Genomic DNA, 55,406 nt, shown 5'->3' with positions numbered 1-55,406 from the left:
TGGCAGGTCGCCCCCAGTGAAAACCATCCTGAACGTCATTTGGCTCGTCCTGAGCGGCTTCTGGCTGTGCCTCGGATACCTGGCAGCGGGTGCGCTGCTCTGCATCACGATCATCGGCATCCCGTTCGGCATAGCGGCCTTCCGTATCGGCATCTACGCCCTGTGGCCCTTCGGATACACCACCGTCGAGCGCCGGGACGCGGGCGCGCCCTCCTGCGTCGGCAACGTCCTGTGGCTGGTCCTCGCGGGATGGTGGCTGGCCCTCGGCCACATCGTCACCGGCCTCATCCTCTGCGTCACGATCATCGGTATTCCGTTCGGCATCGCCAACTTCAAGCTGATCCCCGTGTCCCTGTTCCCCCTGGGCCGCGAGATCGTCCCCACGGACCAGCCGTTCGCGACCCGCTGACGGACGGGCCGGGGGAGTGGGGGCACCGAAGTACGTCCTGCTGTCGTACGACCGGCAGGCCGAGTTCGAGGGCGAGGAGGGCTACGAGGAGACGTGGGCCCTGTGCGAGGACGCCGAGAACCTCTTCGCCGACCCGCCTCCTCCCGCCCGTGAGGTGTACGAACTCCTCGGCTGCGCTCCCGAGGGCGAGTTGGACGAGGCCCTCACCCGCGCGCGTGCCGGGGGAGCGGCCTCTCTCGGGTCTCTCACCCTGGAGATCCTCGACAGGACCGGCACCGCGGTCGGTGAGTGGCAGCTGGACGAGGTGCGCGTCCTCGGCGACCGCCCCTGCGCCCGCGACCTGAAACTGCGGGACATCACCATCGAGGGCACGGAACCCGACCACACCCCGTACGACTACCCGCGGCGCCCGCCGCTGTCCCCGGGCTACCGCCTGCTGGGCCCCCACGGCGAACCGCACGGCACCTGCCGCGACCTGGTCTGCGTCCGCGAGGCCCCGGACGAGCCCCTGGAACCCCCGCTGCGGCTGCTTGGCTGCGCTCCACAAGGCGCCCTGCGGACCGCGCTGGACGGCGGGGAGGAAGACCTCGGCCATGCCAAGGTGCTACGCGTCGACACGTCCGGTCGGCCCGTACAGGCCGCGGCCGAGGGCGAGTTGCGGGCCTGGATCCCCTCGGCGCGCGGACCCGGCCTGGTCGACCTCACCCTCGACCTGTGGTCGGAACGACCGCCGTTCGCCGCCGAAGAGGTGTGGGAGTTGTGGGCCGAGGGACATCCGGCCGAGCCCAACCGCTGGGCCCGACTTGACGCCGAGAGCAGGCAGTTCTGGCTCCGTACGGCGCTCGACAACCATGTGCACGGCGGCCAGGACCGGCCGCCCGGCACGACGTACCACCTCGACGGCCGCCACATCACCGACCTGCCCGGCTTCTTCTGCGCTCTGGGCGAGGCGGTGAACGGCCCCGGCGGTTACTTCGGCTGGGGCCTGGACGCCCTGAACGACTGCCTGCGCGGCCGCTGGGGCGCGGCCCCGCCCTTCCACCTGGTCTGGCACGACTCCGAAGTCGCCCGCCAATGCCTGGGCGTGGCCCCGCACACCGCCCACGGCCCGCTCACCTTCGAGGACCTCCTCGCCTTCCTCAGCGAGGGCGAACGCATCGACGTCCGGCTCGCCTGAACCGAGCCCGGACCGAGCCCAAGCCCGAGCCGCGTCTGAACCGAGCCGGGCCCGAGCCTGAATCCAGCCGGGCCCGAGCCTGCTCTGAGACCTCGCTCCCCAGCTGTGCCCCTGCTGCTCATGCCCTGACCTCGGCCCGAGGTTTTCCACAACCCGATGGTTGTCCACAGGTCTGCCCGACTGTCAGTGTCGCCCTGCATCATGAATGCATGACCGAGAGCGAGCAGTTGCTGACACGGGTGGCGGACAAGGCCCGCAACACCCGCCCGTGGGGCTGGGCTTCCCTCCCCGACCCGGTGGACGCGGCCACCCTGGCCCGCGCCGAGGCCGAGCTGGGATTCCGTCTGCCCTCGCTGCTCGCCGAGCTCTACCTGCGGATAGGAGACGGCGGATTCGGCCCGGAGTACGGCCTGTTGCCCCTGCTCGACAGCTCACCGGCCGGTGAGCCCGCCGCCGTCGTGCAGTACCTCGCCAACCGCAAGAGCGCCCGCAAGGACCCCGACTGGCCCTGGCCCGAGGGCGTCCTGCCGATCTCCCACTGGGGCTGCGCGATGTACGCGTGCGTGGACTGCCTCGACGAGGGAGCCCCGGTCCTGCTCTTCGAACCGAACGCCGGCGAATGCGAACACGCCTGGTTCACGGACGCCCCGACCCTCACGGACTGGCTGCGGGCGTGGGTCGACGGCACGGGCTGGTACGAGGAGATGAACGAGGAGCTGGAGATGGCCCCCTGGCCGGAGTTCCACATACGCACGGCACCACCGGTGCAGGCGTCCTGACGGCCACCGAAGCCTTTCGGCCGACGGGACGCACACCACCTGTCGGCCCCACGGGACGCACACCACCCGTTGGTCCCACGGGACACACATCACCCGTCGGCCCCACGGGACACACACTCGCAGCCACCCGGCTCCGCCGATCCACCTACCGCCCCGCCCACCACTTCCGCACCCCGTACGCCCCCACCCCCACCACCAACACCCCAGCCCCCGCGACCACGGAGACCGCCGGCAGCGCGCAAGCCAGCACCACACACCCGATCAGCCCCACCACCGGCACGACCCGAGCGGTCAGAGCTGAACTCAACGTCCAGGCCGACGCGTTGGCCACCGCGTAGTACGCCAGCACACCGAAGGAGGAGAACCCGATCGCGCCCCGCACGTCCACCGTGGCGGCGAGGACCGCGACCACCGCGCCCACGGCCAACTCGGCCCGGTGCGGCACCTGGAAGCGGGGGTGCACCGCGGCCAGGGCCCCGGGCAGATGCCGGTCCCGGGCCATGGCCAGCGTGGTCCGGGAGACGCCCAGGATCAGGGCGAGCAGTGAGCCGAGCGCGGCCACGGCGGCACCCGCCCGCACTTCCGGTACGAGCCCCGGCGCCCCGGCCACCCGCACCGCCTCGGCCAGCGGTGCGTCCGCACGCCCCAGAGCATCCGCACCCAGCACGGAAAGGACAGCCACCGCCACACCCGCGTACACGACCAGCGTGATGCCCAGGGCCAGGGGGATCGCGCGCGGGATGGTGCGCGCGGGATCCCGTACCTCCTCGCCCAGGGTCGCGATGCGCGCGTAGCCCGCGAAGGCGAAGAACAGCAGACCGGCCGCCTGGAGCACTCCGCCCGCCCCGCCGGAGGCCCCCGCGTCCAGTCGGCCGGCCTCGGACGCCCCTGAGCCGAGACACACGACCACCACGGAAGCGAGGACAGCCAGGACCACCGCCACGATCACCCGGGTCAGCCAGGCCGATTTCTGGATCCCGCCGTAGTTCACCGCGGTCAGCGCCACCACGGCCGCGACGGCCACGGCGTGGGCCTGCCCAGGCCATGCGTACGCCCCCACCGTCAGCGCCATCGCCGCACAGGAGGCCGTCTTCCCGACCACGAACGACCAGCCCGCGAGATAACCCCAGAACGGACCGAGCCGCTCACGCCCGTACACGTAGGTGCCGCCGGAGGCCGGGTACAGGGCGGCCAGCCGGGCCGAGGACGTGGCGTTGCAGTAGGCGACCACGGCCGCGACCGCGAGCCCGAACAGCAGCCCGGACCCGGCCGCGCGCGCCGCAGGCCCGAGGGCGGCGAAGATCCCCGCGCCGATCATCGAGCCGAGCCCGATGACGACGGCGTCGCCCACTCCCAGCGTGCGCCGCAGTCCGGCACCGGTACCCGTCATGCGCCGCACCCTACTGATCCCGCGCAACCAGGGAGTGCTGCCATGACGTCCTCCCCAGGGACAAGGCACCAACACCCGCTGGACGCACGCCGAGAGCAAGCCGGAAGCACGACGCACGAGCACACCGAACAAGCACGACGTGCCAGCACCAAACAAGCACGACGTACGAGTACGACGTGCCATGCGCACGGGCACCCGCCCGGTCCGCCGGGACGTAGATCACAGTCCCCGGACAGTGCGGGCACAGCGCGGAAGGGCAGGTTCAGGGCATGAGCATCATCGGCTGGATCATTCTGGGGCTGTTGGCCGGAGCCATCGCCAAGTTCCTGCTGCCGGGCCGTGACCCGGGCGGCTTCGTCGGGACGACCCTCATCGGTGTCGCGGGCGCGTTCATCGGCGGCTGGATATCGGCCCGTTGGCTGGACCACCCGGTCACCAAGAGCTTCTACGACGGGGCCACTTGGGCGGCGGCCATCGGCGGCTCACTCGTCCTCCTGATCGCCTACCGTCTCCTGTTCGGCAACTCGCGCGACTGACATCCCCGAACCGCAGCCAGCAGGCGAGAAGGGTGGGCACCGGCCAGGTGCCCACCCTTCCTCGTCCAGCGGTGCGTGTCCTACCGGTAGTTCACGAACTGGAGCGCGAAGTCGAAGTCCTTGCCCTTCAGCAGGGCGATGATGGACTGGAGGTCGTCGCGGCTCTTCGAGCTGACCCGCAGTTCGTCGCCCTGGACCTGGGCCTTCACGCCCTTCGGGCCCTCGTCGCGGATGATCTTCGCGACCTTCTTCGCGTTCTCCTGGGAGATGCCCTCCTCGATCGTCGCGAAGATCTTGTACTCCTTGCCGGAGAGCTGCGGCTCGCCCGCGTCGAGTGCCTTCAGCGAGATCCCGCGCTTGATCAGCTTGGACTGGAAGACGTCGAGGACGGCGTTGACCCGGTCCTCGGAGTTCGCCTCCATGAGGATCTTGTCGCCGGACCATGCGATCGAAGCACCCACGCCCTTGAAGTCGTAGCGCTGCGAGATCTCCTTGGCGGCCTGGTTGAGGGCGTTGTCGACCTCCTGCCGCTCGACCTTCGAGACGATGTCGAAACTGGAGTCGGCCATGTCCTGTGGCTCCTTGTATCGGGGTGCGTGTCGGCGTGCGTACGGATGCGTATCGGCGTACGTGGGGGCGGGCGCCGAGCCCGGCGTGGACCGGGGCCGCATCCGCCCAAGCCTAGCCACCCCACGCCCTCCGGGCGCAGATCAATCGGGTGGCGAAGCACCCCCGGGAATCGGGTATTGTTTACGTCGTTGCCACGGAGCACCGCCGAAAGACGGTTCGAAGGGCAGCAAACCCCGGCGGTGTGCCCGAGCGGCCAAAGGGAGCAGACTGTAAATCTGCCGGCTCAGCCTTCCCAGGTTCGAATCCTGGCGCCGCCACGCTGAGAAAGAGACCCCCTCCGAACTGCGGAAACGCAGTTCGGAGGGGGTCTCTTCGTGTGCCGGGGCGCGGGCGGTCCGGTGGGCGGGATGCATGGGCTGAAGGCGCCATGGTGAGAGGTCGATCACCATGGCGCCCCTGTCGCGGATGGCCTCAACTACTCCCCGGTGTGGGCCAGTTCGATGTCGTGGTCGTCCACGCCCGGGCCGGAGACGGTGACCGCGGCTGCCCGGGGCGGGTAGCCGGTCGCGATGACGGTGTAGGCGCCGCCGTCGAGGTCGGAGAAGGCGTACGCGCCGTCGTGGGCGGTCGTGGTCGTGGCGAGGACGTTGCCCGCGGCGTCGACGAGGGTGACCAGGGCGTCGCCCAGCGGGGTCCCGGCGCCGCGGACCGTACCCCGCACCTGCGCGCCGGGCCGCAGTTCGATCTGGATCCGGGTCGTGCCGGCGCCGCCGATCTCGACGGCCAGGGCCAGCGGCCGGTGCTTGGGGGAGCTGACCGCGAGCGTCACCGTTCCGGGCACCAGGTCCCCGACGCCGAACTCGCCCAGCACATCCGTGCGTCCGTTGGCCAGCACCTCCCCGCGCACGTCCGTCACGATGACCACCGCGTCCGCGACCGGCGCCCCGCTGTCCGCGGACACCACCACGCCGGCGAGCCCGCTGGTGCCGCTCAGGAGGACGTCGTAGGTCACCGGTGTCCCGTCGGCGACCACGATCGTGGAGGCCTGTGGCTGGAAACCGTCGGCGGAGGCGATCAGGACGTACGACCCCGCGGCGGGCGCGGCCACGCCGTACGACCCGTCGCCGCCCGAGACCGCCCGCCCCAACTGCCTCCCGCCGAGCGAGATCAGCGTCACCGCGGCCCCGGCCACCGGCACCCGCTCGGCCCCGAACACCCGCCCGCTCACCGGGGTCCCGACAAGCTCGTCAGCCGACCCCGACAGCAACACCGCCCCGGCCCCCGACGGCGATTCCGACTCCGACCCCGATCCCAACCCAGGCCTCGACACTGACGTCGCCGAGACCCCCGTAGCACCGGAAGAAGCCCCCACAGCAACCCCCGTACGACCGGACGAACCCCCGTAAACACCCCCGTCGACACCGCCACCAGCACCGCCGCCAACCCCGACCGCACCCGGCACCCGCTCAGAACCATCCCCCACCCCCCGCCGAGGAATGAACCCCGCGATGGCGAACGCCAGCAGCGCCGCCCCGCCCCCGATCGCCAGGACGGTCTTGAAGCCGTTCTCGGACGGGACGGCCACCGGTCCGAGGTTCGTCGTCATCTGCGCCAGGATCACGCCGGCGACGGCGCTCGCGACGGAGGTGCCGATGGACCGCATCAGGGTGTTGAGGCTGTTCGCCGCGCCGGTCTGGGACGGCGGGACCGCGCTCATGATGAGCGCGGGCATCGAGCCGTAGGTGAAGCCGATGCCGGAGCCGATCACGCAGGAGACCAGCACGAACTGCCAGACCTCGGTCATCAGCAGGATCTGGAGGCCGTAGCCCGCCGCGACGATCAGCGCGCCGAGCATCAGGCTGACCTTCGGGCCCTTGGCCTTCGACAGCGCGGCCGACACCGGGGCGATCGCCATCATCACCAGGCCGGACGGGGCCATGACCAGGCCGGCGGTGAGCAGGGACTTGCCGAGACCGTAGCCCGTCGCCTCAGGCAACTGCAGGAGCTGCGGAAGGACCAGGGACATCGCGAACATGCCGAAGCCGAGCGCGATCGAGGCGAGGTTGGTGAAGAGCACCTGGCGGCGCGCGGTGGTGCGCAGGTCGACCAGCGGCTGGTCGACGCGCAGCTCCCACCAGCCCCAGACCAGCAGCACCACGACGGCCGCCGCGAACAGCCCGAGGACCGTGCCGCTGTCCCAGCCCCAGTCGCCGCCCTTGGAGATCGCGAGCAGCAGGCAGACCAGCCCGGCCGCCATGCCGACCCCGCCGACCAGGTCGAAGCGGCCGCCGGTGCGCACCTTGGACTCGGGCACCAGGAGCAGCACCAGCAGCAGCGCTACGACGCCCAGGGCGCCCGAACTCCAGAACAGGACGTGCCAGTCGAAGTTGTCGGCGATCAGCGCGGCGGCGGGCAGGCCGAGCGCGGCGCCGACGCCGAGGGAGGCGCTCATCATGGCGGTGGCGCTGCCGAGCCGTTCGGCGGGGAGTTCGTCGCGCATGATGCTGATGCCGAGCGGGATCACACCGCCCGCCATGCCCTGGAGCACCCGGCCGACGATCATCGGCGTCAGGGAGTCGCTGAGCGCGGCGGTGACCGAGCCCGCGACCAGCAGGACGAGGCTCGCGAGCAGCATGCGGCGCTTGCCGTACATGTCACCGAGGCGTCCCATCATCGGGACCGCGACGGCGGCGGCGAGCAGGGTGGCGGTGACGGCCCAGGCGGTGTCCGAGGCCGGGGCGTTCAGGAGTTTCGGCAGCTCCGGGACGATCGGGATGACGAGGGTCTGCATCAGCGAGACGACGATCCCGCCGAAGGCCAGCACCGCCACGATGACACCGGCACGCGACGAGGCGACCTCCGCGTCCTCGGGACGCTCTTCGGAAGGCTCCCCGGAGGGCCGGGGAAGGGCATGGGACATGGGTCGGGCCTCCGTGTGCGTCGGGTACAGCACGACACATCCAAGTTAAGTCAGTTGATTGACTTAAGCAAGCATGGTCGGATTCTGTGGGGCCCGGGTGAAGGGGGAGTGTGCGCGGTGGTGCGGCCCGCGCCCGGGGCACACTGACTCCATGTCCAGTCGCCGCAGGCTCTGCCCCGAATGCCGTCGCGAGATCGCCGTGGTCGCCGGCCGCTTCGCCCGGCACGACCCGCCCGGAGCGCGCGAGAGAGGGCAGATGGTCTCCTGCGCGGGTTCCCGCAGACAGGCGGAACTCGGGGCGGCACAGCCGTCGTTGGACGGGTACGCAGTCCCCGTCGTACCCGGCCAGCTGCCCCTGTTCTGAACCAAGCCGCTGCTGAGCCAGGCCGCTTCCGAGCCGGGCGGCTTCCGAGCCAGGCCGCCCGACTCAGTTGCCCGCGACCGACTTCACCGCCACCGACACCGGCGTCGACCCACCGATCAGCTCCAGCGTCAGACCGGCGGTGGCGGGCGTCTCCAGCAACTCCGCCAGTACGGCCGCCACGTCGTCGCGCGGGATCGGCCCCCGGCCGGTGTGCGCCTCCAGTCGTACGAGGCCCGTGCCGGCGTCGTTCGTCAGCGCGCCGGGACGCAGGATCGTCCAGTCCAGGGCGTCCAGGGTGCTCACATGGGCGTCCGCCTCGCCCTTGGCCCGCAGGTAGACGTCGAAGATCTCGTCGCCCTCGTGCCGCGGGTCGGCGCCCATGGAGGACACGACCACGAAGCGCCGTACGCCCGCCCGGACCGCCGCGTCCGCGAACAGCACGGCGGCGGCCTTGTCCACGGTGTCCTTGCGGTCCGCCCCGCTGCCCGGACCCGCGCCCGCCGCGAACACCGCCGCGTCCGCGCCCTGGAGATGGGCCGCGACCTCCTCGACCGAGGCCGACTCCAGGTCCAGCAGGACTGGTTCGGCACCGGCGTCCCGCAGGTCGTCGCCCTGTTCCTCGCGGCGGATGAGCCCCGCGACCTCGTGTCCGCGCGCGGCGAGCAACCGCTCCAGCCGCAACGCGATCTGACCATGTCCACCAGCGATGACTGTGCGCATGCCTTCGACCGTACGCCGAGGCGGCTCCGTCCGCCGGACGGGTGCGGTCGACGGCCCTACGACAGCTCGCCCCGCCCCTGCCTCGGCAGCCCCGAGTCCGCCGCGGCCGCCGAGTTGCAGTACTCGCGGACCGCGCTGGTCCGGGCCACCACGCGCCCCCGGTGCACCACGATCCGGCTGTAGGCGAGGGAGAGCGCGCCGGAGAGGCGGTCGCCGCGTACGGCGAGGAGTTCGGCCGGGAAACCCGCCTCCACGCGGACCTCGGGGAGGCCGAGGACGGCCCGGGCGGAGGCGCTCACCGTGTCGTAGGCGTCCTCGGGGCGCAGTCCGTAGCGGGAGGCGAGGAGGTACGCGGCCTCCAACGGGTCGCCCCGGCCAACGGGGTTGGAGACGTCCCGCAGTGCACCGCTGCCGGCGGCCACCCGGACCCCGGCCGCGCGCAGCAGCCGTACCGGAGCCGTGCCCCGGCGGTCGACGCCCGCGCAGCCGCCCTGCGGCAGGCACACCACGGCGACGCCGGCCGCCGCGAGCTGGTCGGCCGTACGGGACACCACCTCGGCGGGCAGCCGGTCGAGGCCGGCGCACGGGCCGAGGGTCACCCCGGGCCGCAGCCCGCCGGCCATGGCGGCGAGGCGGGCGAGCCGGGCCGGGTCGGCGGCGTCGGTGTGCAGGTCGACGGGGCAGCCGTGCTCGGAGGCGACCTCCAGGACCGCCTCCGCGTACCCCGTCGGATCGGGGTCCAGGTCGGGACAGCCGCCCACCACCGAGGCACCCATCTTCAGCGCGTCCCGCAGCATCGCGAGCCCCTCGGCCCCGGCCACCCCGGTCAGCACCCGAGGCATCGCCACCGCCGTCAACTCGGTGAGCCCGCGCAGCGAACGCCGTGCCTGGAGTACGGCGGCCAGCGCGCCCAGTCCCTGTACGTCGCCCACGCGCACGTGTGCCCGCAGCGCGGTCGCCCCGTGCCCGAGCTGGAGCAGGGCGGCCTCCGTGGCCCGGCGCTGGACGTCCCGGGGGTCGTTCGAGACCGGTCCCGAGGTGTCGGCGGAGAGTGCGCTGTCGCCGTGGGCGTGCGGCTCGGCCGGGGCCGGCAGGAGCAGATAGCCGCTGAGATCCACCCGGGCACCGCACGCGCGTGTGTCGCCCGTCGCCAGGCTCCCGGCCGTACCGACCGCCTCGATGCGCCCGCCGCCCAGCCGTACGTCCACGGTCCGGCCGTCGGTGAGCCGCGCCCCGCACAACAGGAGACCGGCCCCCTCGCCCCGCCCTGAGGACGACGAGGAGGAGGAAGACGATGACGACGAGGAGTGGTGCGGCTGCGGCTGGCTGTCGGGCATCGCGCTCCAGGGGCTCGGGGCTGCGCGAACTCGTTACCGCGCAACGGGACGCAAGATCACGCAGAGTGAGTCGAGCCTAGGGTGGCGACGCGCCCGTCACGGGGAGGAGCGCAATAGTCGTACCGGTGTGGTCCGGCGTGCTGGAGGGGCTGTCGGGGCCGCCGGGAAGCCCGTGGATCAAGGCGAACAGGGCGCCGCGAAACGGATTTGGGCGAACGGCGGCAGAGCGTGTAATGTCTTCATCGCTCGCCCCAATAGCTCAGTCGGTAGAGCGTCTCCATGGTAAGGAGAAGGTCTACGGTTCGATTCCGTATTGGGGCTCTGGTGTGAAAGGTTCCCGTCGCGAGGCGGGAACTGATCGCATCACAGCGGTGTAGCTCAGTCGGTAGAGCAAGCGGCTCATAATCGCTGTGTCACCGGTTCAAGTCCGGTCACCGCTACTGACAGTAGCCGATTGTGGGGTCGGTCCTTCGATCGGCTACTCTTTTATGCGTTAAACCGTCCCATCCGTTCGTCAAGGAGCACTCACGTGGCTGCCACCGACGTCCGCCCGAAGATCACGCTGGCCTGCGTGGAGTGCAAGGAGCGGAACTACATCACCAAGAAGAACCGGCGTAACAACCCGGACCGACTGGAGATGAAGAAGCACTGCCCGCGTTGCAACGCGCACACCGCGCACCGCGAAACGCGATAAATCAGGCTCGTACACGAGGCCGTCCCCGAGAGATCGGGGGCGGCCTCGCGTCGTTGAGTGACCCGATACCGGTCAGTAGAGCAACCAGGAGGTGCCGAGCCCATGGCGCTCGACCAGTCCTTCGTGGGGCGGACCTACCCGCCCACCGACCCCTATGAGGTGGGCCGGGAGAAGATCCGCGAGTTCGCCGAGGCGGTGGGGGACACCAACCCCGCGTACACGGACCCGGAAGCCGCCAAGGCGCTCGGTCACCCCGATGTGATCGCCCCGCCGACCTTCGTGTTCTCCATCACCTTCAAGGCGGCGGGACAGGTCGTCCAGGACCCGCAGCTCGGCCTGGACTACAGCCGCGTCGTGCACGGCGACCAGAAGTTCTCCTACGTCCGCCCGGTACACGCCGGCGACCGGCTCACGGTCACCTCCACCATCGAGGCCATCAAGTCCATGGCCGGCAACGACATCCTGGACATCCGCGGCGAGGTCCACGACGAGTCCGGCGAACACGTCGTGACGGCCTGGACCAAGCTGGTCGCGCGCGCGGCCGCCGAGGAGGCGTGACAGAGATGACCGCGAAGATCGCGTACGCCGACGTCGAGGTCGGCACCGAGCTGCCGGCCCAGACCTTCACCGTGACCCGTGCCACGCTCGTCCAGTACGCGGGGGCCTCCGGGGACTTCAACCCCATCCACTGGAACGAGAAGTTCGCCAAGGAAGTCGGCCTCCCTGACGTCATCGCCCACGGCATGTTCACCATGGCCGAGGCGGTCCGCGTGATCACCGACTGGGTCGGCGACCCGGGTGCGGTCACGGAGTACGGCGTCCGCTTCACCAAGCCGGTCGTCGTCCCCAACGACGACTCCGGCGCCGTGATCGAGGTCACCGGCAAGGTGGGGGCGAAGCTGGACGACAACGCGGTGCGGGTGGATCTGACGGCGATGAGTTCCGGGCAGAAGGTGCTGGGGATGTCTCGGGCGGTTGTTCGACTGGCTTGAGTTCGGGTGCGCCTGTGGGGGTGCCGGGTTCGGTTGTTTGGCGGGTGCGGGTGAGTGGGGGCTTGTCGCGCAGTTCCCCGCGCCCCTGAGGAGTTGCAGCCGGCCTGCGCCGATACGGCACCTCCCACTCCGGCCCCGACCCACAACACACCGGAACGCGCTACACACGCCCCCACCGGACCGCAGGGGGCCGCCGCAGGCATCTCAGGGGCGCGGGGAACTGCGCAAAACGCCCGCCCCCACCGCACCCGCAGTCGAGAGCGGCCCCACCGCCGGAGGTAACCGTAGGCTGTACCGCGTGCACGAACGACACGACGCCCCCCTCGCCCCCCTGACCACCTTCCGACTCGGCGGCCCCGCCGCGCGGCTGGTCGTCGCGGTGACCGACGCCGAAGTGATCGAGATCGTGCGCGAGGCCGACGAGACCGGGACGCCGCTGCTCGTGATCGGCGGTGGGTCCAACCTCGTCATCGGGGACAAGGGCTTCGAGGGCACCGCACTCGTCATCGCCACCAAGGGCCACGAACTCACCGGCACCCACCTGGAGCTGGCCGCAGGCGAGGTGTGGACCGACGCGGTCGCCCGCACCGTGGAGGCCGGACTCGCCGGGATCGAGTGCCTCGCCGGCATCCCCGGCTCCGCGGGCGCCACCCCCATCCAGAACGTCGGCGCCTACGGCCAGGAGGTGTCGTCCACCATCACCGACGTCACCGCCTACGACCGCCGCACCGGCGAGACCGTCACTCTCACCAACGCCGACTGCGAGTTCTCCTACCGGCACAGCCGCTTCAAGGCGGACCCCGACCGCTACATCGTGCTGCGCGTCAGCTTCGAGCTGGAGGACGCCGACGGCCTGTCCGCCCCGCTGAAGTACGCGGAGACGGCCCGAGCCCTCGGCGTGGCCCCCGGTGACCGCGTCCCGCTCGCCCAGGCCCGTGAGACCGTACTGAAACTGCGTGCGGGCAAGGGCATGGTCCTGGACCCCGAGGACCACGACACCTGGTCGGCGGGCTCCTTCTTCACCAACCCGATCCTCACGGACGAGCAGTTCGCGGAGTTCCACGCGCGCGTGGAGCGGCACCTCGGCGCGGACGCCGTACCCCCGGCCTACCCGGCGGGCGAAGGACACACCAAGACCTCGGCGGCCTGGCTGATCGACAAGGCGGGCTTCACCAAGGGCTACGGCACCGGCCCCGCCCGTATCTCCACCAAGCACACCCTGGCACTCACCAACCGTGGCGAGGCCACCACCGAGGACCTCCTCACCCTGGCCCGCGAGGTCGTGGCGGGCGTGCGGGACACCTTCGGGATCACCCTGGTCAACGAGCCGGTCACGGTGGGCGTCAGCCTGTAGAGGGGCGACCGCGGAAACCCGGTTGCCGGTGCCCGCCCCCGGCGACCACCCTGGGCCCATGACGACCTGGACATCCGCATGCGGCTGAGGCTCACCGAGTTCAGACCCCGCCTCGGCCCCCACGAACACCGTGTCGTCCAGCCCCGCCAGCCCCTGCGCCACACCTCACTGCACGCCCCGGAACCGGTCGGCATGATCCTCGGCGACCACGACGGCCTGAACCGGCTCGCGGGCCTGTTCTCCTTCGCCGCCTACTCACGCCGGACCATCGTCCACGTCCCGCTGCGGGACGGGGTCCCGCCGGACGAGGGCTGGGGACAGCTGGTCGACCTCGTCCTGGTGCACCACTCGTACGGGCTGCGCCCCAGCAAGTGGCCCGAGCTGCGGCACACGCTCAAGGCCGGCCGCCCCCTGTCCGTACGGACGGACGAGGCCCGCACGGAGCGGGACGCCGAGGGCTGGCGCGGGCGCTGCGGGCGCACGGACTTCCGGGACGACCTGCGGCACACCACGCACGCGCGGACGTTCTTCCTCTTCGGCAGCCGGGACGTCTTCGCCGAGGCGGCCACGGCCCTCGCCTACGCGGCGGGCTGGGGACCGCGCCAGAAACGCGTCACCGAGGGCTACTCGGCCCTGGTCTCCGGGATCGGGGGCCTGTTCCAGCCGCCCGGCGGCGGACATCACTACGAGGTGATGGTCTGCTTCAAGCCCTATCCGCCCTACGCCCACTTCAAGCGGCCCGGTGGCTGAGCCACTTCGCCACTAAGAGGCCGGGTGGCTCAGCCAGTCGTCCACCCCCGACAGCAGCTTCGCCTTCATGTCCTCCGGCGCCGCCGAGGCCCGTACCGACTGCCGGGCCAGCTCCGCGAGCTCCGCGTCCGAGAAGCCGTGGTACTGCCGGGCGATCTCGTACTGCGCGGCCAGCCGGGAGCCGAACAGCAGCGGGTCGTCGGCGCCCAGAGCCATCGGCACCCCGGCCTCGAACAGCTTCCGCAGCGGCACGTCCTCGTGCTTCTCGTACACCCCGAGCGCCACGTTCGACGCCGGGCACACCTCGCACGTCACCTGCCGGTCCGCCAGCCGCTTCAGCAGCCGGGGGTCCTCCGCCGCCCGCACCCCGTGCCCGATCCGGTTCGCGTCCAGGTCGTCCAGGCAGTCCCGCACCGACGAGGGACCGGTCAACTCGCCGCCGTGCGGCGCCGAAAGGAGCCCGCCCTCGCGCGCGATGTGGAACGCCCGGTCGAAGTCCCGTGCCATGCCCCGGCGTTCGTCGTTCGACAGACCGAAGCCGACCACACCCCGGTCCGCGTACCGCACCGCCAGCCGGGCCAGTGTGCGCGCGTCCAGCGGGTGCTTCATCCGGTTCGCGGCCACCAGCACCCGCATCCCGAGCCCGGTCTCGCGCGAGGTCGTCTCCACCGCGTCCAGGATGATCTCCAGCGCCGGGATCAGCCCGCCCAGCCGCGGGGCGTACGACGTCGGGTCGACCTGGATCTCCAGCCACCCCGAACCGTCGCGGACATCCTCCTCCGCGGCCTCCCGCACCAGCCGCCGGATGTCGTCGGGCTCCCTGAGACACGAACGGGCGGCGTCGTACAGCCGCTGGAACCGGAACCAGCCCCGCTCGTCCGTCGCCCGCAGCCTGGGCGGCTCCCCGCTGGTCAGTGCCTCGACCAGCGCCTCGGGCAGTCGTACGCCGTACTTGTCGGCCAGTTCCAGGACGGTCGCCGGGCGCATCGAGCCGGTGAAGTGCAGGTGCAGATGGGCTTTCGGCAGCTCAGAGACATCACGTACACGCTCCATCCCAGGATCCTGCCGTACGTCACGGGCGTCCCGGTACCGCTTTCCCCTTTAGTGGTCTTGCTCGCACAAAAAAAGGGGCATCCACTCACGTGAGTAGATGCCCCTCTGTACGGCGACCTCAGTCCCGCGCCTCCGCGAGCAGCTTCTGGATCCGGCTGACGCCCTCGACGAGATCCTCGTCACCCAGCGCGTACGACAGCCGCAGATAGCCCGGCGTGCCGAATGCCTCGCCCGGGACGACCGCGACCTCGGCCTCCTCCAGGATCAGCGCGGCCAGCTCGACCGAGTCCTGCGGGCGCTTGCCGCGGATCTCCTTGCCGAGCAGCGCCTTGACCGACGGGTAGGCGTAGAAGGCGCCCTCGGGCTCGGGGCAGAGCACGCCGTCGATCTCGCCCAGCATGCGGACGATCGTCTTGCGGCGCCGGTCGAAGGCCGTGCGCATCTCGGCCACCGCGTCGAGGTTGCCGGAGACCGCGGCGAGGGCGGCGACCTGGGCGACGTTGGACACGTTGGACGTGGCGTGCGACTGGAGGTTGGTCGCGGCCTTGACGACGTCCTTGGGGCCGATGATCCAGCCGACCCGCCAGCCCGTCATGGCGTACGTCTTGGCCACACCGTTGACGACGATGCACTTGTCGCGCAGCTCGGGCAGGAGCGCGGGCAGCGAGGTGAACTTCGCGTCGCCGTAGACGAGGTGCTCGTAGATCTCGTCGGTCAGCACCCACAGGCCGTGCTCGACGGCCCAGCGGCCGATCGCCTCGGCGTCGGCCTCGCTGTAGACGGCGCCGGTCGGGTTGGAGGGGGAGACGAAGAGGACGACCTTGGTCCGCTCGGTGCGGGCCGCCTCCAGCTGCTCGACGGAGACCCGGTAGCCGGTCGTCTCGTCGGCGACCACCTCCACCGGGACACCGCCGGCCAGCCGGATCGACTCCGGGTACGTCGTCCAGTACGGCGCCGGGACGATGACCTCGTCGCCCGGGTCGAGGATCGCGGCGAAGGCCTCGTAGATCGCCTGCTTGCCGCCGTTGGTGACGAGGATCTGGGACGCGTCGACCTCGTAGCCCGAGTCGCGCAGCGTCTTCGCGGCGATGGCGGCCTTCAGCTCGGGGAGGCCGCCGGCCGGCGTGTAGCGGTGGTACTTCGGGTTCGAGCAGGCCTCGATCGCGGCCTGGACGATGTAGTCCGGGGTCGGGAAGTCGGGTTCACCCGCGCCGAAGCCGATCACCGGACGCCCGGCGGCCTTGAGGGCCTTGGCCTTGGCGTCCACGGCGAGGGTGGCGGACTCGGAGATCGCGCCGACTCGGGCGGAGACCCGGCGCTCGGTGGGAGGGGTTGCAGCGCTCATGGGCCCATCGTTCCAGACCGGAAACTTCCCCGGCACGCGGGTTTCACGGACTGAACAACGGCTGAACAACCGTCCGGATTCGCTCCCTGTGCTGGGCGATCTTCCGGGTCCAAGGCCCTTGCAGGTGCTTTCTGTTCGACGGGGGGCCACGGAGCACGTACACTCTCACCTCGTTGGCCTTCAACCGGGCATCCCAGCGGATGCGGTACGTTGGGGGACATCAAAGGGTCGTAGCTCAATTGGTAGAGCACCGGTCTCCAAAACCGGCGGTTGGGGGTTCAAGTCCCTCCGGCCCTGCTACACACGTTCGTACAGCAGCAATGCACCGCCGTGCGGCTCCAACCGGGCGCGGCACGGCCACGACCCGGGAACAGGTGAGGACGAATGGCGGACGCCGTGGGCTCCATCGACACGCCTGATGCCCAGGATGAAGTGCCGGAGTCCAAGAAGAAGGCCCGCAAGGGCGGCAAGCGTGCCAAGAAGGGCCCGCTGAAGCGCCTCGCGCTCTTCTACCGGCAGATCGTCGCCGAGCTCCGCAAGGTCGTCTGGCCTTCGCGCAGCCAGCTGACCACATACACGACCGTGGTGATCGTGTTCGTCATCGTGATGATCGGTCTGGTCACCGTGATTGACTATGGACTCAACCACGTCGCGAAGTACGTCTTCGGCTGAGCCGAGAGCGAAGGGCGCCGTCACCGGCGCCCCTTTCGCGTGTTCCACCCCCATGCATCCAGGAAGAAGCAGCCACAGTGTCTGACCCGAACCTGAACGAGGCCGTCGAGCCGGACGAGCTCGTGGAAGACGAGCTCGACATCGTCGAGGGCGCGGACGAGGATCTGGACGAGGTCGAGGCTGCCGACGCCGAGGCGGGCGAGCCCGCCGAGGAATCCGCCCTGCACGTCGAGGACGAGTCCGGCGGTGACGTCGAGGCCGTCGAGGACGAGGGCGAAGAAGAGGTCGAGGAAGAGCCGGCCGAGCCGGTCGACCCCGTCGCCGCCCTGCGCGAGGAGCTGCGGACCCTCCCTGGCGAGTGGTACGTCATCCACACCTACGCCGGTTACGAGAACCGCGTGAAGACCAACCTCGAGCAGCGTGCCGTCTCGCTGAACGTCGAGGACTACATCTTCCAGGCCGAGGTGCCGCAGGAAGAGGTCGTCCAGATCAAGAACGGCGACCGCAAGACGATCCGTCAGAACAAGCTCCCCGGCTACGTCCTGGTGCGCATGGACCTGACGAACGAGTCCTGGGGCGTCGTCCGCAACACCCCCGGCGTCACCGGCTTCGTGGGCAACGCCTACGACCCGTACCCGCTGACCCTGGACGAGATCGTCAAGATGCTCGCCCCGGAGGCCGAGGAGAAGGCCGCCCGCGAGGCCGCCGAGGCCGAGGGCAAGCCGGCGCCGCAGCGCAAGGTCGAGGTCCAGGTGCTGGACTTCGAGGTCGGCGACTCGGTCACCGTCACCGACGGCCCCTTCGCCACCCTCCAGGCCACGATCAACGAGATCAACGCCGACTCCAAGAAGGTCAAGGGTCTCGTCGAGATCTTCGGCCGGGAGACCCCGGTCGAGCTGTCCTTCGACCAGATCCAGAAGAACTAGTTCTTCCCAGAAGGCTTCCGACCAGGTCAGGCGGGCTGTCAAAGCTTGCCTGACCTGCTCGGTTTTTGGCCGCGCATCTATACCCGTTATCGTTGTGCGGTATGCCTGCGTTCGGGTGGCCCCCGGTCACAGGCAGGACCCGAATCGAAAGGACCCGGAGAGCTATGCCTCCCAAGAAGAAGAAGGTCACGGGGCTCATCAAGCTCCAGATCCAGGCCGGCGCGGCCAACCCGGCTCCGCCGGTCGGCCCCGCGCTGGGCCAGCACGGCGTCAACATCATGGAGTTCTGCAAGGCCTACAACGCCGCGACCGAGTCGCAGCGCGGTTGGGTCATCCCGGTGGAGATCACGGTCTACGAGGACCGTTCCTTCACCTTCGTCACCAAGACGCCGCCGGCCGCCAAGATGATCCTCAAGGCCGCTGGTGTGGAGAAGGGCTCCGGCGAGCCGCACAAGACCAAGGTCGCCAAGATCACCCAGGCGCAGGTCCGCGAGATCGCCGAGACCAAGATGCCCGACCTCAACGCCAACGACATCGACGCCGCCGCGAAGATCATCGCCGGTACCGCGCGTTCGATGGGCGTCACGGTCGAGGGCTGACCCTCACCTTCGTAGAACCACCGTGGTAGGGCCTGCTCGGCCCGTACACCACGACTCCTTTCCGAACCACACAGGAGCAGTTGTGAGCAAGCGCAGCAAGGCCCTCCGGGCTGCGGACGAGAAGATCGACCGGGAGAAGCTGTACGCCCCGCTCGAGGCCGTCCGTCTCGCCAAGGAGACCTCCACCTCCAAGTTCGACGGCACCGTCGAGGTCGCCTTCCGTCTGGGTGTCGACCCGCGCAAGGCCGACCAGATGGTCCGTGGCACCGTGAACCTCCCGCACGGCACCGGCAAGACCGCCCGGGTCCTGGTCTTCGCGACCGGTGACCGTGCCGAGGCCGCTCGTGCCGCGGGCGCCGACATCGTCGGCGCCGACGAGCTCATCGACGAGGTGTCGAAGGGCCGTCTGGACTTCGACGCCGTCGTCGCCACCCCGGACCTCATGGGCAAGGTCGGCCGCCTCGGCCGCGTGCTCGGTCCCCGTGGTCTCATGCCGAACCCGAAGACCGGCACCGTCACCCCCGATGTCACCAAGGCTGTCAACGACATCAAGGGCGGCAAGATCGAGTTCCGCGTCGACAAGCACTCGAACCTGCACTTCATCATCGGCAAGACGTCGTTCGACGACACCAAGCTGGTGGAGAACTACGGCGCGGCCCTGGAGGAGATCCTCCGTCTGAAGCCGTCCGCCGCCAAGGGTCGTTACATCAAGAAGGCCGCCATCAGCACCACGATGGGCCCCGGCATTCCGCTCGACTCGAACCGCACGCGCAACCTCCTCGTCGAGGAGGACCCGGCCGCGGTCTGATCCACCGGCCGGTTCACGGGCCCCGCACCTTTCGAGGTGCGGGGCCCGTTCCCGTGTGGGGGCGCCGTGCTCTGGGTTAGCGTGCGAGCAGGGCACTTGCACCAGGGGGACGGATGAAGCGGACGACGGTCTCGGTCACGGCGGCAGTCATACTCTCGGCGCTGACCGGCTGCACCTCCTCCCACTCCGAACGCCCCGAGGACGGACGGACCGCCTCGGCGCCCGCCTCCCTCGCGGCCCTGCGCACCGCCGAGCGCTCCACCGAGCGGGCCGACACCGCCCGGGTGCGCTCCAGCACGGAGATGGGCACCCAGCTCTCCCTCACCGCCGACGGCGTCATCGCCTGGCGCGACGGCCTCTCCGGCGCCCTGACCATCGAGTACACCGGCGGCACCGCCGCGGAGACCATGCACGGTCTCGGCGTGACCTCGATGCAGGCCCGCTATCTGTCGGACGCCTACTACGCGCACATGGGCGACCGTTTCGCCGCCAAGCTGGGCGGCAAGCACTGGCTCAAGTACGCCTACGACGACCTCAAGTCCCTCGGCGGCGGCGCCGACCTCGCCGCCCAGATGCGCTCCACCACCCCGAACCAGTCGGTGAAACTGCTGCTGGACTCCGAGGACGTGCGCGAGATCGGCGAGGAGACCGTGGACGGCCAGAGCACCACGCACTACTCCGGCACGGTCCGCGTGGAGGACGTCACCGACACCGGACTGCGCGGCCGGCTCCGGGACGCGGGCGTCACCGGCGAGACCGTCGACATCTGGGTCAACGAGAAGAACCTGCTGGTCAAGAAGGTCGAGAAGACCAGCACCGCGAACGGCCGGGTGACCCAGACCGCGCACTACAGCGACTACGGCGTCGAGGTCGACGTACAGGAGCCGCCGGCCGCCGACACCGCCGACTTCAAGGCGCTCCTGTCCCAGCCGAGCGCCGCTCCCTCCTGAGCCCCGCTCAATTCGTGAGCCCGCTCCCGTCACTCTCGGCTAGGCTCACGGTCTTGCTGTGAATCGGCCATGTGTTCCCGGGGGGAATCAATGGGTATTTCTGTACGACGTTCCGCGCGCACTCGCACGATCGGTGCCGCTCTCGCCGCCGTGGCCCTCGCCGCGGGTGCGGTGAGCTGTTCCAAGGGGGGCGACGAGTCGCCGAAGATGACGCCGGCGGCCGCGGTCGCCAAGGCGGCGAAGAACACGGAGGAGATCACCTCCTTCCGCTACCGCATGAAGGGCGAGATGCCCGAGGCGGGGAACATCGAGGCCGAGGCCTCCATGCGCACCAAGCCCGACATCGCGATGAGCATGAAGATGACCGCGGCCACGGAGGGCTCCGCGGAGATCCGGCTCGTCGACAAGGCCATGTACATCGGGGGCAACCCCGAGCTGGCCAAGGAGATGGACGGCAAGAAGTGGATGAAGTTCGACCTGTCCTCGCTCGGCAAGGACGCGGGCCTCGGCGCCACCGCGCCCGGCGCCGGCCAAGCCGACCAGAACCCGGCCTCCATGTCCTCCTTCCTCAACGGCGCCAAGGACGTGAAGAAGGTCGGCACCGAGACCGTCGAGGGGGTCAAGACGACCCACTACTCGGGCGACGTCACGCTGGCCGAGCTCAAGGCCTCCTTCAAGGACGCCGACAAGGCGGTCCGCGAGCAGCGTGAGAAGAGCACCGAGCAGTTCGAGAAGCTGGGCCTGGACAAGTTCACGATGGACATGTGGGTCGACGGCGAGGACCACGCCAAGCAGTTCCGCATGCGGGGCGACGCCACCAAGGGCAAGTTCGACATGACCTTCACCTTCCTCGACTACAACAAGCCCGTGACCGTCGAGGCGCCGCCCGCCGCCGAGACCGCCGACCTGGCCGAGATGATGAAGGAACTCCAGAGCAGCTGAGCGTCGTAGGACCGGATTTGCTTGACAGGGATCCGGTCACGTACGCTCCTACAGAAGCCAAAGACCGCTGGTCGTTGCCGTGTGCTCGTGAGAGGGCGCGGCGGCCGAAGGATCCGCTGAGTAACGCGGACGACCCGCGCAGGTGACTGTGGAAGTTGCTCCTGGAGCTCGCTGCCTCACGGCGGCGAATACCGGTCGAGCTACGCCCCGTGCGCCTGCGCCGGGGCGTTTCGTCTGTCGCAGCCCCTTCTGAGCGGTCCTCATCACCCGGAAGGAGGCCGACGCTCTATGGCAAGGCCCGACAAGGCTGCCGCGGTAGCCGAGCTGACGGAGCAGTTCCGCAGCTCGAACGCCGCCGTGCTGACCGAGTACCGGGGTCTCACCGTGGCGCAGCTCAAGACGCTGCGTCGTTCGCTCGGTGAAGACGCCCAGTACGCCGTGGTGAAGAACACGCTGACCAAGATCGCGGCCAACGAGGCCGGGATCTCGACGCTCGACGACCTGTTCAATGGTCCGACGGCGGTTGCCTTCATCACCGGTGACCCGGTGACGTCGGCGAAGGGTCTTCGTGACTTCGCCAAGGACAACCCGAACCTCGTCATCAAGGGCGGTGTCCTTGACGGCAAGGCGCTGTCCGCCGACGAGATCAAGAAGCTTGCGGACCTCGAGTCCCGCGAGGTTCTGCTCGCCAAGCTGGCGGGTGCCTTCAAGGGCAAGCAGACTCAGGCTGCTCAGGTCTTCCAGGCGCTCCCGTCGAAGCTCGTCCGCACCGTGGACGCGCTTCGTGCCAAGCAGGACGAGCAGGGCGGTGCCGAGTAACTCGGCTCGCGCATTGATCCACGCCGTCTGAGGCGAGGGTCGTAGCGGGCCGTAAGTACGCCCGCCGTTTCGATACAACCGGCACCAGCCGAATTAGTGGAAGGATCGCCCCTCATGGCGAAGCTCAGCCAGGAAGACCTGCTCGCGCAGTTCGAGGAGATGACCCTCATCGAGCTCTCCGAGTTCGTGAAGGCCTTCGAGGAGAAGTTCGACGTCACCGCCGCCGCGGCCGTCGCCGTCGCGGGCCCGGCCGGTCCGGCCGCCGCCGCCCCGGCCGAGGAGGAGAAGGACGAGTTCGACGTCATCCTCACCGGTGCCGGCGAGAAGAAGATCCAGGTCATCAAGGTCGTGCGTGAGCTGACCTCCCTGGGTCTCAAGGAGGCCAAGGACCTCGTGGACGGCGCCCCGAAGCCCGTTCTCGAGAAGGTCGCCAAGGACGCCGCCGAGAAGGCCGCCGAGTCCCTCAAGGGCGCCGGCGCCTCCGTCGAGGTCAAGTAACACCTCTCACAGGTCCCTTCGGACCTGTAACGCGTAAGCACCGAAGAGCGATCATCCATCCGGGTGGTCGCTCTTCGGCGTTCCTGGAGGCGCGGTCACGGTTGCCTTGCGGCCTCGTTGACGAGGGGTATGGTGATCTTCGTCGTGTCTCCCGGAACCCCAGGTTCGGGCAGGGGGGGCCTTGACGAACCGCACGCAGCGCGCAATTCTCAGGACGCGTCGCCAGAACGGTCCGAATCCGAGGCATGGATCGGCGACGAAGAGGGCAGTATCAACGTGCGTTGAGGGCAGGCATGCCGAGGGCGTAGAGGGCAACGAGGGTTTTTGAAGACCGGACAGAAAAGCGGGGCTGGACATCAGTGCGCCAAGTGGCTACACTGACCCTTTGCGCTGCCTGTTAGCTGTCCCCTGCCCGTCACCAGGGGTCTGCCCTCGCCTCAGCATCGATGACCGGACCATCTCCGACCTGGCCTTTTGGTCGAATCGGAGATACCTGTCTCTGTGCCGCGGATGAGGGGCCGGGGAGCGCGTAGTGAGTCCGAGCCCTCGGAAGGACCCCCTCTTGGCCGCCTCGCGCACTGCCTCGACCGCGAATACGAACAACGGCGCCAGCACCGCCCCGCTGCGCATCTCCTTTGCAAAGATCAAGGAGCCCCTCGAGGTTCCCAACCTGCTCGCGCTGCAGACCGAGAGCTTTGACTGGCTGCTCGGCAACACCGCCTGGCAGAGTCGGGTCGAGGCGGCTCTGGAGTCGGGTCAGGACGTCCCCACCAAGTCCGGTCTGGAGGAGATCTTCGAGGAGATCTCCCCGATCGAGGACTTCTCCGGGTCGATGTCGCTGACGTTCCGCGACCACCGTTTCGAGCCGCCGAAGAACAGCATCGACGAGTGCAAGGACCGCGACTTCACGTACGCGGCCCCGCTCTTCGTGACGGCCGAGTTCACCAACAACGAGACCGGCGAGATCAAGTCCCAGACGGTCTTCATGGGCGACTTCCCGCTCATGACCCACAAGGGCACCTTCGTCATCAACGGCACCGAGCGTGTCGTGGTGTCGCAGCTGGTCCGCTCGCCGGGTGTCTACTTCGACTCCTCCATCGACAAGACGTCCGACAAGGACATCTTCTCGGCCAAGATCATCCCGTCCCGGGGTGCCTGGCTGGAGATGGAGATCGACAAGCGCGACATGGTCGGTGTCCGCATCGACCGCAAGCGCAAGCAGTCCGTGACCGTTCTGCTCAAGGCTCTCGGCTGGACCACCGAGCAGATCCTCGAGGAGTTCGGCGAGTACGAGTCGATGCGCGCCACCCTGGAGAAGGACCACACCCAGGGCCAGGACGACGCGCTGCTCGACATCTACCGCAAGCTGCGTCCGGGCGAGCCCCCCACGCGTGAGGCCGCGCAGACGCTTCTCGAGAACCTGTACTTCAACCCGAAGCGCTACGACCTCGCCAAGGTCGGCCGCTACAAGGTCAACAAGAAGCTGGGTGCGGAGGCTCCGCTCGACGCGGGCATCCTGACCGTCGAGGACATCATCTCGACGATCAAGTACCTGGTGAAGCTGCACGCGGGCGAGACCGAGACGGTCGGCGACAGCGGCACGAACATCGTCGTCGAGACCGACGACATCGACCACTTCGGCAACCGTCGTCTGCGCAGTGTCGGCGAGCTCATCCAGAACCAGGTCCGTACGGGTCTGGCGCGTATGGAGCGAGTCGTCCGCGAGCGCATGACGACCCAGGACGTCGAGGCGATCACGCCGCAGACCCTGATCAACATCCGGCCGGTCGTCGCCTCCATCAAGGAGTTCTTCGGCACCAGCCAGCTGTCGCAGTTCATGGACCAGAACAACCCGCTGTCGGGTCTCACCCACAAGCGCCGTCTGTCGGCTCTTGGCCCGGGTGGTCTCTCCCGTGAGCGGGCCGGCTTCGAGGTCCGTGACGTGCACCCGTCCCACTACGGCCGCATGTGCCCGATCGAGACGCCCGAAGGCCCGAACATCGGTCTGATCGGTTCGCTCGCCTCCTACGGCCGCGTCAACGCGTTCGGCTTCGTGGAGACGCCGTACCGCAAGGTCGTCGAGGGTGTCGTCTCCGACGAGGTCGACTACCTGACGGCCGACGAGGAGGACCGCTTCGTCATCGCGCAGGCCAACGCCACGCTCGACGACGGCATGCGCTTCACCGAGAACCGCGTCCTGGTCCGCCGTCGTGGCGGCGAGGTCGACTACGTCCCCGGTGACGACGTCGACTACATGGACGTCTCGCCGCGCCAGATGGTGTCGGTCGCGACCGCCATGATCCCCTTCCTGGAGCACGACGACGCCAACCGTGCCCTCATGGGCGCGAACATGATGCGTCAGGCCGTGCCGCTCATCAAGAGCGAGGCCCCGCTCGTCGGCACCGGCATGGAGTACCGCTCCGCCGTCGACGCCGGTGACGTGGTCAAGGCCGAGAAGCCGGGTGTGGTCCAGGAGGTCTCCGCGGACTACATCACCACCGCCAACGACGACGGCACGTACATCACGTACCGCCTGGCCAAGTTCGCCCGCTCCAACCAGGGCACCTCGGTCAACCAGAAGGTCATCATCGACGAGGGCGACCGCGTCATCGAGGGCCAGGTCCTCGCCGACGGCGCGGCCACCGAGAACGGCGAGATGGCGCTCGGCAAGAACCTGCTCGTGGCGTTCATGCCGTGGGAGGGTCACAACTACGAGGACGCGATCATCCTGTCGCAGCGCCTCGTGCAGGACGACGTCCTCTCCTCGATCCACATCGAGGAGCACGAGGTCGACGCCCGTGACACCAAGCTCGGCCCCGAGGAGATCACCCGGGACATCCCGAACGTCTCCGAGGAGGTCCTCGCCGACCTCGACGAGCGCGGCATCATCCGTATCGGTGCCGAGGTCATCGCCGGTGACATCCTCGTCGGCAAGGTCACGCCCAAGGGTGAGACCGAGCTGACGCCGGAGGAGCGCCTGCTGCGCGCGATCTTCGGTGAGAAGGCCCGTGAGGTCCGTGACACCTCGCTGAAGGTGCCGCACGGCGAGACCGGCAAGGTCATCGGCGTCCGCGTCTTCGACCGCGAGGAGGGCGACGAGCTTCCCCCCGGTGTCAACCAGCTGGTGCGCGTGTACGTCGCGCAGAAGCGAAAGATCACCGACGGTGACAAGCTCGCCGGCCGGCACGGCAACAAGGGCGTCATCTCGAAGATCCTGCCGATCGAGGACATGCCGTTCCTGGAGGACGGCACCCCGGTCGACATCATCCTCAACCCGCTGGGTGTGCCGTCCCGAATGAACCCGGGACAGGTCCTGGAGATCCACCTCGGCTGGCTCGCCAGCCGCGGCTGGGACGTCTCCGGTCTCGGCGAGGAGTGGGCGCAGCGTCTTCAGGTGATCGGCGCCGACCAGGTCGCGCCGGGCACCAACGTCGCCACCCCGGTCTTCGACGGTGCGCGTGAGGACGAGCTCGCGGGTCTGCTGAACCACACCATCCCGAACCGCGACGGCGAGCGCATGGTGCAGCCGACCGGCAAGGCGAGGCTGTTCGACGGCCGCTCCGGCGAGCCGTTCCCGGACCCGATCTCGATCGGGTACATGTACATCCTCAAGCTCCACCACCTGGTCGACGACAAGCTGCACGCCCGTTCGACCGGTCCGTACTCGATGATCACTCAGCAGCCGCTGGGTGGTAAGGCCCAGTTCGGTGGCCAGCGGTTCGGCGAGATGGAGGTGTGGGCGCTGGAGGCTTACGGCGCCGCGTACGCCCTCCAGGAGCTGCTGACCATCAAGTCCGACGACGTCACCGGCCGCGTGAAGGTCTACGAGGCCATCGTCAAGGGCGAGAACATCCCCGAGCCCGGCATCCCCGAGTCCTTCAAGGTGCTCATCAAGGAGATGCAGTCCCTGTGCCTCAACGTGGAGGTGCTGTCCTCGGACGGCATGTCCATCGAGATGCGCGACACCGACGAGGACGTCTTCCGCGCGGCGGAAGAGCTCGGCATCGACCTGTCCCGGCGCGAGCCGAGCAGCGTCGAAGAGGTCTGACGGGAGTCCGGCCGGAGGACCTGGTGAGGAACCTCCGGCCGGCCCCGGGACCCCCGTTTCAGACCCCAAGACTTACAACCCTGAGAGGGATTGACGCATAGTGCTCGACGTCAACTTCTTCGACGAGCTCCGGATCGGTCTGGCCACCGCTGACGACATCCGTCAGTGGAGCCACGGCGAGGTCAAGAAGCCCGAGACCATCAACTACCGCACCCTCAAGCCCGAAAAGGACGGACTCTTCTGCGAGAAGATCTTCGGTCCGACCCGGGACTGGGAGTGCTACTGCGGCAAGTACAAGCGCGTCCGCTTCAAGGGCATCATCTGTGAGCGCTGCGGCGTCGAGGTCACTCGCGCCAAGGTGCGTCGTGAGCGGATGGGCCACATCGAGCTGGCCGCTCCCGTCACCCACATCTGGTACTTCAAGGGCGTTCCGTCGCGCCTTGGCTACCTGCTCGACCTTGCCCCCAAGGACCTCGAGAAGGTCATCTACTTCGCGGCGTACATGATCACGTACGTCGACGAGGAGCGCCGTACCCGCGACCTGCCCTCCCTGGAGGCGCACGTCTCCGTGGAGCGCCAGCAGGTCGAGAACCGCCGTGACTCCGACCTGGAGGCCCGCGCCAAGAAGCTGGAAAGCGACCTGGCCGAGCTGGAGGCCGAGGGTGCCAAGGCCGACGTGCGCCGCAAGGTGCGCGAGGGTGCCGAGCGCGAGATGAAGCAGCTGCGCGACCGTGCGCAGCGCGAGATCGACCGCCTCGACGAGGTGTGGACCCGGTTCAAGAACCTCAAGGTCCAGGACCTCGAGGGTGACGAGCTGCTCTACCGCGAGCTGCGGGACCGCTTCGGCACCTACTTCGACGGCTCGATGGGTGCCGCGGCGCTGCAGAAGCGCCTGGAGTCCTTCGACCTCGACGAGGAGGCCGAGAAGCTCCGCGAGATCATCCGTACCGGCAAGGGCCAGAAGAAGACCCGTGCGCTCAAGCGCCTCAAGGTCGTCTCCGCGTTCCTGCAGACCAGCAACAGCCCCAAGGGCATGGTGCTCGACTGCGTGCCGGTCATCCCGCCGGACCTCCGCCCGATGGTGCAGCTGGACGGTGGCCGCTTCGCGACCTCCGACCTGAACGACCTGTACCGCCGAGTGATCAACCGCAACAACCGCCTGAAGCGCCTTCTCGACCTCGGTGCCCCCGAGATCATCGTGAACAACGAGAAGCGCATGCTCCAGGAGGCCGTCGACGCGCTCTTCGACAACGGCCGTCGTGGTCGCCCGGTCACGGGCCCCGGCAACCGTCCGCTGAAGTCGCTGTCCGACATGCTCAAGGGCAAGCAGGGCCGCTTCCGTCAGAACCTGCTCGGCAAGCGTGTGGACTACTCCGCGCGTTCCGTGATCGTCGTCGGTCCGCAGCTCAAGCTGCACCAGTGCGGTCTGCCGAAGGCCATGGCGCTGGAGCTCTTCAAGCCGTTCGTGATGAAGCGCCTGGTCGACCTGAACCACGCGCAGAACATCAAGAGCGCCAAGCGCATGGTGGAGCGCGGCCGCACGGTCGTGTACGACGTCCTCGAAGAGGTCATCGCCGAGCACCCGGTTCTCCTGAACCGTGCGCCCACGCTGCACCGACTCGGCATCCAGGCCTTCGAGCCGCAGCTGGTCGAGGGCAAGGCCATCCAGATCCACCCGCTCGTCTGCACCGCGTTCAACGCGGACTTCGACGGCGACCAGATGGCCGTACACCTGCCGCTCTCCGCGGAGGCGCAGGCCGAGGCCCGCATCCTGATGCTGTCCTCGAACAACATCCTCAAGCCCGCCGACGGTCGTCCGGTGACGATGCCGACCCAGGACATGGTCCTCGGTCTGTTCTTCCTCACCACCGACGGCGAACTGCGTGACACCAAGGGCGAGGGCCGGTCCTTCGGCTCCACGGCCGAGGCGATCATGGCGTTCGACGCCGGTGAGCTGGCGCTCCAGTCGCAGGTCGACATCCGCTTCCCGGTGGGCACCATCCCGCCGCGTGGCTGGACTCCGCCGGCCGTCGAGGAGGGCGACCCGGAGTACCAGGTCGGGGACACCTTCCGGCTGCGTACGACCCTGGGCCGCGCGCTCTTCAACGAGCTGCTGCCCGAGGACTACCCGTTCGTCGACTACTCGGTGGGCAAGAAGCAGCTCTCCGAGATCGTCAACGACCTGGCCGAGCGCTACCCCAAGGTCATCGTGGCGGCGACGCTCGACAACCTGAAGGCGGCCGGCTTCTTCTGGGCGACCCGTTCCGGTGTCACCGTGGCCATCTCCGACGTCGTCGTTCCCGAGGCGAAGAAGGAGATCGTCAAGGGCTACGAGGCGCTGGACGAGAAGGTCCAGAAGCAGTACGAGCGCGGTCTGATCACCAAGGAAGAGCGCACTCAGGAGCTCATCGCGATCTGGACCAAGGCGACCAACGAGGTCGCCGAGGCGATGAACGAGAACTTCCCCAAGACGAACCCCATCTTCATGATGGTTGACTCGGGTGCCCGAGGAAACATGATGCAGATGCGTCAGATCGCCGGTATGCGTGGTCTGGTGTCGAACGCCAAGAACGAGACGATCCCGCGTCCCATCAAGGCGTCCTTCCGTGAGGGCCTGTCCGTGCTGGAGTACTTCATCTCCACGCACGGTGCCCGTAAGGGTCTGGCCGACACCGCCCTGCGTACCGCCGACTCGGGTTACCTGACCCGTCGTCTGGTGGACGTCTCGCAGGACGTGATCATCCGCGAGGAGGACTGCGGCACCGAGCGCGGTCTCAAGCTCGCGATCGCGGAGATCGGCGCGGACGGCGTGCTGCGCAAGGCCGACAACGTCGAGACCAGCGTGTACGCCCGTGCGCTGGCCGAGGACATCACCGTCGACGGCAAGGTGCTGGCCCCGGCCAACACCGACCTCGGCGACGTCCTCATCGACGAGCTGGTCAAGCACGGTGTCTCCGAGGTCAAGACCCGCTCGGTCCTGACCTGCGAGTCCGCCGTCGGCACCTGCGCCATGTGCTACGGCCGCTCGCTGGCCACCGGCAAGCTGGTCGACATCGGTGAGGCGGTCGGCATCATCGCCGCCCAGTCCATCGGTGAGCCCGGCACCCAGCTGACGATGCGTACCTTCCACACCGGTGGTGTGGCCGGTGACGACATCACGCAGGGTCTGCCGCGTGTCGTCGAGCTCTTCGAGGCCCGTACCCCGAAGGGTGTCGCCCCGATCTCCGAGGCGGACGGCCGTGTCCGCATCGAGGAGACCGAGAAGACCAAGAAGATCGTCATCACGCCGGACGACGGCAGCGACGAGACGGCGTTCCCGATCTCGAAGCGTGCCCGGCTCCTCGTCAGCGAGGGCGAGCACGTCTCGGTGGGCCAGAAGCTCACCGTGGGTGCCACCAACCCGCACGACGTGCTGCGCATCCTGGGTCAGCGTGCCGTCCAGGTCCACCTGGTCGGCGAGGTCCAGAAGGTCTACAACTCGCAGGGTGTGTCGATCCACGACAAGCACATCGAGATCATCATCCGGCAGATGCTGCGCCGCGTGACGATCATCGAGTCCGGCGACGCCGAGCTGCTGCCCGGCGAGCTGGTCGAGCGCTCGAAGTTCGAGACCGAGAACCGTCGTGTGGTCCAGGAGGGCGGTCACCCGGCCTCCGGTCGTCCGCAGCTCATGGGTATCACCAAGGCCTCGCTGGCCACGGAGTCCTGGCTGTCGGCGGCGTCCTTCCAGGAGACGACGAGGGTCCTGACGGACGCGGCGATCAACGCCAAGTCCGACAGCCTCATCGGCCTCAAGGAGAACGTCATCATCGGTAAGCTCATCCCGGCCGGTACGGGTCTGTCCCGCTACCGCAACATCCGGGTCGAGCCGACCGAGGAGGCCAAGGCCGCGATGTACTCGGCCGTCGGCTACGACGACATCGACTACTCGCCCTTCGGGACGGGGTCTGGGCAGGCTGTGCCGCTGGAGGATTACGACTATGGGCCGTACAACCAGTAGGCGGGTTGCTTGAGTCGGAGGGCGGTCACCTTTGGGGTGGCCGCCCTTCGGCGTGTCATCGCCGGCGTTCCACGAAGGCCTGGAGGTGATGCATCCGCGTATGGACATCAGGGTGCGAGTCGAGCAGCCGCATCATCACGCCCTCCGGTGCGGTCTGCCGGGATTCCATCCGGTCGTGCTCCGCACGCAGCACCTCCAGCAGATGCGCGGCGAATCCGAGACCCGCGGCATGTTCGTCCGCGCGCAGCTCGGCGCGCCGGGAGACGGCAGCGACCAGGTACGGCGTGGCCAGCGGGAGAAAGATCAGGCCGTACGTCGCGGTCGCCAGTGCGAGGACGACAACGGCCGCGACCACGATCGCGACAGTCGCCGCGCCCGCGGAGAGCCGTTTGACCCGCGAGGCGAGCCGCAGCAGCAGACGCCAGGCGATCCGGGCGGGCAACGCGTACCAGAGGGCGAGCAGCGATGCCCACGCGTGCCCCCGGGCGTGGTGGCCGAGCTCATGGGCGAGCACGCTGCCGAGCTGGACGGGGGTGAGGGTCGCCAGCGAGTGGCTGGTCACGCTGACGATGTGGCCGGCCGCCGCCAGGGCGTTGACGTCGTCGCTGTTCTCTATCCACAGCTGGTAGCCGTTCGCGTCGACTCCGGCGCGCCCCGCCACCTCCCGCCAGACGGGGCGCAGTTTCCGCTCCTCCTCCGGGGCGGGGTAGCGCAGCCGGAAGAGCCACCGGGCCAGAAGACGTTCGCAGGGCCGGCTGAAGACCAGGGCCCCGCTGAGCACCCAGCAGCCGAACGGGAGCCACCAGGGGATGCCGCTCACGAGGCCGATGACGTACGACACCAGGAAGACGACGGCCAGACTGGCGAGCCCGTGGGGGAGGTGGAGCGCCAGATGGCCGAGGGCGGTGATGTCCGCGCCGCGGCGGCGGGTGGATATGTGGACGCGGCCGGAGCGGAACAGCGGTACCTCGTCCGCGTTCCGGGCTTTCTCGGGTTCCTCTGGTTCCTTGGGTTCGGAGGGCAGGGACATGGCGCTTCCTTCCGGTGGGGACGGGATTTCAGGCGGCGAACAGAGACACGGGGAGCAGGACGGTCGAGGCGCCGAAGGCGATCAGGCCGGTCCGGATCCAGAAGTGCTTGCGAGCGGCGATACGGCTGTTCTCGGCGAGGGCGGCGCGCAGCGCCCGGGCGGGGGCGCGTTCCGTGTCCGCCAGAGCGGAGGCGAGGAGACCGGCGCGGGCGGCGCGGCGGATGTCGTCGAAGTAGGTGAGCGGGAGGCCCGGGACCCAGCGGTTCCTGCCGTAGCGGGGTGTCACGGCCATGAGCAGGGCCAGGAGCGAGGTGCCGAGCAGTGCGGTCCCCGACCACCACAGCAGGGCGGCCGGCGCGGGGAGGCGGCCGGGGGACCAGCGCAGGTTGATCAGGAGGGCGCTCAGCACGCCCCCCGTCAGGCCGAGCATGCCCACCAGGACCGTGGCCTTGGCGTCGGCGCGGGCGATCTCACCGCGGAGTTCGGCGAGCAGGCGGACGTCGGCCCGCGGGCGTGAGGTGCGCGGGGCCCGGGTCATGGGCCGTTGTCCGGGAGGCTCTCGCGCGGCTCCGGGTAGGCCGGCGGGAGTTCGCCCTCGGGGGAGACTCCGGTCGCCCGCAGGATGGCGGTCATCCGCTCGGCGATGAGCTGATGGGGCTGGGCGAGCTGGTAGTCCTCCAGCCGCTTGCTGTCCAGAGCCTGGTCGATCAGGTGCAGCTGTGTCTTCACCAGCTCGGCCTGCTCGGTCTGGAGGTGCTGGAGCACCAGGGTCGTGTCCTCCGGATGCACCGCCAGGTGCAGGGCGAGCGCGGCCGTACCGCCCCTGGCCAGGTGGTGCTCGTAGAACGCGATCTTCGAGGCGGTCCGCTTCGCCTCGTACTCGGCGCGGAGTGCGGACGCCCGGTGCTCGGGCTCGGCCGCCTCCTGCTCGTGCCGGGCTGTGCGCAGCCGGTCCTGGTGGGTCCGCTCGGTGGCGTCTCGCCGCAGCCGTACCGAGCAGCCGACCTCCAGGCCCTCGGCCGCGCCGATCTGCGGGGTGGCGTCCACCGCCCGTTGCACGGCCTCCTCGGCGTCGGCGCTCGCTTCGATGGGGTGGCCGCGACCGGCCGCCCGCATCACCGGCAGCAGCCTGCGGGTGACCAGGGTGGGCACGTCGTGCTCCTGGCTGCGCACGAACAGCTCCGGATCGACGACGCGCCAGGTGATGTCGGCCGTGGCCTCGAACTCGAAGCTGTCGATCCGGCTGGGCAAGGGCACGTTCAGCTGGAAGGAGTGGGAATCCGTGTCCACCTCGTACACCGTGATGCAGCCCCAGACTGACGTGGGGCGCTTCGGTGGCATGAAGGTGCGGTACGTCCCCTGCTGGGTGACCAGGACCAGCGCGTGGTCGAGGCGTCCCGCGTAGCGTCGGCTGCCGAACCGGTAACGCGACAGGTGCCAGACGGTGTGGACGGGGTCGGCGTCGGGGCGTGACGTGAAGGGCTGCTCGGGCCGCTGTCGGAACCAGTCGAGCCGCTCGCCCCGCCGATCATCGTGCTGTCCTCCCTGTCCGTCTGGTCGGTCGGTTCGTCCGGGGTACGGCAGATCCCCGCCGCTGTCCGGCTGTTCGGGAGGCCTGGAGTACGTCGGTTCCTTCGGCTGTTCGGGCCGTGGGTCGGTGTGTTCCATGGTCGTCCTCTCAGTCGTTGGAGATGCGTGCCAGCAGCCGGACGGCCGCCGGGGACGGAGGCTTCGCGGCGTCGCGCACCGAGCGGAGCAGGTGGCTCACGCGATGCCGGTTGGCCGGCGTGGTGACGAGGGCGGGCAGCAGTGAGGTGAGGGCCGCCTCGCACTCCGGATCGCGGTCGGCCGCGAGGACCCAGCCGCGCAGGATGCGCAGAGCCTCGGAGGTGCTGTCCCGGCCGGCCAGTGCCGCTTCCCAGAACGCCACGAGGTGCCGGGCCGCGGTGTCGTCGACGGCCGCCGCGGCCTGCGCGTACCAGTCCAGGACGATCGGACGGTCTGCCGCTCCGTCGGTCTGTCGGCACGCCTGGAGGAAGGCGAGCAGCGCGTACGTACGAACCTTGCGGTCGCTGTCGAGACGTTCGGCCAAGGCGCTCAACACCGGTTCGCGCACTGCGAGCAGCAGGAGCTCCAGTGCGTCCGCGAACTGGAGGGCCTCCTCCTTCGCATAGGCCTCGGCGTCGAACTCGTCGTCGTCCTGGTCCTCGTGGGGGCGCTGCAGGTGTATGGCGTCCACCAGAGCGTTCAGGGCGTACTGGTAGTGGACCGGGCCCAGCAGGCCATATGCGCGTACGGCCGTCCAGCGGCGGCCCTCGTAGTCGTAGTCGTAGTCGTCGTCGCCGGTGCACCAGTCGTGGAGGATGCGCAGGACGGTGGGCACGTCGAGGAGTTGGGCCATGGTGAGCGCGTTGGCCGCGGTGAGCCAGGAGTTGGAGTTGCTGTCGTCGGCCCAGGGTTCGATGAGCAGGGCCATGGCGGAGGACAGGTCGGCCGTGGCCAGCAGTGCGGTGGCTGAGGCCGCGCGGGTCCGCACCAGGGGACGGCCGTCGTCGGCGAGTCCATGGATCCACTCGACGAGGGCGGGGCGGGCCGACGGGTGGAGGTTCCACACCTCCTCCAACAGGATTCGAGCCGTGCGCTCGTCGCGGAACTCCGCGATGTACCGGCCCACGAGCGGGCCCCACTCGGTGACCTCCGTGCCTACGTACCCGTGGGCGCGGGCAAGGCGGAGCCGCTCCTCGCGGGAGCTGCCGAAGACCGGGATCTCGGGCGCGGTACGGGGGTCGGCCGTGTGCTGCAGGTGTGCGTAGAGCTGGTCGGCGAGCTCGGCCGTCACCGCGTAAGGAGCCTTGTCGAAGACCGCGAGCGAGATGAGGAACGCCTTGTCGCGCAGGTGGCGCTGGTCGTCGGTGAGCCAGCGGGAGACCTGGGCGGCCACGGCGGCTTGTCCTTGGGCGGCGAGTTCCTCCTCCCCGATCGAGCCGCACTGGAAGGCGACGAGCTGCCGTGCGAACGGGTCGATCTCGCCGGGCTGCTGCTGTCGTACGAGAAACTCCTTCACCGGCGCGATCTCGCAGAGGTCGGCCCACGCGGCGGCCCCGGCGTGCCGGGTGACGTGGGACCGCAGCATCTCCTCCGTCGTCGGCGGTTCCCAGCGCACCACCGGGACGTCCTCCAGCGCCGCCGACGGCTCGATCGTGATGACCAGGTGGCCTCCGGCGCGCTCCAGCCGCTCCCGCAGGGCCAGGAGGTGCGTTTCGCGCAACGGGTGGGTGCGGGTGGTCGCCAGGTTGAGCAGCAGGTATCCGCACGAGTCGGCCAGCTGCTCGGGGAGGGCGGAGAGCGAGGCGGGTGCTGCGAGGCTGCGCAGGTGCTCGGCGCCCATACGCCGCAGCATCATCAGCGCGGCGGAGCGGCGGCCGGTGTCCCGACCGCCGGAGAGGATGACGACCCGGTCGCTGTGCAGTCGGCTGAGTGCCTCTTCGAAGCTCGGACAGCTGTGGAAGACGTACGACAGCTCCTCGACCTGCTCCCGGGGGATCTCCCCGGAGAGGTGTTCGAGGGGCTCAGGGCGTGAGCCGAAGTGGTAGTTCACGTCGCCCTTGACCACGCCACCGGTGACACCGAACAGGTCCCTCTTGGCGTCGGTGCGGGCCAGCGGGGAGACGAAGTCCGGGCCGTGGGAGATCAGATCCCAGCGCGCGTCCCAGGCCTTCTGCCGCTGCCGGTCCTGAGACTCGGCCGACTCGTCCTGCTTCTTCTGCTCACCGTCGGGCTTTGCTCCGTCGGCGGAGGCCGCGGCACCCTTCGCCGTGTCGTCCTGACTCACCGGGGCTCACCTCGCCGGGACGATCCGAAGTCGTAGTTCAGGTCGCCGTTGGTGCCACCGCTGGGGCCGAAGTGGTCGCCCTTGACGCGAGTCTCGTTGTGCTGGGTGGACGGGGCGCCGCCGGTCGGGGAGTCCGTGGGAGTGCCGGCGGCGGATGCGTCCGGAGCCGGGTCCGCGGGTGTGCCGTGGAGCCATGCGACGGTCGGCCCCTCCTTGGTCTCCACGGTGATCCGGTGGAAGTCCTCCGGCCGCACGCCCAGATGGCCGTTGCTGACGACGCCCTGGTAGACACCGTCGGACGCGCACAGCACGCAGTCCTCGCCCCGGCTCTTGAGCGCCTTGCGCAGGGGTTCGGAGTCCAGGAGCCGTACGGCGTGGTTGAGGTCCCGGCCGACCCAGCCACCGAGCTCGTCCACGGCGACGTAGCCGGCGGAGAGCACGATGCGCAGCCGCATCCGCGCGCTTTCGGCGATCAGGCGGTTCTTGCTGTGCAGGAGCGCGGGCGTCTCGGTCAGCAGGATCTTGGCCAGTGCCGGCACGGAGATCCGGGTGTCGATGAGCTCCATGACGGAGTCACCGCGGTCCGCCCGCAAGCGGGACGTCTCGTCCACGTCGGCGGCGAGGAGCGTGGCGTCGACGACGTCGTAGAGCATGCGGCGCAGATAGGCCTGCTCCACGTTGTCGCGCTTGCCGAACTGCTCGATGTCGAAGAGAAGGATGGTGCGGTACACGGGGTCGGTCATGGCTGCCTCTCGCGAGTCGGGCTGATGCCCAGCACGATGGCCTGCCCTCGACGCCTGCCGAAGGCCCGATGACACGGAGGAACTGTGACCGTGTGCACAGACGGGACGGGGCCCCGTGTGGTCAGGCCGCGCCCCCGGCGACAATGCGGCGCAGCACATCGGGACGGAGCACGACGATGCGGCGGCGCTCGGTGGTGACGACCTTGCGGCTTCGCAACTCCTTGAGGAGACGGGCGACCGCCTCGCGTGAGGAGCCGACTGAGCCCGCGAACTCCTGCTGGCTGAGGCCGATGGTGAGTTCGATGCCCTCGTCCGTGTGCTTGCCGTGGGTGCGTACGAGTTCGAGCAGCAGGACAGCCAACCGCTCGCGCACCGTCAGGGCGGCCCACTCCAGTCGGCGGCGGTCCGTCGAGCGCTGTCGGTCGGTGGACAGGCTCAGGAGGTGCAGTGCCACACGGGCGTTGTCCGCGAGGAACGTGGTGAAACGGCTCTCCTCGACGACGACCGCCTCGACGGGTTCCAGGGCGGTGACCGTCGCCGAGCGCCGACGCCTGCTGAGAGCGGAGCCTTCGCCGACTATGTCACCCGGGCCTCGCAGGGCAAGCAGGGCCTCGTAGCCGTTGACGGCGTTGACCGTGACCTTGGTCCAGCCGTGCAGGAGGAGCAGCACGTGGGTGGACGGTTCGTTCTGGCGCATCACCACACCGCGTGCCGGATAGCCCAGCGGGCGGCCGATGGCGAGCAGGGCGATCCGGTCCTCCTTCTCCAGACGGGCCAGAAACGGCACCTTGTCGTCGAAACCGCCGTCGTCCCACGAATGCGCCTGGCCCCCGGTCATACTCTCCGCCCCCTCGTTCACCTGCACAGATGCCGTTGACTCCGCAATCAGTCAACGTACTTGAAGTGGCGGGGCGGGAAACGGGCGACAATTGGTCGCCGTGGCTGGTGCGCGTACCGTCGACAAAGGCACGTAATGCCGCATCATGGAGGAACCTCGGGGGTTCGGGAGGTGCTCCGTGTCGCAGTCGTCGTGGCGGTCCTGGGAAGGCGAGGACGAGTCGTCGGGCAGCGGTGTGCCGGGCGCCGCCGGGGAGGGGAGAGGTGGGTCGCGAGGGGAGCCGGGGGCTCCTGTGGACCGGCCTTGGCGCGGGGACGCCTCCGCTGAGCGGCCTTGGTCGGACACCGGTGCTTCGGCCGCGCCGCGCCCCTGGTCCGACGCCCACCCCTCCGTCGCCCCGCGCCCCTGGCCCGGATACGCCGCTCCGCACCCCGGCGCCTCCGCCATGCTCGCCTCCCACGCCGACCGGGAGCGCGCCGTGGACGTGCTGCGGGCCGGTTTTGGCGAGGGGCGGTTGGAGAAGGGGGAGTTCGACAAGCGGGTGGAGCGGGCGTACGGGGCTCGGACCGTGGGGGAGTTGGCGTTGCTCGTCGCGGATCTGCCGCTCGGGCCCGTGCCGCAGCCGGCGCCCGTCACCGCCGTACCGCGGACGTTTCTGCCGATGCCTCCACCGCGGGCGAACGGCAAGGCCGTCGGAGCCGCCGTGTGCGGGCTGCTGTGCGTGCCGACGATCGGGTTCACCGGGATTCCGGCGGTGATCCTTGGGCACGCGGCTCGGGCGGAGATCGAGCGGACCGGTGAGGGCGGCGACGGTCTTGCCCTCACCGGGCTGGTGCTCGGGTGGCTGTCGGTGGCCGGCTGGGCGATCCTGCTGACCCTGATGGTCGCCGTGGGGCTCACCTCGGGGTGACCCCGGGACGGGTGGGGCGGGGCTGGACGGGAAGAGGGCCGGCTGAGGTTTGGTGAGGCTCGGTGGCGGTCGGCGGCCCCTGTTCGGGAGTGGCCGCCCGCGGCTTGGATCCGAGGGGCGTCGGTACGGGCTGGATGCGGGGCTCTGATGAGGCCCGGGTAGGGGCGAGGGCTGGGAGTCGCCCGGACGGGGACGGGGACGGGAACGGGGCTTTGGGCGCGTGACTCGGGCGCGCCCTGGACGAGGGCCGACCAAGGGCCCGGAAGTCGCTCGGACATGGCGGGGGGGCAGGGGAGCCGGCAGGCTGCGGGGCGGCGTATCCGGGCCAGGCTCGGGCACGGCTTGGGCGCACTGCCGGGCGCGACTTGCGGGACTTGATCGAGGGGCAGCGGTCAGGGCTCGAAGGGCGCCCGGACGAGACCCGGACGCACAGGCCCGTCGTACACAAAAGTCAGGCGAGGCCTGGGCGGATCCGGGGCAAGGCCCGGAAGACGCCCGGACTCGACATGGGCGCCCGCCTCCGACACCAGGCCCGGCCACGAGTCGGAAGTCGCCCGGACAAGGACGCCAGGCTCGGCCAACACTCGGAAGTCGCCCGGGCAAGGCTCAGACACGGACCCCGCGATGCCAGGCCCGGCCACGGGCTGAAAGTCGCCTGGACTCGACTCAGCCACGCACCCGCGACGCAAGGCCTGGCCAGGACCCGGAAGTCGCCCGGGCAAGGCTCAGACACGGACCCCGCGATGCCAGGCCCGGCCACGAGCTGAAAGTCGCCCGTACTCGACTCAGACAAGCACCCCCCGACGCAAGGCCTGGCCAGGACCCGGAAGTCGCCCAGGCAAGACCCAGGTCCGCACCCCGACGCAAAGTCCGGCCAAGACCCGCAAGCCACCCTCACAAGGCCCAGCCACCCCCCCCGCCGACAGAAAGCCCGCCCGACCCCCGGACAAGGCCCGACCACACCCCCGGAAGCCCCCCCCCGCACAAGGCCCAGACACCCAGCCAGCCCCCACCCCCCCGAGACCTGAAACACGCCCACCCCACACCCACCCCACCCCACCCCACCCCCAGCCACACCCCCGACGAGCCCCACCCACCCCCTCCCCACGCCCACCCCCACCCCACGAAATCAAAGATCACCCCCGGCGTAGACCCTTGACACCACCGCCCCGCGATGTTTGCCGGTGTCCATTTGTTTTGACCACAGCGAATGAGCTAGGTACGCTCAGACCTTGTGCCTGGGGTGTGCCCTGGCTCTCGTGCGTGCCTTCAACCGCACTAGGGGAGCCGCAAGCGGCCACCGCAATCTGCGCCCTTTTCGCCTTGCGGCGGGAGTCCGCCGGATTCGACACACCCGACCGCGTGGGTCGGCGAATGTTCCAGGTTAGCTTCACCATTCGGCACACAGAAACCGGAGAAGTAGTGCCTACGATCCAGCAGCTGGTCCGCAAGGGCCGGCAGGACAAGGTCGAGAAGAACAAGACGCCCGCACTCGAGGGTTCCCCTCAGCGTCGCGGCGTCTGCACGCGTGTGTTCACGACCACCCCGAAGAAGCCGAACTCGGCCCTGCGTAAGGTCGCGCGTGTGCGTCTGACCAGCGGGATCGAGGTCACCGCTTACATTCCGGGTGAGGGACACAACCTGCAGGAGCACTCCATCGTGCTCGTGCGTGGCGGTCGTGTGAAGGACCTGCCCGGTGTTCGCTACAAGATCATCCGCGGTTCGCTCGACACCCAGGGTGTCAAGAACCGCAAGCAGGCCCGCAGCCGCTACGGCGCCAAGAAGGAGAAGTAGAAATGCCTCGTAAGGGCCCCGCCCCGAAGCGCCCGGTCATCATCGACCCGGTCTACGGTTCTCCTCTGGTGACCTCCCTCATCAACAAGGTGCTGCTGAACGGCAAGCGCTCCACCGCCGAGCGCATCGTGTACGGCGCCATGGAGGGCCTGCGCGAGAAGACCAGCAACGACCCGGTCATCACGCTGAAGCGCGCGCTGGAGAACATCAAGCCGACCCTCGAGGTCAAGTCCCGCCGTGTCGGTGGCGCCACGTACCAGGTTCCGATCGAGGTCAAGCCCGGTCGCGCCAACACGCTCGCGCTCCGCTGGCTGGTCGGTTACTCCCGCGCCCGTCGCGAGAAGACCATGACCGAGCGTCTGCTCAACGAGCTTCTCGACGCTTCGAACGGCCTCGGTGCGGCCGTCAAGAAGCGCGAGGACACCCACAAGATGGCCGAGTCCAACAAGGCCTTCGCGCACTACCGCTGGTAGTCGCAGACCCCATCGAGACCGAGAGAAGACCGAAGCCTTATGGCTACCACTTCACTTGACCTGGCCAAGGTCCGCAACATCGGGATCATGGCCCACATCGACGCGGGCAAGACGACCACCACCGAGCGGATCCTCTTCTACACCGGCGTCAGCTACAAGATCGGTGAGGTCCACGACGGCGCCGCCACCATGGACTGGATGGAGCAGGAGCAGGAGCGTGGCATCACGATCACCTCTGCTGCCACCACCTGTCACTGGCCGCTCGAGGACAACGACTACACGATCAACATCATCGACACCCCCGGGCACGTCGACTTCACGGTCGAGGTGGAGCGTTCGCTCCGCGTCCTCGACGGTGCCGTCACGGTGTTCGACGGTGTCGCCGGTGTCGAGCCGCAGTCCGAGACGGTGTGGCGTCAGGCCGACCGTTACGGCGTGCCGCGCATCTGCTTCGTGAACAAGCTGGACCGTACCGGCGCCGAGTTCCACCGCTGTGTGGACATGATCTCGGACCGTCTGGGTGCCGTCCCGCTCGTCATGCAGCTGCCGATCGGCGCCGAGATGGACTTCAAGGGCGTTGTGGACCTGGTCCGCATGAAGGCCCTCGTGTGGTCCGCCGAGGCGGCGAAGGGCGAGATGTACGACGTCGTCGACATCCCGGCCACGCACACCGAGGCCGCCGAGGAGTACCGCGGCAAGCTGGTCGAGGCCGTCGCGGAGAACGACGACGAGATCATGGAGCTGTTCCTGGAGGGCCAGGAGCCCACCGAGGAGCAGCTGTACGCCGCGATCCGTCGCATCACCATCGCGTCCGGCAAGTCCGACGGCGTGACGGTCACCCCGGTGTTCTGCGGCACCGCGTTCAAGAACAAGGGCGTCCAGCCCCTGCTCGACGCGGTCGTGCGCTACCTGCCGACCCCGCTCGACGTCGAGGCCATCGAGGGCCACGACGTCAAGGACCCCGAGGTCGTCGTCAAGCGCAAGCCGTCCGACGAGGAGCCGCTGTCCGCGCTGGCGTTCAAGATCATGAGCGACCCGCACCTCGGCAAGCTCACCTTCGTCCGGATCTACTCCGGTCGCCTGGAGTCCGGCTCCGCGGTGCTGAACTCCGTCAAGGGCAAGAAGGAGCGCATCGGCAAGATCTACCGTATGCACGCGAACAAGCGTGAGGAGATCGAGTCGGTGGGCGCCGGCGACATCGTCGCCGTCATGGGCCTCAAGCAGACCACCACCGGTGAGACGCTGAGCGACGACAAGAACCCGGTCATCCTGGAGTCCATGGACTTCCCGGCGCCGGTCATCCAGGTCGCCATCGAGCCCAAGTCCAAGGGTGACCAGGAGAAGCTGGGTGTCGCCATCCAGCGTCTCGCGGAGGAGGACCCCTCCTTCCAGGTCCACTCGGACGAGGAGACCGGCCAGACCATCATCGGTGGTATGGGCGAGCTGCACCTCGAGGTGCTGGTCGACCGTATGCGCCGTGAGTTCAAGGTCGAGGCCAACGTCGGCAAGCCGCAGGTCGCCTACCGCGAGACGATCCGCAAGGCCGTCGAGCGCGTGGACTACACCCACAAGAAGCAGACCGGTGGTACCGGTCAGTTCGCCAAGGTGCAGATCGCGATCGAGCCCATCGAGGGCGGCGACGCCTCGTACGAGTTCGTGAACAAGGTGACCGGTGGCCGTATCCCGAAGGAGTACATCCCTTCGGTCGACGCCGGTGCGCAGGAGGCCATGCAGTTCGGCATCCTCGCCGGGTACGAGATGACGGGCGTCCGCGTCACGCTTCTCGACGGTGCCTACCACGAGGTCGACTCCTCCGAGCTCGCGTTCAAGATCGCCGGTTCGCAGGCCTTCAAGGAGGCCGCGCGCAAGGCGTCCCCCGTGCTCCTTGAGCCGATGATGGCCGTCGAGGTCACCACGCCCGAGGACTACATGGGCGAGGTCATCGGCGACATCAACTCCCGCCGTGGTCAGATCCAGGCCATGGAGGAGCGGGCCGGTGCCCGCGTCGTGAAGGGCCTCGTGCCCCTCTCGGAGATGTTCGGCTACGTCGGAGACCTCCGCAGCAAGACCTCGGGTCGCGCAAGCTACTCGATGCAGTTCGACTCCTACGCCGAGGTTCCGCGGAACGTCGCCGAGGAGATCATCGCGAAGGCCAAGGGCGAGTAACGCACCGCGTTCGCACGCTTTAGGCTTGACTCCGGAGCCCGGAGGGGTATTCACCCGCATTTGTGGGGGAATGCCCCCGGGCCGAGGCTTTCCAGCAAAGATCACCTGGCGCCGATGAAGCAAGGCGTTCCAGAACCACTCCACAGGAGGACCCCGTGGCGAAGGCGAAGTTCGAGCGGACTAAGCCCCACGTCAACATCGGCACCATCGGTCACATCGACCACGGTAAGACGACCCTCACGGCCGCCATTACCAAGGTGCTGCACGACGCGTACCCGGACCTGAACGAGGCCTCGGCCTTCGACCAGATCGACAAGGCTCCCGAGGAGCGCCAGCGCGGTATCACCATCTCGATCGCGCACGTCGAGTACCAGACGGAGACCCGTCACTACGCCCACGTCGACTGCCCGGGTCACGCGGACTACATCAAGAACATGATCACCGGTGCCGCGCAGATGGACGGCGCCATCCTCGTGGTCGCCGCCACCGACGGCCCGATGCCGCAGACCAAGGAGCACGTGCTCCTGGCCCGCCAGGTCGGCGTTCCGTACATCGTCGTCGCCCTGAACAAGGCCGACATGGTGGACGACGAGGAGATCCTGGAGCTCGTCGAGCTCGAGGTCCGCGAGCTGCTCTCCGAGTACGAGTTCCCGGGCGACGACCTGCCGGTCGTCAAGGTCTCGGCGCTCAAGGCCCTTGAGGGCGACAAGGAGTGGGGCCAGACCGTCCTCGACCTGATGAAGGCCGTCGACGAGTCCATCCCGCAGCCCGAGCGTGACGTCGACAAGCCGTTCCTGATGCCGATCGAGGACGTCTTCACGATCACCGGTCGTGGCACCGTCGTCACCGGTCGTATCGAGCGTGGTGTCCTCAAGGTCAACGAGACCGTCGACATCATCGGCATCAAGACCGAGAAGACCACCACCACGGTCACCGGCATCGAGATGTTCCGCAAGCTGCTCGACGAGGGCCAGGCCGGTGAGAACGTCGGTCTGCTCCTCCGTGGCATCAAGCGCGAGGACGTCGAGCGCGGCCAGGTCATCATCAAGCCGGGTTCGGTCACGCCGCACACCCAGTTCGAGGCCCAGGCCTACATCCTCTCCAAGGACGAGGGTGGCCGCCACACGCCGTTCTTCAACAACTACCGTCCGCAGTTCTACTTCCGTACGACGGACGTGACCGGCGTCGTGACCCTCCCCGAGGGCACCGAGATGGTCATGCCGGGTGACAACACCGAGATGAAGGTGGAGCTCATCCAGCCCGTCGCCATGGAAGAGGGCCTGAAGTTCGCCATCCGTGAGGGTGGCCGTACGGTGGGCGCCGGCCAGGTCACCAAGATCACCGCCTGATCTTGACCCGGTAGGTCTTCGAGACCGTCAGGTCTCCGGAAGGGCCCGTACGACTCCGGTCGTACGGGCCCTTTTCGCATTCCCGCCGCGGACGCATACGGGGTTGCACGCGGAGCGGGTGAAGAGTCGGCGAACTCTGCGAGACGCTTTTCCGAGGCTTCGGCCAACTCCCCGCGGAGGCCGTCCTTAATGTTCTTGTCTGGTCGCTGTGGGGTGGTTGTGAGAGTCGTAGCCTGAGGCGTCCGATGGCCACTTCCGGCCCGGATTCCCTCGCGAGGACGGACGGACACGCAGGTGTCGATGCAGGACGCGGAACAGCGCAGAACGTCGATGCCGCGGCGGCTCGTCGGCGGCCTGCAACAGCCCCTGCCTCCCCTCGCCGTCCCCACCCCGGCGCGTCAGCCCGGCCGGCACGCCGTCGTACGCGACCGCGCGGGCCGCCGGCTCTACGCCATCGACGGCATCCGGCTCCTCGCCGCGCTGATGGTCGCCATGCACCACTACGCCGGCACCCGCCGCGTGGACCAGCCCGGCAACCTCGTCTGGGACCGCCCGGTCTCCGACATCATGCCGACGGTCTTCCGGTTCGCCTCCTACGGCTGGATCGGCGTCGAGATCTTCTTCGTGATCAGCGGCTTCGTGATCTGCATGTCCTGTTGGGGCCGTACCCCCAGGCAGTTCTTCGTGTCCCGGGTGATCCGGCTGTACCCCGCGTACTGGTTCGCCATCGTCTTCACCACGGCCGTCCTGGTCGCCTTGCCCGGAGTCTGGGGACGGCTGCGGATGCGGGACGTCCTGCTCAACTTCACGATGCTCCAGTCCGGTTCGGGCGTCATGAACGTCGACGGCGTCTACTGGACCCTCTGGTCGGAGCTCCGCTTCTACCTCCTCTTCCTGGTCGTGGTGTGGAGCGGCCTGACCTACCGCAAGGTCGTCGTCTTCTGCTGCGTCTGGGGCGCCGCGGCCATGCTCGCCCCGATCGCGAAGCTGCCCCTGCTCGAACTGGTCGCCAACCCCGAGGGCGCCTGGTACTTCATCGCCGGCCTCGCCCTCTACCTCATGCACCGCTTCGGCCAGGACCTGCTGCTGTGGGGCATCCTCGCGATGGCCTGGCTGATGGGCCAGCGCGAACTCGGCCTGCGGATCGACGAGGTGGAGCACGTGTCGGGATGGCGGGGGAGCGTGGCGATCTTCACCGTGTTCCTGCTCGTCATGGTCGCCGTCGCCCTCGGCGCCACGGACCGCATCCAGTGGAAGTGGCTGGTCACGGCGGGCGCGTTGACGTATCCCCTCTATCTGACGCACTACGCGGCCGGTACGACGGTGATCAGCCGCCTGCGCGACACGATGGACGCCCGCCTCCTGGTCGTCACCGTCATCGCCGGGTTCATGCTGCTGAGCTGGCTGGTCCACCGCTTCGTCGAGCAGCCGGTGGCACGGCTGCTGAAGCGCGGCCTTGACACGTCGTTCGCGCGACTGCGCAACGCCAACGGCTGACCGCCGTACGGCACCCAGGCGCCGTCGCGGCGAGACCCACCCGGTGGGCCGTACGGTGCCGCTCCCACGGCCGTGCCCAGCTCGCGGCGAGCAGGAACAGGGCGAGGCCCAGGCCGCCGAGCAGGACCGGGAAGGCGATGGCGTGGCTGGACTCGAAGCGGTCGGTCTCGGCGCCGGCGCACGCGTCGCACGCCATCGCGGAGAACCCCCCGAGGAAGTAGGCGACCAGGCACGCGGGCAGCGTGAGCAGGGTCGAGATCAGTGGAGCGGCCCACGCCCCGCGCGCACGGTCGTCCAGTGTGTTGTGGTCGAGCGGCCGTAGGCCAAGCAAAAGTCATGATCGGGTCATGGGATAGTCTGCCCGCTCCTTTCCCGCGCCACGAAAGAGGTGGTAATGACCACTGGCAGACGTACGGCCACCGGGGCCGCGCTCGTGGGGGCCCTGGCCCTCACCCTCCTGAACGCCCCGGCGGCCCAGGCCCAGAACACCGGCATCACGGTGTCGGACATCGTGATCAACAAAGGCAGGCCGATCGTCGTCGGCACCGCGAAGCCGGTCGAGCCGTCCCTCACCTTCAAGATCACACTGCCGTCCGGGTACAGCACGAGCGACCCGTTCCGGTACCACGCGGCCCCCTTCCTCTACCGGGGACGCCTGTCGCAGGCCCTGGACGCCGACCCGGACAGCTACATCGGCCCCGGCGGCTACACCTGCTACGAGCAGAGCGACAAGAAGGCCGAGTGCGAGGGGTCCCTCTACATCGACCCCGACCCGAGCCGGGACGAGGTCGACTCCAACGCCGACGCCACCACCTGGAAGACCGGCGTCTCCCTGCTCCTGTTCAAGGCCAACGGCAACCTCGCGGCCCATGAGCGCGAGACCCGCTCCCTGACCGTCCGGCTCAAGCGCGCGGCGAAGGTCACCGTGAACGCCTCGCCGGAACCGGTGGTCAAGGGCAAGAAGATCACCGTCACGGGCAAGCTCACCCGGGCGGACTGGGCGACCAAGAAGTACGGCGGCTACGGCGGCCGTTCGGTCACCCTCCAGTTCCGCGCGACGGGCACCAGCTCCTTCGTCACGGTGAAGAAGGCCACGACGAGCAGCACCGGCGCCCTGAAGACCACGGTCACCGCCACGAAGGACGGCACCTGGCGCTGGTCGTACGGCGGCAACGACACGACGGGGGCCACGACGAGCGGCGGGGACCACGTGGACGTGCGCTGACGTCGTCGGTCCGGGCGCTCGTCCGGTCGGACAAGCCGTTGCCTCGGAGCGGGCGCGGCACGTGGGGGCGGTGTCCTTCATCGAGCAACTGCTGAGGAAACATGATCGACACCGCCTCGCCCTCGCTCCCGGCGCCGCACCCGTGTTTGACCTGCGTCACTCCCGGGGTATTGTCTCCGGCTCGATTGGCCAGGCCCATGCCCCGTATGGCAGACTAGCGGGGTTGCTCGGTCGAGTGTTGATGCTGCGCGCCTCCCGCCGGGAGGACCGGAAGCGAGTCCCACAGTACTCGTCGCCCTAACTGCCAGAAGGCAGCGCTGGGGCGGACGTACGGGAATCTTCTGGGAAGTGTGGTGCGGCACTGGCCAGGCGCTCGGTGGACCTCTTTCCCAGACAAGGGATGTTCGAACAAGGGACATCTGTGTCGGTGAGAGTGCGACACACCCGACCGCGTGGGTCGGGGGAAGTCGAAGGAAGACCGGGCTCCAGAGCGGTAAATAGACAGGACTACGGAGTAGCCATGGCGGGACAGAAGATCCGCATCCGGCTCAAGGCCTACGACCACGAGGTCATCGACTCCTCGGCGAAGAAGATCGTCGAGACGGTGACCCGCACTGGTGCGTCGGTCGCGGGCCCGGTGCCGCTGCCCACTGAGAAGAACGTGTACTGCGTCATCAAGTCGCCGCACAAGTACAAGGACTCGCGCGAGCACTTCGAGATGCGCACGCACAAGCGCCTGATCGACATTCTCGACCCGACCCCCAAGACCGTTGACTCTCTGATGCGACTCGACCTCCCGGCCGGTGTCGACATCGAGATCAAGCTCTGAAGGCCGGTGATCTGAGAATGGCTAAGCAGATCAAGGGCATCCTGGGCGAGAAGCTCGGCATGACGCAGGTGTGGGACGAGAACAACCGTGTTGTTCCGGTCACCGTCGTCAAGGCCGGCCCCAACGTCGTGACCCAGGTGCGTACGAACGACAGTGACGGCTACGAGTCGGTCCAGATCGCCTTCGGCGAGATCGACCCGCGCAAGGTGAACAAGCCCCTCAAGGGTCACTTCGCCAAGGCCGACGTCACGCCCCGTCGCCACCTCGTCGAGATCCGGACGGCCGATGCCGCCGAGTACACGCTCGGTCAGGAAATCACCGCCGAGGTCTTCGAGGCCGGCATCAAGGTCGACGTGACCGGCAAGAGCAAGGGCAAGGGCTTCGCCGGTGTCATGAAGCGTCACAACTTCAAGGGCCTCGGCGCCGGACACGGCACCCAGCGCAAGCACCGCTCTCCCGGTTCCATCGGTGGCTGCGCCACCCCGGGCCGTGTGTTCAAGGGCCTCCGCATGGCGGGTCGCATGGGCAACGAGCGGGTCACCACCCAGAACCTGACCGTTCACGCCGTTGACGCGGAGAAGGGCCTGCTCCTCATCAAGGGCGCGGTTCCTGGTCCGAACGGCGGCCTCGTCCTGGTCCGCACCGCGGCCAAGGGGGCCTGAGGACTATGAGCACCATTGACATTCTGTCGCCCTCCGGCGACACCGCCGGGACCGTAGAGCTCCCGGCCGAGATCTTCGACGTCGAGAAGGTCAGCATCCCGCTGATCCACCAGGTCGTCGTCGCGCAGCTGGCCGCCGCCCGTCAGGGCACGCACAAGGTCAAGACGCGTGGCGAGGTCCGTGGTGGCGGCAAGAAGCCGTACCGCCAGAAGGGCACCGGCCGCGCCCGTCAGGGTTCGACCCGCGCCCCGCAGTTCGCCGGCGGTGGCGTCGTCCACGGCCCCGTGCCGCGTGACTACTCGCAGCGGACCCCGAAGAAGATGAAGGCCGCGGCCCTGCGCCACGCCCTCACCGACCGGGCCCGCCACAACCGCATCCACGTCGTCTCCGGCGTCGTCGAGGGTGAGAACCCGTCGACGAAGGCCGCCAAGACGCTGTTCGGCAAGATCTCGGAGCGCAAGAACCTGCTCCTGGTCGTCGACCGCGCCGACGAGGCCGCGTGGCTGTCCGCCCGCAACCTGCCCCAGGTCCACATCCTGGAGCCGGGCCAGCTGAACACGTACGACGTTCTCGTCTCGGACGACGTGGTCTTCACCCAGGCCGCTTTCGAGTCCTTCGTGTCCGGCCCGAAGGCCAATGACACCGAAGGGAGCGAGGCCTGATGGCTACGCGTCACCCGAGCATCGCCTCCAAGGCTGCGAAGGCCGCCAAGGCCGCGCGCGTCGCCAAGGCGCGCCGCCACGCCGCCGAGGGCAAGAACACCGTCGTCACCGCGCCCAGCAAGGCGTTCACGGACCACCGTGACGTGCTGCTGAAGCCGGTCGTGTCCGAGAAGAGCTACGCGCTTCTCGACGAGGGCAAGTACACGTTCATCGTCGCCCCCAACGCCAACAAGACCCAGATCAAGCAGGCCGTCCAGGCGGTCTTCTCGGTCAAGGTCACCGGCGTGAACACGCTCAACCGCCAGGGCAAGCGCAAGCGCACGAAGACCGGTTTCGGTCAGCGTGCCGGCAGCAAGCGCGCGATCGTGACCCTCGCCGAGGGCGACCGTATCGACATCTTCGGCGGTCCGACCGCGTAAGCGGGTCGGATCGTCCGATATCGGACGAGGACTGAGAAATGGGAATCCGCAAGTACAAGCCGACTACGCCGGGCCGTCGCGGCTCCAGCGTCGCCGACTTCGTCGAGGTCACGCGGTCCACGCCGGAGAAGTCGCTGGTCCGCCCCCTGCACAGCAAGGGCGGCCGTAACAACGCCGGTCGTGTGACCGTTCGCCACCAGGGTGGCGGACACAAGCGCGCCTACCGAGTGATCGACTTCCGTCGTCACGACAAGGACGGCGTGCCGGCGAAGGTCGCGCACATCGAGTACGACCCCAACCGCACCGCGCGCATCGCGCTGCTGCACTACGCGGACGGCGAGAAGCGCTACATCCTCGCCCCGCGCAACCTGTCGCAGGGTGACCGCGTCGAGAACGGTCCCGGGGCCGACATCAAGCCGGGCAACAACCTGGCGCTCCGCAACATCCCGGTCGGTACCACGATCCACGCGATCGAGCTCCGTCCCGGTGGCGGCGCCAAGTTCGCCCGCTCCGCCGGTGCCTCCGTGCAGCTGCTCGCGAAGGAGGGCCAGATGGCCCACCTCCGCATGCCTTCCGGTGAGATCCGCCTGGTCGACGTGCGCTGCCGCGCCACCGTCGGCGAGGTCGGCAACGCCGAGCAGAGCAACATCAACTGGGGCAAGGCCGGCCGCAAGCGCTGGCTGGGCGTCCGCCCGACCGTCCGCGGTGTGGCGATGAACCCGGTCGACCACCCGCACGGTGGTGGTGAGGGCAAGACCTCCGGTGGTCGCCACCCGGTCTCCCCGTGGGGTCAGAAGGAGGGTCGTACTCGTTCGCCGAAGAAGGCTTCGAACAAGTACATCGTCCGCCGCCGCAAGACGAACAAGAAGCGCTAGGAGCGGGTTTAGATGCCGCGCAGTCTCAAGAAGGGGCCCTTCGTCGACGACCACCTGATCAAGAAGGTGGACGCCCAGAACGAAGCCGGTTCCAAGAACGTCATCAAGACCTGGTCCCGTCGCTCCATGATCGTCCCGGCCATGCTCGGCCACACGATCGCGGTGCACAACGGCAAGACCCACATCCCGGTGTTCGTCACCGAGTCGATGGTCGGCCACAAGCTCGGCGAGTTCTCGCCGACGCGCACCTTCCGGGGTCACGTCAAGGACGACCGGAAGTCGAAGCGCCGCTAATCGCGGATCGCATTCAGACACGTAAGTAACTGAGAGGGACAACCATGGAAGCCAGGGCCCAGGCGCGGTACATCCGCGTTACGCCCATGAAGGCCCGCCGCGTGGTGGACCTTATCCGTGGCATGGACGCCACGGAGGCTCAGGCTGTTCTGCGATTCGCTCCGCAGGCAGCCTCCGTGCCCGTCGGCAAGGTGCTCGACAGCGCCATCGCCAACGCCGCGCACAACTACGACCACACCGACGCCGACAGCCTCTTCATCTCCGAGGCGTACGTCGACGAGGGCCCGACCCTGAAGCGGTTCCGGCCGCGCGCCCAGGGCCGTGCCTACCGGATCCGCAAGCGGACCAGCCACATCACCGTGGTCGTCAGCAGCAAGGAAGGAACCCGGTAATGGGCCAGAAGGTTAACCCGCATGGGTTCCGGCTCGGTGTCACCACGGACTTCAAGTCCCGGTGGTACGCCGACAAGCTGTACAAGGACTACGTCAAGGAAGACGTTGCCATCCGTCGGATGATGACGTCCGGCATGGAGCGCGCCGGCATCTCGAAGGTGGAGATCGAGCGCACCCGTGACCGTGTGCGTGTGGACATCCACACCGCGCGTCCCGGCATCGTCATCGGCCGCCGTGGCGCCGAGGCCGACCGCATCCGCGGTGACCTCGAGAAGCTCACGGGCAAGCAGGTCCAGCTGAACATCCTCGAGGTCAAGAACCCCGAGACGGACGCTCAGCTGGTTGCTCAGGCCGTCGCCGAGCAGCTCTCCTCCCGCGTCTCCTTCCGTCGCGCCATGCGTAAGAGCATGCAGTCGGCGATGAAGGCCGGCGCCAAGGGCATCAAGATCCAGTGCGGCGGTCGCCTCGGCGGCGCCGAGATGTCCCGCTCGGAGTTCTACCGCGAGGGCCGTGTGCCCCTGCACACGCTCCGCGCGAACGTGGACTACGGCTTCTTCGAGGCCAAGACGACCTTCGGCCGCATCGGCGTGAAGGTCTGGATCTACAAGGGCGACGTCAAGAACATCGCCGAGGTCCGCGCCGAGAACGCCGCTGCCCGTGCCGGCAACCGCCCGGCCCGTGGTGGTGGCGGTGCCGACCGCCCGGCCCGTGGTGGCCGTGGTGGCGAGCGGCGCGGTCGTAAGCCGCAGCAGGCTGCTGGTGCCGAGGCCCCCAAGGCCGAGGCTCCCGCGTCCGCTCCGGCTGAGAGCACCGGAACGGAGGCCTGACCGACATGCTGATCCCCCGTAGGGTCAAGCACCGCAAGCAGCACCACCCGAAGCGCCGTGGTCAGGCCAAGGGCGGTACGACGGTCGCGTTCGGCGAGTACGGCATTCAGGCCCTCACGCCGGCGTACGTGACCAACCGCCAGATCGAGGCGGCCCGTATCGCGATGACCCGCCACATCAAGCGTGGCGGCAAGGTCTGGATCAACATCTACCCGGACCGCCCGCTCACGAAGAAGCCTGCCGAGACCCGCATGGGTTCCGGTAAGGGTTCGCCGGAGTGGTGGATCGCGAACGTGCACCCGGGCCGGGTCATGTTCGAGCTGTCCTACCCCAACGAGAAGATCGCCCGTGAGGCCCTGACTCGCGCAGCCCACAAGCTGCCGATGAAGTGCCGGATCGTCAAGCGCGAGGCAGGTGAAGCGTGATGTCGGCCGGTACCAAGGCGTCCGAGCTGCGCGAACTGGGTGACGAGGAGCTGCTGAACAAGCTCCGCGAAGCCAAGGAAGAGCTGTTCAACCTCCGCTTCCAGGCGGCGACCGGTCAGCTCGAGAACCACGGTCGGCTGAAGGCCGTCCGTAAGGACATCGCGCGGATCTACACCCTGATGCGTGAGCGCGAGCTGGGCATCGAGACGGTGGAGAGCGCCTGATGAGTGAGAGCAACGTGACTGAGCAGACTGCAGAGGCCCGCGGCTTCCGCAAGACCCGTGAGGGTCTCGTCGTCAGCGACAAGATGGACAAGACCGTCGTCGTCGCCGTCGAGGACCGCGTCAAGCACGCGCTGTACGGCAAGGTCATCCGCCGTACGAACAAGCTCAAGGCGCACGACGAGCAGAACGCCGCCGGCGTCGGCGACCGGGTCCTCCTCGCGGAGACCCGCCCGCTGTCCGCCACGAAGCGGTGGCGCGTCGTCGAGATCCTCGAGAAGGCCAAGTAATTTCCTGCGGGCAAACCCGCAGGACAGTTCCGCCAGGCTCCGGGAGCCGCTCGCTGAGCGGCTCCCGGGGAACCGGCAGACAAACAGGAGATAGACGTGATCCAGCAGGAGTCGCGACTGCGTGTCGCCGACAACACTGGTGCGAAGGAGATCCTTTGCATCCGTGTGCTCGGTGGCTCCGGTCGCCGCTACGCGGGCATCGGTGACGTCATCGTCGCCACCGTCAAGGACGCGATCCCCGGCGGCAACGTGAAGAAGGGTGACGTCATCAAGGCGGTCATCGTTCGCACCGTCAAGGAGCGCCGCCGTCCGGACGGCTCGTACATCCGCTTCGACGAGAACGCCGCTGTCATTCTGAAGAACGACGGCGACCCTCGTGGCACCCGCATCTTCGGCCCGGTCGGCCGGGAGCTGCGCGAGAAGAAGTTCATGAAGATCATCTCGCTCGCGCCGGAGGTGCTGTAAGCATGAAGATCAAGAAGGGCGACCTGGTCCAGGTCATCACCGGTAAGGACAAGGGCAAGCAGGGCAAGGTCATTGCCGCTTACCCGCGCGACGAGCGCGTCCTGGTCGAGGGTGTCAACCGGGTCAAGAAGCACACCAAGGCCGGCCCGACCGCTCGCGGTTCGCAGGCCGGCGGCATCGTCACGACCGAGGCGCCGATCCACGTCTCCAACGTCCAGCTGGTCGTTGAGAAGGACGGCAACAAGGTCGTCACGCGTGTCGGTTACCGCTTCGACGACGAGGGCAACAAGATCCGCGTTGCCAAGCGGACGGGTGAGGACATCTGATGGCGACCACCACCACTCCGCGTCTCAAGACGAAGTACCGCGAGGAGATCGCGGGCAAGCTGCGTGAGGAGTTCTCCTACGAGAACGTCATGCAGATCCCCGGCCTCGTCAAGATCGTGGTCAACATGGGTGTGGGCGACGCCGCCCGCGACTCCAAGCTGATCGAGGGCGCCATCCGCGACCTCACCACGATCACCGGTCAGAAGCCGGCCGTCACCAAGGCCCGCAAGTCCATCGCGCAGTTCAAGCTGCGTGAGGGCCAGCCGATCGGTGCGCACGTCACGCTCCGCGGCGACCGCATGTGGGAGTTCCTGGACCGCACCCTGTCGCTCGCGCTCCCGCGCATCCGCGACTTCCGTGGTCTGTCCCCCAAGCAGTTCGACGGCCGTGGCAACTACACCTTCGGTCTCACCGAGCAGGTCATGTTCCACGAGATCGACCAGGACAAGATCGACCGTACCCGGGGCATGGACATCACCGTGGTGACCACGGCGACCAACGACGCTGAGGGCCGCGCGCTCCTTCGTCACCTCGGCTTCCCCTTCAAGGAGGCGTGAGCGAGATGGCGAAGAAGGCTCTGATTGCCAAGGCTGCTCGCAAGCCCAAGTTCGGTGTGCGTGCGTACACCCGCTGCCAGCGCTGCGGCCGTCCGCACTCCGTGTACCGCAAGTTCGGCCTGTGCCGCGTGTGCCTTCGTGAGATGGCTCACCGTGGCGAGCTGCCGGGCGTGACCAAGAGCTCCTGGTAATCCCCGCATTTAGGGATTCCGGAAGCTCTCGGTAAGCATCTGGGTGGTCAGGGGCCCACCCCTCCATGGCTTAGGCTAGGAGGGTTGGGCGCCCTGACGCCCGTACGACTTACTACGCCGTAGGTCCACCGCACCGCACCCGCCTCGTCTCGGATCGAGGAGAGGGATGGGCACCTGGAAACCCCGGCGAGAGAGGCCGAAGGCCAATTCATGACCATGACTGATCCGATCGCAGACATGCTTACGCGTCTGCGGAACGCGAACTCGGCATACCACGACTCCGTGACGATGCCGGCGTCCAAGATCAAGTCTCACATCGCGGAGATCCTCCAGCAGGAGGGCTTCATCACGGGCTGGAAGGTCGAGGACGCCGAGGTCGGCAAGAACCTCGTCCTGGAGCTGAAGTTCGGCCCCAACCGTGAGCGCTCCATCGCGGGCATCAAGCGGATCTCCAAGCCCGGTCTCCGGGTTTACGCGAAGTCCACCTCCCTGCCGAAGGTGCTGGGCGGCCTCGGCGTGGCGATCATCTCCACGTCGCACGGACTCCTCACCGACAAGCAGGCCGGCAAGAAGGGCGTAGGCGGAGAAGTTCTCGCCTACGTCTGGTAGCGGAAAGGAATCGGAGGAAACAGCTATGTCGCGTATTGGCAAGCTCCCCATCACGGTTCCCGCCGGCGTGGACGTCACCATCGACGGCCGTACGGTTTCGGTGAAGGGCCCCAAGGGCACCCTCTCGCACACCGTCGCTGCGCCGATCGACATCGCCAAGGGTGAGGACGGCGTTCTCAACGTCACCCGCCCCAACGACGAGCGTCAGAACAAGGCCCTGCACGGCCTGTCCCGCACGCTGGTGGCGAACATGATCACCGGCGTGACCCAGGGTTACGTGAAGAAGCTCGAAATCAGCGGTGTCGGTTACCGCGTCGCGGCCAAGGGCTCGAACCTCGAGTTCGCGCTCGGCTACAGCCACTCGATCACGGTCGAGGCGCCCGAGGGCATCTCGTTCAAGGTCGAGAACCCGACGCACTTCTCGGTCGAGGGCATCGACAAGCAGAAGGTCGGCGAGGTTGCGGCCAACATCCGCAAGCTGCGCAAGCCTGACCCGTACAAGGCCAAGGGCGTCAAGTACGAGGGCGAAGTCATCCGCCGCAAGGTCGGAAAGGCGGGTAAGTAAGCCATGGCATACGGACAGAAGATCCTGAAGGGCGACGCCTACAAGCGCGCCGCGATCAAGCGCCGCCACATCCGGATCCGGAAGCACATCTCCGGTACGGCGGAGCGTCCCCGTCTGGTCGTTACCCGCTCGAACCGCCACATCGTGGCCCAGGTGATCGACGACATCAAGGGTCACACCCTGGCGTCGGCGTCCACCCTGGACACGACGGTCCGCGGTGGCGAGGGCGACAAGTCCGCGCAGGCCAAGCAGGTCGGTGCCCTGGTCGCCGAGCGCGCCAAGGCCGCC

General features: G+C 68.5%; 59 protein-coding genes and 4 tRNA genes (2 of these 63 only partly in view). 50 read left to right on the top strand and 13 right to left on the bottom strand.

Translation table 11 applies throughout. The features are described 5' to 3' along the window. The 4 genes from htpX to G3I78_RS13335 form a co-directional block, all read left to right on the top strand. Positions 1 to 20: the final stretch of a zinc metalloprotease HtpX gene (gene htpX, locus G3I78_RS13350; protein ID WP_164423821.1), read on the top strand. Its footprint begins 844 nt before the window's first position; only the last 20 of its 864 coding nucleotides appear in the window; its start codon lies off the left edge, out of view; its stop codon occupies positions 18 to 20. Then, entirely contained in the window at positions 17 to 409 is a 393-nt protein-coding gene (locus G3I78_RS13345; RefSeq protein WP_164423819.1) for a YccF domain-containing protein, read from the top strand. Before htpX ends, G3I78_RS13345 begins: the two co-directional genes overlap by 4 nt. Before the next feature lie 16 nt (positions 410 to 425). Then, entirely contained in the window at positions 426 to 1,586 is a 1,161-nt protein-coding gene (locus tag G3I78_RS13340; protein WP_164423817.1) for a barstar family protein, read from the top strand. 209 nt (positions 1,587 to 1,795) lie between these two features. Then, entirely contained in the window at positions 1,796 to 2,365 is a 570-nt protein-coding gene (locus tag G3I78_RS13335) for an SMI1/KNR4 family protein (protein ID WP_164423815.1), read from the top strand. A gap of 145 nt (positions 2,366 to 2,510) precedes the next feature. On the opposite strand, the gene G3I78_RS13330 is transcribed toward G3I78_RS13335, so the two are convergent. Continuing rightward, entirely contained in the window at positions 2,511 to 3,755 is a 1,245-nt protein-coding gene (locus G3I78_RS13330) for an APC family permease (protein ID WP_164423813.1), read from the bottom strand. A 269-nt stretch (positions 3,756 to 4,024) separates the two neighbouring features. On the opposite strand from G3I78_RS13330, the gene G3I78_RS13325 reads away from it, so the two are divergent. Next, complete coding sequence (locus G3I78_RS13325; protein WP_164423811.1) at positions 4,025 to 4,291, top strand: GlsB/YeaQ/YmgE family stress response membrane protein; 267 nt, start codon at positions 4,025 to 4,027, stop codon at positions 4,289 to 4,291. 80 nt (positions 4,292 to 4,371) lie between these two features. Here the strand turns inward: G3I78_RS13325 and G3I78_RS13320 are convergent, their stop codons facing one another. After that, positions 4,372 to 4,860: a YajQ family cyclic di-GMP-binding protein gene (locus G3I78_RS13320; protein WP_164423809.1), complete on the bottom strand. Its 489-nt coding sequence runs from the start codon at positions 4,858 to 4,860 to the stop codon at positions 4,372 to 4,374. Between the two features lie 236 nt (positions 4,861 to 5,096). Here G3I78_RS13320 and G3I78_RS13315 point away from each other — a divergent pair. Continuing rightward, positions 5,097 to 5,178, top strand: a tRNA-Tyr gene (locus G3I78_RS13315). Between the two features lie 158 nt (positions 5,179 to 5,336). Here the strand turns inward: G3I78_RS13315 and G3I78_RS13310 are convergent. Continuing rightward, positions 5,337 to 7,781 carry an MFS transporter gene (locus tag G3I78_RS13310; protein WP_164423807.1) on the bottom strand — a complete coding sequence of 815 codons (2,445 nt, stop codon included), beginning with the start codon at positions 7,779 to 7,781 and terminating at the stop codon, positions 5,337 to 5,339. Positions 7,782 to 7,932: 151 nt separating this feature from the next. Between G3I78_RS13310 and G3I78_RS13305 the strand changes: the two genes are divergently transcribed. Beyond that, positions 7,933 to 8,145, top strand: coding sequence for a hypothetical protein (locus G3I78_RS13305; RefSeq protein ID WP_164423805.1), 213 nt, complete (start codon positions 7,933 to 7,935; stop codon positions 8,143 to 8,145). A gap of 63 nt (positions 8,146 to 8,208) precedes the next feature. Here the strand turns inward: G3I78_RS13305 and G3I78_RS13300 are convergent, their stop codons facing one another. Then, positions 8,209 to 8,865: an NAD(P)H-binding protein gene (locus G3I78_RS13300; protein WP_164423803.1), complete on the bottom strand. Its 657-nt coding sequence runs from the start codon at positions 8,863 to 8,865 to the stop codon at positions 8,209 to 8,211. Between the two features lie 56 nt (positions 8,866 to 8,921). Next, on the bottom strand, positions 8,922 to 10,202 hold the full coding sequence (locus G3I78_RS13295) for an amidohydrolase family protein (protein ID WP_164423801.1): 1,281 nt from the start codon (positions 10,200 to 10,202) through the stop codon (positions 8,922 to 8,924). A 248-nt stretch (positions 10,203 to 10,450) separates the two neighbouring features. Here G3I78_RS13295 and G3I78_RS13290 point away from each other — a divergent pair. The 7 genes from G3I78_RS13290 (at position 10,451) to G3I78_RS13260 (ending at position 13,992) form a co-directional block, all read left to right on the top strand. Beyond that, positions 10,451 to 10,523, top strand: a tRNA-Thr gene (locus tag G3I78_RS13290). Between the two features lie 46 nt (positions 10,524 to 10,569). Beyond that, a tRNA-Met gene (locus tag G3I78_RS13285) sits at positions 10,570 to 10,642 on the top strand. Between the two features lie 89 nt (positions 10,643 to 10,731). Next, complete coding sequence (rpmG, locus tag G3I78_RS13280; RefSeq protein ID WP_003948671.1) at positions 10,732 to 10,896, top strand: 50S ribosomal protein L33; 165 nt, start codon at positions 10,732 to 10,734, stop codon at positions 10,894 to 10,896. A gap of 102 nt (positions 10,897 to 10,998) precedes the next feature. Further along, the gene (locus G3I78_RS13275) at positions 10,999 to 11,454 is read left to right on the top strand and encodes a MaoC family dehydratase N-terminal domain-containing protein (RefSeq protein WP_164423799.1); all 456 of its coding nucleotides are present in this window, start codon (positions 10,999 to 11,001) and stop codon (positions 11,452 to 11,454) included. Between the two features lie 5 nt (positions 11,455 to 11,459). Next, positions 11,460 to 11,888: a MaoC family dehydratase gene (locus G3I78_RS13270; RefSeq protein ID WP_164423797.1), complete on the top strand. Its 429-nt coding sequence runs from the start codon at positions 11,460 to 11,462 to the stop codon at positions 11,886 to 11,888. 298 nt (positions 11,889 to 12,186) lie between these two features. After that, complete coding sequence (locus G3I78_RS13265; protein WP_164423795.1) at positions 12,187 to 13,242, top strand: UDP-N-acetylmuramate dehydrogenase; 1,056 nt, start codon at positions 12,187 to 12,189, stop codon at positions 13,240 to 13,242. A 78-nt stretch (positions 13,243 to 13,320) separates the two neighbouring features. Continuing rightward, entirely contained in the window at positions 13,321 to 13,992 is a 672-nt protein-coding gene (locus G3I78_RS13260) for a hypothetical protein (RefSeq protein WP_164423793.1), read from the top strand. A 12-nt stretch (positions 13,993 to 14,004) separates the two neighbouring features. Here the strand turns inward: G3I78_RS13260 and G3I78_RS13255 are convergent, their stop codons facing one another. Continuing rightward, positions 14,005 to 15,045: an adenosine deaminase gene (locus G3I78_RS13255; RefSeq protein WP_164423791.1), complete on the bottom strand. Its 1,041-nt coding sequence runs from the start codon at positions 15,043 to 15,045 to the stop codon at positions 14,005 to 14,007. 118 nt (positions 15,046 to 15,163) lie between these two features. Continuing rightward, entirely contained in the window at positions 15,164 to 16,390 is a 1,227-nt protein-coding gene (locus G3I78_RS13250; RefSeq protein WP_164423789.1) for a pyridoxal phosphate-dependent aminotransferase, read from the bottom strand. A gap of 224 nt (positions 16,391 to 16,614) precedes the next feature. Here G3I78_RS13250 and G3I78_RS13245 point away from each other — a divergent pair. The 11 genes from G3I78_RS13245 (at position 16,615) to G3I78_RS13195 (ending at position 30,652) form a co-directional block, all read left to right on the top strand. Further along, positions 16,615 to 16,687 (top strand) — tRNA-Trp (locus G3I78_RS13245). A gap of 87 nt (positions 16,688 to 16,774) precedes the next feature. Beyond that, on the top strand, positions 16,775 to 17,062 hold the full coding sequence (gene secE, locus G3I78_RS13240) for a preprotein translocase subunit SecE (protein WP_164423787.1): 288 nt from the start codon (positions 16,775 to 16,777) through the stop codon (positions 17,060 to 17,062). A 77-nt stretch (positions 17,063 to 17,139) separates the two neighbouring features. Continuing rightward, complete coding sequence (gene nusG, locus G3I78_RS13235) at positions 17,140 to 17,988, top strand: transcription termination/antitermination protein NusG (RefSeq protein WP_164423785.1); 849 nt, start codon at positions 17,140 to 17,142, stop codon at positions 17,986 to 17,988. Between the two features lie 164 nt (positions 17,989 to 18,152). Next, positions 18,153 to 18,587: a 50S ribosomal protein L11 gene (gene rplK / locus G3I78_RS13230; RefSeq protein WP_164423783.1), complete on the top strand. Its 435-nt coding sequence runs from the start codon at positions 18,153 to 18,155 to the stop codon at positions 18,585 to 18,587. 82 nt (positions 18,588 to 18,669) lie between these two features. Further along, a complete protein-coding gene (rplA, locus tag G3I78_RS13225) occupies positions 18,670 to 19,395 on the top strand; it encodes a 50S ribosomal protein L1 (RefSeq protein WP_007384045.1) in 726 nt (241 codons plus the stop codon). A 113-nt stretch (positions 19,396 to 19,508) separates the two neighbouring features. Beyond that, positions 19,509 to 20,345 carry a hypothetical protein gene (locus G3I78_RS13220; protein ID WP_164423781.1) on the top strand — a complete coding sequence of 279 codons (837 nt, stop codon included), beginning with the start codon at positions 19,509 to 19,511 and terminating at the stop codon, positions 20,343 to 20,345. A 90-nt stretch (positions 20,346 to 20,435) separates the two neighbouring features. Next, positions 20,436 to 21,287 carry an LppX_LprAFG lipoprotein gene (locus tag G3I78_RS13215; protein WP_164423779.1) on the top strand — a complete coding sequence of 284 codons (852 nt, stop codon included), beginning with the start codon at positions 20,436 to 20,438 and terminating at the stop codon, positions 21,285 to 21,287. Positions 21,288 to 21,575: 288 nt separating this feature from the next. Further along, the gene (gene rplJ, locus G3I78_RS13210) at positions 21,576 to 22,106 is read left to right on the top strand and encodes a 50S ribosomal protein L10 (RefSeq protein ID WP_007384048.1); all 531 of its coding nucleotides are present in this window, start codon (positions 21,576 to 21,578) and stop codon (positions 22,104 to 22,106) included. Between the two features lie 114 nt (positions 22,107 to 22,220). Beyond that, positions 22,221 to 22,604 carry a 50S ribosomal protein L7/L12 gene (gene rplL, locus G3I78_RS13205; RefSeq protein ID WP_164423777.1) on the top strand — a complete coding sequence of 128 codons (384 nt, stop codon included), beginning with the start codon at positions 22,221 to 22,223 and terminating at the stop codon, positions 22,602 to 22,604. 562 nt (positions 22,605 to 23,166) lie between these two features. After that, on the top strand, positions 23,167 to 26,652 hold the full coding sequence (gene rpoB / locus G3I78_RS13200; RefSeq protein WP_164423775.1) for a DNA-directed RNA polymerase subunit beta: 3,486 nt from the start codon (positions 23,167 to 23,169) through the stop codon (positions 26,650 to 26,652). A 100-nt stretch (positions 26,653 to 26,752) separates the two neighbouring features. Then, a complete protein-coding gene (locus G3I78_RS13195; RefSeq protein WP_164423773.1) occupies positions 26,753 to 30,652 on the top strand; it encodes a DNA-directed RNA polymerase subunit beta' in 3,900 nt (1,299 codons plus the stop codon). Between the two features lie 55 nt (positions 30,653 to 30,707). Here the strand turns inward: G3I78_RS13195 and G3I78_RS13190 are convergent, their stop codons facing one another. The 6 genes from G3I78_RS13190 to G3I78_RS13165 all read right to left on the bottom strand — a co-directional run bounded on the left by G3I78_RS13190 (position 30,708) and on the right by G3I78_RS13165 (position 37,095). Further along, positions 30,708 to 31,682 (bottom strand): M48 family metalloprotease, encoded by a 975-nt coding sequence (locus G3I78_RS13190; protein ID WP_164423771.1) that lies wholly within the window; start codon positions 31,680 to 31,682, stop codon positions 30,708 to 30,710. A gap of 28 nt (positions 31,683 to 31,710) precedes the next feature. Further along, positions 31,711 to 32,220: a Pycsar system effector family protein gene (locus G3I78_RS13185; protein ID WP_164423769.1), complete on the bottom strand. Its 510-nt coding sequence runs from the start codon at positions 32,218 to 32,220 to the stop codon at positions 31,711 to 31,713. Beyond that, complete coding sequence (locus G3I78_RS13180; RefSeq protein ID WP_164423767.1) at positions 32,217 to 33,350, bottom strand: hypothetical protein; 1,134 nt, start codon at positions 33,348 to 33,350, stop codon at positions 32,217 to 32,219. Before G3I78_RS13180 ends, G3I78_RS13185 begins: the two co-directional genes overlap by 4 nt. 10 nt (positions 33,351 to 33,360) lie before the next feature. Next, positions 33,361 to 35,514, bottom strand: coding sequence for a hypothetical protein (locus tag G3I78_RS13175; protein ID WP_164423765.1), 2,154 nt, complete (start codon positions 35,512 to 35,514; stop codon positions 33,361 to 33,363). Then, complete coding sequence (locus G3I78_RS13170) at positions 35,511 to 36,257, bottom strand: hypothetical protein (protein WP_164423763.1); 747 nt, start codon at positions 36,255 to 36,257, stop codon at positions 35,511 to 35,513. The genes G3I78_RS13175 and G3I78_RS13170 overlap by 4 nt, the downstream gene beginning before the upstream one ends. A 121-nt stretch (positions 36,258 to 36,378) precedes the next feature. Beyond that, positions 36,379 to 37,095 carry a Crp/Fnr family transcriptional regulator gene (locus G3I78_RS13165; RefSeq protein ID WP_164423761.1) on the bottom strand — a complete coding sequence of 239 codons (717 nt, stop codon included), beginning with the start codon at positions 37,093 to 37,095 and terminating at the stop codon, positions 36,379 to 36,381. A gap of 445 nt (positions 37,096 to 37,540) precedes the next feature. Here G3I78_RS13165 and G3I78_RS13160 point away from each other — a divergent pair, with 445 nt between their 5' ends. The 25 genes from G3I78_RS13160 to rplR form a co-directional block, all read left to right on the top strand. Beyond that, a complete protein-coding gene (locus tag G3I78_RS13160; RefSeq protein ID WP_164424188.1) occupies positions 37,541 to 38,005 on the top strand; it encodes a DUF1707 and DUF4190 domain-containing protein in 465 nt (154 codons plus the stop codon). Positions 38,006 to 39,427: 1,422 nt separating this feature from the next. Next, positions 39,428 to 39,799 carry a 30S ribosomal protein S12 gene (gene rpsL / locus G3I78_RS13155; RefSeq protein ID WP_003948652.1) on the top strand — a complete coding sequence of 124 codons (372 nt, stop codon included), beginning with the start codon at positions 39,428 to 39,430 and terminating at the stop codon, positions 39,797 to 39,799. A 2-nt stretch (positions 39,800 to 39,801) separates the two neighbouring features. Then, positions 39,802 to 40,272: a 30S ribosomal protein S7 gene (rpsG, locus tag G3I78_RS13150; protein ID WP_005481264.1), complete on the top strand. Its 471-nt coding sequence runs from the start codon at positions 39,802 to 39,804 to the stop codon at positions 40,270 to 40,272. A 39-nt stretch (positions 40,273 to 40,311) separates the two neighbouring features. Beyond that, a complete protein-coding gene (gene fusA / locus G3I78_RS13145) occupies positions 40,312 to 42,438 on the top strand; it encodes an elongation factor G (RefSeq protein WP_164423759.1) in 2,127 nt (708 codons plus the stop codon). Positions 42,439 to 42,593: 155 nt separating this feature from the next. Continuing rightward, positions 42,594 to 43,787, top strand: coding sequence for an elongation factor Tu (tuf, locus tag G3I78_RS13140; RefSeq protein ID WP_164423757.1), 1,194 nt, complete (start codon positions 42,594 to 42,596; stop codon positions 43,785 to 43,787). Positions 43,788 to 44,087: 300 nt separating this feature from the next. Next, the gene (locus G3I78_RS13135; RefSeq protein ID WP_164424186.1) at positions 44,088 to 45,284 is read left to right on the top strand and encodes an acyltransferase; all 1,197 of its coding nucleotides are present in this window, start codon (positions 44,088 to 44,090) and stop codon (positions 45,282 to 45,284) included. A gap of 394 nt (positions 45,285 to 45,678) precedes the next feature. Next, positions 45,679 to 46,509, top strand: a complete 831-nt coding sequence (locus G3I78_RS13130; RefSeq protein WP_164423756.1) for a hypothetical protein — start codon at positions 45,679 to 45,681, stop codon at positions 46,507 to 46,509. 520 nt (positions 46,510 to 47,029) lie between these two features. Next, a complete protein-coding gene (gene rpsJ / locus G3I78_RS13125; RefSeq protein WP_003948644.1) occupies positions 47,030 to 47,338 on the top strand; it encodes a 30S ribosomal protein S10 in 309 nt (102 codons plus the stop codon). Positions 47,339 to 47,355: 17 nt separating this feature from the next. Further along, complete coding sequence (gene rplC / locus G3I78_RS13120; RefSeq protein WP_164423754.1) at positions 47,356 to 48,000, top strand: 50S ribosomal protein L3; 645 nt, start codon at positions 47,356 to 47,358, stop codon at positions 47,998 to 48,000. Positions 48,001 to 48,005: 5 nt separating this feature from the next. Beyond that, entirely contained in the window at positions 48,006 to 48,662 is a 657-nt protein-coding gene (rplD, locus tag G3I78_RS13115) for a 50S ribosomal protein L4 (RefSeq protein WP_164423752.1), read from the top strand. Further along, complete coding sequence (gene rplW / locus G3I78_RS13110) at positions 48,662 to 49,081, top strand: 50S ribosomal protein L23 (RefSeq protein ID WP_020135809.1); 420 nt, start codon at positions 48,662 to 48,664, stop codon at positions 49,079 to 49,081. Before rplD ends, rplW begins: the two co-directional genes overlap by 1 nt. Before the next feature lie 38 nt (positions 49,082 to 49,119). Further along, positions 49,120 to 49,956, top strand: coding sequence for a 50S ribosomal protein L2 (gene rplB / locus G3I78_RS13105; protein WP_028805741.1), 837 nt, complete (start codon positions 49,120 to 49,122; stop codon positions 49,954 to 49,956). A gap of 12 nt (positions 49,957 to 49,968) precedes the next feature. Further along, complete coding sequence (gene rpsS / locus G3I78_RS13100) at positions 49,969 to 50,250, top strand: 30S ribosomal protein S19 (RefSeq protein ID WP_007384069.1); 282 nt, start codon at positions 49,969 to 49,971, stop codon at positions 50,248 to 50,250. Positions 50,251 to 50,294: 44 nt separating this feature from the next. After that, a complete protein-coding gene (gene rplV, locus G3I78_RS13095) occupies positions 50,295 to 50,642 on the top strand; it encodes a 50S ribosomal protein L22 (protein WP_003974262.1) in 348 nt (115 codons plus the stop codon). After that, positions 50,642 to 51,469 (top strand): 30S ribosomal protein S3, encoded by an 828-nt coding sequence (gene rpsC, locus G3I78_RS13090; RefSeq protein ID WP_164423750.1) that lies wholly within the window; start codon positions 50,642 to 50,644, stop codon positions 51,467 to 51,469. Before rplV ends, rpsC begins: the two co-directional genes overlap by 1 nt. A 5-nt stretch (positions 51,470 to 51,474) precedes the next feature. Next, the gene (rplP, locus tag G3I78_RS13085; RefSeq protein ID WP_004927269.1) at positions 51,475 to 51,894 is read left to right on the top strand and encodes a 50S ribosomal protein L16; all 420 of its coding nucleotides are present in this window, start codon (positions 51,475 to 51,477) and stop codon (positions 51,892 to 51,894) included. Beyond that, the gene (gene rpmC, locus G3I78_RS13080; protein WP_005481220.1) at positions 51,894 to 52,118 is read left to right on the top strand and encodes a 50S ribosomal protein L29; all 225 of its coding nucleotides are present in this window, start codon (positions 51,894 to 51,896) and stop codon (positions 52,116 to 52,118) included. The genes rplP and rpmC overlap by 1 nt, the downstream gene beginning before the upstream one ends. Then, the gene (gene rpsQ / locus G3I78_RS13075) at positions 52,118 to 52,405 is read left to right on the top strand and encodes a 30S ribosomal protein S17 (protein ID WP_007384073.1); all 288 of its coding nucleotides are present in this window, start codon (positions 52,118 to 52,120) and stop codon (positions 52,403 to 52,405) included. Before rpmC ends, rpsQ begins: the two co-directional genes overlap by 1 nt. Before the next feature lie 96 nt (positions 52,406 to 52,501). Continuing rightward, on the top strand, positions 52,502 to 52,870 hold the full coding sequence (rplN, locus tag G3I78_RS13070; protein WP_003992364.1) for a 50S ribosomal protein L14: 369 nt from the start codon (positions 52,502 to 52,504) through the stop codon (positions 52,868 to 52,870). Between the two features lie 2 nt (positions 52,871 to 52,872). Then, positions 52,873 to 53,196 carry a 50S ribosomal protein L24 gene (rplX, locus tag G3I78_RS13065; protein WP_053674523.1) on the top strand — a complete coding sequence of 108 codons (324 nt, stop codon included), beginning with the start codon at positions 52,873 to 52,875 and terminating at the stop codon, positions 53,194 to 53,196. Next, positions 53,196 to 53,753: a 50S ribosomal protein L5 gene (rplE, locus tag G3I78_RS13060; RefSeq protein WP_003974255.1), complete on the top strand. Its 558-nt coding sequence runs from the start codon at positions 53,196 to 53,198 to the stop codon at positions 53,751 to 53,753. Before rplX ends, rplE begins: the two co-directional genes overlap by 1 nt. A 5-nt stretch (positions 53,754 to 53,758) precedes the next feature. Further along, the gene (locus G3I78_RS13055; RefSeq protein ID WP_003956452.1) at positions 53,759 to 53,944 is read left to right on the top strand and encodes a type Z 30S ribosomal protein S14; all 186 of its coding nucleotides are present in this window, start codon (positions 53,759 to 53,761) and stop codon (positions 53,942 to 53,944) included. A gap of 210 nt (positions 53,945 to 54,154) precedes the next feature. Continuing rightward, complete coding sequence (rpsH, locus tag G3I78_RS13045) at positions 54,155 to 54,553, top strand: 30S ribosomal protein S8 (RefSeq protein ID WP_013001411.1); 399 nt, start codon at positions 54,155 to 54,157, stop codon at positions 54,551 to 54,553. A gap of 25 nt (positions 54,554 to 54,578) precedes the next feature. After that, positions 54,579 to 55,118, top strand: coding sequence for a 50S ribosomal protein L6 (gene rplF, locus G3I78_RS13040; protein WP_164423748.1), 540 nt, complete (start codon positions 54,579 to 54,581; stop codon positions 55,116 to 55,118). 3 nt (positions 55,119 to 55,121) lie between these two features. Further along, positions 55,122 to 55,406, top strand: partial view of a 50S ribosomal protein L18 gene (gene rplR / locus G3I78_RS13035; protein ID WP_164423745.1) — the 5' portion only. The gene runs 99 nt beyond the window's last position; 285 of the gene's 384 nt are visible here — the first part of the coding sequence; it begins with the start codon at positions 55,122 to 55,124; the stop codon falls past the right edge of the window.

Source organism: Streptomyces sp. SID13726, from assembly GCF_010548375.1.
Classification (GTDB): domain Bacteria; phylum Actinomycetota; class Actinomycetes; order Streptomycetales; family Streptomycetaceae; genus Streptomyces.
The sequence above is the reverse complement of the archived record's forward strand: the minus strand, read 5'-3'. Positions and strand labels throughout refer to the sequence as shown.

Bases quoted from the DNA above. Each gene is read 5' to 3' on its own strand.
- G3I78_RS13335 (WP_164423815.1), top strand. From the start codon at position 1,796: ATGACCGAGAGCGAGCAGTTGCTGACACGGGTGGCGGACAAGGCCCGC.
- G3I78_RS13330 (WP_164423813.1), bottom strand. From the start codon at position 3,755: ATGACGGGTACCGGTGCCGGACTGCGGCGCACGCTGGGAGTGGGCGAC.
- G3I78_RS13325 (WP_164423811.1), top strand. From the start codon at position 4,025: ATGAGCATCATCGGCTGGATCATTCTGGGGCTGTTGGCCGGAGCCATC.
- G3I78_RS13320 (WP_164423809.1), bottom strand. From the start codon at position 4,860: ATGGCCGACTCCAGTTTCGACATCGTCTCGAAGGTCGAGCGGCAGGAG.
- G3I78_RS13310 (WP_164423807.1), bottom strand. From the start codon at position 7,781: ATGTCCCATGCCCTTCCCCGGCCCTCCGGGGAGCCTTCCGAAGAGCGT.
- G3I78_RS13305 (WP_164423805.1), top strand. From the start codon at position 7,933: ATGTCCAGTCGCCGCAGGCTCTGCCCCGAATGCCGTCGCGAGATCGCC.
- G3I78_RS13300 (WP_164423803.1), bottom strand. From the start codon at position 8,865: ATGCGCACAGTCATCGCTGGTGGACATGGTCAGATCGCGTTGCGGCTG.
- G3I78_RS13295 (WP_164423801.1), bottom strand. From the start codon at position 10,202: ATGCCCGACAGCCAGCCGCAGCCGCACCACTCCTCGTCGTCATCGTCT.
- G3I78_RS13275 (WP_164423799.1), top strand. From the start codon at position 10,999: ATGGCGCTCGACCAGTCCTTCGTGGGGCGGACCTACCCGCCCACCGAC.
- G3I78_RS13270 (WP_164423797.1), top strand. From the start codon at position 11,460: ATGACCGCGAAGATCGCGTACGCCGACGTCGAGGTCGGCACCGAGCTG.
- G3I78_RS13260 (WP_164423793.1), top strand. From the start codon at position 13,321: ATGCGGCTGAGGCTCACCGAGTTCAGACCCCGCCTCGGCCCCCACGAA.
- G3I78_RS13255 (WP_164423791.1), bottom strand. From the start codon at position 15,045: ATGGAGCGTGTACGTGATGTCTCTGAGCTGCCGAAAGCCCATCTGCAC.
- G3I78_RS13250 (WP_164423789.1), bottom strand. From the start codon at position 16,390: ATGAGCGCTGCAACCCCTCCCACCGAGCGCCGGGTCTCCGCCCGAGTC.
- secE (WP_164423787.1), top strand. From the start codon at position 16,775: ATGGCGGACGCCGTGGGCTCCATCGACACGCCTGATGCCCAGGATGAA.
- rplK (WP_164423783.1), top strand. From the start codon at position 18,153: ATGCCTCCCAAGAAGAAGAAGGTCACGGGGCTCATCAAGCTCCAGATC.
- G3I78_RS13220 (WP_164423781.1), top strand. From the start codon at position 19,509: ATGAAGCGGACGACGGTCTCGGTCACGGCGGCAGTCATACTCTCGGCG.
- G3I78_RS13215 (WP_164423779.1), top strand. From the start codon at position 20,436: ATGGGTATTTCTGTACGACGTTCCGCGCGCACTCGCACGATCGGTGCC.
- rplJ (WP_007384048.1), top strand. From the start codon at position 21,576: ATGGCAAGGCCCGACAAGGCTGCCGCGGTAGCCGAGCTGACGGAGCAG.
- rplL (WP_164423777.1), top strand. From the start codon at position 22,221: ATGGCGAAGCTCAGCCAGGAAGACCTGCTCGCGCAGTTCGAGGAGATG.
- G3I78_RS13190 (WP_164423771.1), bottom strand. From the start codon at position 31,682: ATGTCCCTGCCCTCCGAACCCAAGGAACCAGAGGAACCCGAGAAAGCC.
- G3I78_RS13185 (WP_164423769.1), bottom strand. From the start codon at position 32,220: ATGACCCGGGCCCCGCGCACCTCACGCCCGCGGGCCGACGTCCGCCTG.
- G3I78_RS13180 (WP_164423767.1), bottom strand. From the start codon at position 33,350: ATGGAACACACCGACCCACGGCCCGAACAGCCGAAGGAACCGACGTAC.
- G3I78_RS13170 (WP_164423763.1), bottom strand. From the start codon at position 36,257: ATGACCGACCCCGTGTACCGCACCATCCTTCTCTTCGACATCGAGCAG.
- G3I78_RS13165 (WP_164423761.1), bottom strand. From the start codon at position 37,095: ATGACCGGGGGCCAGGCGCATTCGTGGGACGACGGCGGTTTCGACGAC.
- G3I78_RS13160 (WP_164424188.1), top strand. From the start codon at position 37,541: ATGCTCGCCTCCCACGCCGACCGGGAGCGCGCCGTGGACGTGCTGCGG.
- rpsG (WP_005481264.1), top strand. From the start codon at position 39,802: ATGCCTCGTAAGGGCCCCGCCCCGAAGCGCCCGGTCATCATCGACCCG.
- fusA (WP_164423759.1), top strand. From the start codon at position 40,312: ATGGCTACCACTTCACTTGACCTGGCCAAGGTCCGCAACATCGGGATC.
- G3I78_RS13135 (WP_164424186.1), top strand. From the start codon at position 44,088: ATGCAGGACGCGGAACAGCGCAGAACGTCGATGCCGCGGCGGCTCGTC.
- G3I78_RS13130 (WP_164423756.1), top strand. From the start codon at position 45,679: ATGACCACTGGCAGACGTACGGCCACCGGGGCCGCGCTCGTGGGGGCC.
- rpsJ (WP_003948644.1), top strand. From the start codon at position 47,030: ATGGCGGGACAGAAGATCCGCATCCGGCTCAAGGCCTACGACCACGAG.
- rplC (WP_164423754.1), top strand. From the start codon at position 47,356: ATGGCTAAGCAGATCAAGGGCATCCTGGGCGAGAAGCTCGGCATGACG.
- rplD (WP_164423752.1), top strand. From the start codon at position 48,006: ATGAGCACCATTGACATTCTGTCGCCCTCCGGCGACACCGCCGGGACC.
- rplW (WP_020135809.1), top strand. From the start codon at position 48,662: ATGGCTACGCGTCACCCGAGCATCGCCTCCAAGGCTGCGAAGGCCGCC.
- rplB (WP_028805741.1), top strand. From the start codon at position 49,120: ATGGGAATCCGCAAGTACAAGCCGACTACGCCGGGCCGTCGCGGCTCC.
- rpsS (WP_007384069.1), top strand. From the start codon at position 49,969: ATGCCGCGCAGTCTCAAGAAGGGGCCCTTCGTCGACGACCACCTGATC.
- rplV (WP_003974262.1), top strand. From the start codon at position 50,295: ATGGAAGCCAGGGCCCAGGCGCGGTACATCCGCGTTACGCCCATGAAG.
- rpsC (WP_164423750.1), top strand. From the start codon at position 50,642: ATGGGCCAGAAGGTTAACCCGCATGGGTTCCGGCTCGGTGTCACCACG.
- rplP (WP_004927269.1), top strand. From the start codon at position 51,475: ATGCTGATCCCCCGTAGGGTCAAGCACCGCAAGCAGCACCACCCGAAG.
- rpmC (WP_005481220.1), top strand. From the start codon at position 51,894: ATGTCGGCCGGTACCAAGGCGTCCGAGCTGCGCGAACTGGGTGACGAG.
- rpsQ (WP_007384073.1), top strand. From the start codon at position 52,118: ATGAGTGAGAGCAACGTGACTGAGCAGACTGCAGAGGCCCGCGGCTTC.
- rplX (WP_053674523.1), top strand. From the start codon at position 52,873: ATGAAGATCAAGAAGGGCGACCTGGTCCAGGTCATCACCGGTAAGGAC.
- rplE (WP_003974255.1), top strand. From the start codon at position 53,196: ATGGCGACCACCACCACTCCGCGTCTCAAGACGAAGTACCGCGAGGAG.
- G3I78_RS13055 (WP_003956452.1), top strand. From the start codon at position 53,759: ATGGCGAAGAAGGCTCTGATTGCCAAGGCTGCTCGCAAGCCCAAGTTC.
- rpsH (WP_013001411.1), top strand. From the start codon at position 54,155: ATGACCATGACTGATCCGATCGCAGACATGCTTACGCGTCTGCGGAAC.
- rplF (WP_164423748.1), top strand. From the start codon at position 54,579: ATGTCGCGTATTGGCAAGCTCCCCATCACGGTTCCCGCCGGCGTGGAC.